58 protein-coding genes and 2 pseudogenes (1 of these 60 only partly in view) are annotated in these 55,317 nt (G+C 57.1%); 43 read left to right on the top strand and 17 right to left on the bottom strand.

Annotated features, from left to right (window positions below; all coding sequences use genetic code 11):
• The 8 genes from RMS03_RS01750 to RMS03_RS01715 all read left to right on the top strand — a co-directional run.
• Nucleotides 1-333, top strand: the 3' portion of a protein-coding gene (locus RMS03_RS01750) for a helix-turn-helix domain-containing protein (RefSeq protein WP_310625396.1). Its footprint begins 270 nt before the window's first position; the window shows 333 of its 603 coding nt (coding positions 271-603); its start codon lies off the left edge, out of view; its stop codon occupies nucleotides 331-333.
• Nucleotides 334-499: 166 nt separating this feature from the next.
• Nucleotides 500-931, top strand: coding sequence for a glycerate kinase (locus tag RMS03_RS01745; RefSeq protein WP_310625395.1), 432 nt, complete (start codon nucleotides 500-502; stop codon nucleotides 929-931).
• Nucleotides 932-1,045: 114 nt separating this feature from the next.
• Nucleotides 1,046-1,987 (top strand): branched-chain amino acid transaminase, encoded by a 942-nt coding sequence (locus tag RMS03_RS01740; RefSeq protein ID WP_310625394.1) that lies wholly within the window; start codon nucleotides 1,046-1,048, stop codon nucleotides 1,985-1,987.
• A gap of 34 nt (nucleotides 1,988-2,021) precedes the next feature.
• Complete coding sequence (locus tag RMS03_RS01735) at nucleotides 2,022-2,225, top strand: zinc-finger domain-containing protein (RefSeq protein ID WP_310625393.1); 204 nt, start codon at nucleotides 2,022-2,024, stop codon at nucleotides 2,223-2,225.
• Nucleotides 2,218-3,270: a lipopolysaccharide heptosyltransferase II gene (waaF, locus tag RMS03_RS01730; RefSeq protein WP_310625401.1), complete on the top strand. Its 1,053-nt coding sequence runs from the start codon at nucleotides 2,218-2,220 to the stop codon at nucleotides 3,268-3,270. The genes RMS03_RS01735 and waaF overlap by 8 nt, the downstream gene beginning before the upstream one ends.
• 21 nt (nucleotides 3,271-3,291) lie before the next feature.
• Entirely contained in the window at nucleotides 3,292-4,119 is an 828-nt protein-coding gene (locus RMS03_RS01725; RefSeq protein WP_310625392.1) for a glycosyltransferase, read from the top strand.
• A gap of 27 nt (nucleotides 4,120-4,146) precedes the next feature.
• Nucleotides 4,147-6,021 (top strand): LTA synthase family protein, encoded by a 1,875-nt coding sequence (locus RMS03_RS01720; protein WP_310625391.1) that lies wholly within the window; start codon nucleotides 4,147-4,149, stop codon nucleotides 6,019-6,021.
• 229 nt (nucleotides 6,022-6,250) lie between these two features.
• Nucleotides 6,251-6,946: a nitronate monooxygenase gene (locus RMS03_RS01715; protein ID WP_310625390.1), complete on the top strand. Its 696-nt coding sequence runs from the start codon at nucleotides 6,251-6,253 to the stop codon at nucleotides 6,944-6,946.
• Between the two features lie 129 nt (nucleotides 6,947-7,075).
• Here RMS03_RS01715 and RMS03_RS01710 read toward each other — a convergent pair.
• Both RMS03_RS01710 and RMS03_RS01705 read right to left on the bottom strand, forming a co-directional pair.
• Nucleotides 7,076-7,216: pseudogene (locus RMS03_RS01710) on the bottom strand (ATP-binding protein); the annotation flags it as partial.
• A gap of 176 nt (nucleotides 7,217-7,392) precedes the next feature.
• Nucleotides 7,393-8,739, bottom strand: a complete 1,347-nt coding sequence (locus tag RMS03_RS01705; protein WP_310625389.1) for an AmpG family muropeptide MFS transporter — start codon at nucleotides 8,737-8,739, stop codon at nucleotides 7,393-7,395.
• 37 nt (nucleotides 8,740-8,776) lie between these two features.
• Here RMS03_RS01705 and RMS03_RS01700 point away from each other — a divergent pair, with 37 nt between their 5' ends.
• Nucleotides 8,777-9,607: a M48 family metallopeptidase gene (locus RMS03_RS01700; protein WP_310625388.1), complete on the top strand. Its 831-nt coding sequence runs from the start codon at nucleotides 8,777-8,779 to the stop codon at nucleotides 9,605-9,607.
• A gap of 69 nt (nucleotides 9,608-9,676) precedes the next feature.
• On the opposite strand, the gene RMS03_RS01695 is transcribed toward RMS03_RS01700, so the two are convergent.
• Nucleotides 9,677-10,315, bottom strand: a complete 639-nt coding sequence (locus RMS03_RS01695) for an MBL fold metallo-hydrolase (RefSeq protein WP_310625387.1) — start codon at nucleotides 10,313-10,315, stop codon at nucleotides 9,677-9,679.
• A gap of 339 nt (nucleotides 10,316-10,654) precedes the next feature.
• Between RMS03_RS01695 and RMS03_RS01690 the strand changes: the two genes are divergently transcribed.
• The 3 genes from RMS03_RS01690 to RMS03_RS01680 all read left to right on the top strand — a co-directional run bounded on the left by RMS03_RS01690 (nucleotide 10,655) and on the right by RMS03_RS01680 (nucleotide 12,838).
• Nucleotides 10,655-11,842, top strand: coding sequence for an MFS transporter (locus tag RMS03_RS01690; protein ID WP_310625400.1), 1,188 nt, complete (start codon nucleotides 10,655-10,657; stop codon nucleotides 11,840-11,842).
• A gap of 27 nt (nucleotides 11,843-11,869) precedes the next feature.
• Entirely contained in the window at nucleotides 11,870-12,367 is a 498-nt protein-coding gene (ssb, locus tag RMS03_RS01685; protein WP_310625386.1) for a single-stranded DNA-binding protein, read from the top strand.
• 231 nt (nucleotides 12,368-12,598) lie between these two features.
• Entirely contained in the window at nucleotides 12,599-12,838 is a 240-nt protein-coding gene (locus tag RMS03_RS01680) for a hypothetical protein (RefSeq protein WP_310625385.1), read from the top strand.
• Between the two features lie 22 nt (nucleotides 12,839-12,860).
• On the opposite strand, the gene mnmA is transcribed toward RMS03_RS01680, so the two are convergent.
• Nucleotides 12,861-14,015, bottom strand: a complete 1,155-nt coding sequence (mnmA, locus tag RMS03_RS01675; RefSeq protein ID WP_310625384.1) for a tRNA 2-thiouridine(34) synthase MnmA — start codon at nucleotides 14,013-14,015, stop codon at nucleotides 12,861-12,863.
• Between the two features lie 7 nt (nucleotides 14,016-14,022).
• Nucleotides 14,023-14,523, bottom strand: coding sequence for an NUDIX hydrolase (locus tag RMS03_RS01670; protein ID WP_310625383.1), 501 nt, complete (start codon nucleotides 14,521-14,523; stop codon nucleotides 14,023-14,025).
• Nucleotides 14,524-14,624: 101 nt separating this feature from the next.
• Here RMS03_RS01670 and RMS03_RS01665 point away from each other — a divergent pair, with 101 nt between their 5' ends.
• The 5 genes from RMS03_RS01665 to RMS03_RS01645 all read left to right on the top strand — a co-directional run bounded on the left by RMS03_RS01665 (nucleotide 14,625) and on the right by RMS03_RS01645 (nucleotide 19,564).
• The gene (locus tag RMS03_RS01665; RefSeq protein ID WP_310625382.1) at nucleotides 14,625-15,755 is read left to right on the top strand and encodes a Re/Si-specific NAD(P)(+) transhydrogenase subunit alpha; all 1,131 of its coding nucleotides are present in this window, start codon (nucleotides 14,625-14,627) and stop codon (nucleotides 15,753-15,755) included.
• A gap of 17 nt (nucleotides 15,756-15,772) precedes the next feature.
• Complete coding sequence (locus RMS03_RS01660) at nucleotides 15,773-16,096, top strand: NAD(P) transhydrogenase subunit alpha (protein ID WP_310625381.1); 324 nt, start codon at nucleotides 15,773-15,775, stop codon at nucleotides 16,094-16,096.
• The gene (locus RMS03_RS01655) at nucleotides 16,093-17,592 is read left to right on the top strand and encodes an NAD(P)(+) transhydrogenase (Re/Si-specific) subunit beta (RefSeq protein ID WP_310625380.1); all 1,500 of its coding nucleotides are present in this window, start codon (nucleotides 16,093-16,095) and stop codon (nucleotides 17,590-17,592) included. Before RMS03_RS01660 ends, RMS03_RS01655 begins: the two co-directional genes overlap by 4 nt.
• Nucleotides 17,589-19,277, top strand: a complete 1,689-nt coding sequence (locus tag RMS03_RS01650) for a long-chain-fatty-acid--CoA ligase (protein ID WP_310625379.1) — start codon at nucleotides 17,589-17,591, stop codon at nucleotides 19,275-19,277. The genes RMS03_RS01655 and RMS03_RS01650 overlap by 4 nt, the downstream gene beginning before the upstream one ends.
• Nucleotides 19,278-19,432: 155 nt before the next feature.
• On the top strand, nucleotides 19,433-19,564 hold the full coding sequence (locus RMS03_RS01645; RefSeq protein WP_310625378.1) for a hypothetical protein: 132 nt from the start codon (nucleotides 19,433-19,435) through the stop codon (nucleotides 19,562-19,564).
• A 66-nt stretch (nucleotides 19,565-19,630) separates the two neighbouring features.
• Here the strand turns inward: RMS03_RS01645 and corA are convergent, their stop codons facing one another.
• The gene (gene corA, locus RMS03_RS01640) at nucleotides 19,631-20,617 is read right to left on the bottom strand and encodes a magnesium/cobalt transporter CorA (protein WP_310625377.1); all 987 of its coding nucleotides are present in this window, start codon (nucleotides 20,615-20,617) and stop codon (nucleotides 19,631-19,633) included.
• Between the two features lie 281 nt (nucleotides 20,618-20,898).
• Here corA and hpf point away from each other — a divergent pair, with 281 nt between their 5' ends.
• The 3 genes from hpf (at nucleotide 20,899) to hprK (ending at nucleotide 22,729) form a co-directional block, all read left to right on the top strand.
• Nucleotides 20,899-21,228 (top strand): ribosome hibernation-promoting factor, HPF/YfiA family, encoded by a 330-nt coding sequence (gene hpf / locus RMS03_RS01635; RefSeq protein WP_310625376.1) that lies wholly within the window; start codon nucleotides 20,899-20,901, stop codon nucleotides 21,226-21,228.
• A gap of 92 nt (nucleotides 21,229-21,320) precedes the next feature.
• Nucleotides 21,321-21,785 (top strand): PTS sugar transporter subunit IIA, encoded by a 465-nt coding sequence (locus RMS03_RS01630; RefSeq protein WP_310625375.1) that lies wholly within the window; start codon nucleotides 21,321-21,323, stop codon nucleotides 21,783-21,785.
• Entirely contained in the window at nucleotides 21,782-22,729 is a 948-nt protein-coding gene (gene hprK / locus RMS03_RS01625; protein WP_310625374.1) for an HPr(Ser) kinase/phosphatase, read from the top strand. Before RMS03_RS01630 ends, hprK begins: the two co-directional genes overlap by 4 nt.
• Before the next feature lie 3 nt (nucleotides 22,730-22,732).
• Here hprK and fur read toward each other — a convergent pair whose 3' ends face one another.
• Nucleotides 22,733-23,167, bottom strand: a complete 435-nt coding sequence (gene fur / locus RMS03_RS01620; protein WP_310625373.1) for a ferric iron uptake transcriptional regulator — start codon at nucleotides 23,165-23,167, stop codon at nucleotides 22,733-22,735.
• Nucleotides 23,168-23,252: 85 nt separating this feature from the next.
• On the opposite strand from fur, the gene RMS03_RS01615 reads away from it, so the two are divergent.
• The 11 genes from RMS03_RS01615 to gshB all read left to right on the top strand — a co-directional run bounded on the left by RMS03_RS01615 (nucleotide 23,253) and on the right by gshB (nucleotide 35,743).
• On the top strand, nucleotides 23,253-23,792 hold the full coding sequence (locus RMS03_RS01615; protein ID WP_310625372.1) for an outer membrane protein assembly factor BamE: 540 nt from the start codon (nucleotides 23,253-23,255) through the stop codon (nucleotides 23,790-23,792).
• Nucleotides 23,793-23,814: 22 nt separating this feature from the next.
• Nucleotides 23,815-24,633 (top strand): 4-hydroxy-tetrahydrodipicolinate reductase, encoded by an 819-nt coding sequence (dapB, locus tag RMS03_RS01610; protein WP_310625371.1) that lies wholly within the window; start codon nucleotides 23,815-23,817, stop codon nucleotides 24,631-24,633.
• Nucleotides 24,634-24,638: 5 nt separating this feature from the next.
• Nucleotides 24,639-25,265: a MotA/TolQ/ExbB proton channel family protein gene (locus RMS03_RS01605; protein WP_310625370.1), complete on the top strand. Its 627-nt coding sequence runs from the start codon at nucleotides 24,639-24,641 to the stop codon at nucleotides 25,263-25,265.
• Nucleotides 25,265-25,717, top strand: a complete 453-nt coding sequence (locus RMS03_RS01600; protein ID WP_310625369.1) for a biopolymer transporter ExbD — start codon at nucleotides 25,265-25,267, stop codon at nucleotides 25,715-25,717. The genes RMS03_RS01605 and RMS03_RS01600 overlap by 1 nt, the downstream gene beginning before the upstream one ends.
• Nucleotides 25,718-25,811: 94 nt before the next feature.
• Complete coding sequence (leuS, locus tag RMS03_RS01595; protein ID WP_310625368.1) at nucleotides 25,812-28,646, top strand: leucine--tRNA ligase; 2,835 nt, start codon at nucleotides 25,812-25,814, stop codon at nucleotides 28,644-28,646.
• 8 nt (nucleotides 28,647-28,654) lie between these two features.
• The gene (lptE, locus tag RMS03_RS01590; RefSeq protein ID WP_310625367.1) at nucleotides 28,655-29,161 is read left to right on the top strand and encodes an LPS assembly lipoprotein LptE; all 507 of its coding nucleotides are present in this window, start codon (nucleotides 28,655-28,657) and stop codon (nucleotides 29,159-29,161) included.
• Nucleotides 29,162-29,163: 2 nt separating this feature from the next.
• Complete coding sequence (gene holA / locus RMS03_RS01585) at nucleotides 29,164-30,234, top strand: DNA polymerase III subunit delta (RefSeq protein ID WP_310625366.1); 1,071 nt, start codon at nucleotides 29,164-29,166, stop codon at nucleotides 30,232-30,234.
• 14 nt (nucleotides 30,235-30,248) lie between these two features.
• Entirely contained in the window at nucleotides 30,249-31,529 is a 1,281-nt protein-coding gene (locus tag RMS03_RS01580) for a glutamate-5-semialdehyde dehydrogenase (protein ID WP_310625365.1), read from the top strand.
• An 81-nt stretch (nucleotides 31,530-31,610) separates the two neighbouring features.
• Complete coding sequence (gene gshA / locus RMS03_RS01575; protein ID WP_310625364.1) at nucleotides 31,611-32,906, top strand: glutamate--cysteine ligase; 1,296 nt, start codon at nucleotides 31,611-31,613, stop codon at nucleotides 32,904-32,906.
• 8 nt (nucleotides 32,907-32,914) lie between these two features.
• Nucleotides 32,915-34,786, top strand: a complete 1,872-nt coding sequence (locus tag RMS03_RS01570) for a potassium transporter Kup (protein ID WP_310625363.1) — start codon at nucleotides 32,915-32,917, stop codon at nucleotides 34,784-34,786.
• Between the two features lie 3 nt (nucleotides 34,787-34,789).
• A complete protein-coding gene (gene gshB, locus RMS03_RS01565) occupies nucleotides 34,790-35,743 on the top strand; it encodes a glutathione synthase (RefSeq protein WP_310625362.1) in 954 nt (317 codons plus the stop codon).
• Here gshB and RMS03_RS01560 read toward each other — a convergent pair.
• The 5 genes and pseudogenes from RMS03_RS01560 to RMS03_RS01540 all read right to left on the bottom strand — a co-directional run.
• A pseudogene (locus RMS03_RS01560) lies at nucleotides 35,728-35,874 on the bottom strand (class II glutamine amidotransferase); the annotation flags it as partial. The gene gshB and the pseudogene RMS03_RS01560 sit on opposite strands and share 16 nt — an antisense overlap.
• A 10-nt stretch (nucleotides 35,875-35,884) precedes the next feature.
• Nucleotides 35,885-36,088 carry a cysteine-rich CWC family protein gene (locus RMS03_RS01555; protein ID WP_310625399.1) on the bottom strand — a complete coding sequence of 68 codons (204 nt, stop codon included), beginning with the start codon at nucleotides 36,086-36,088 and terminating at the stop codon, nucleotides 35,885-35,887.
• 36 nt (nucleotides 36,089-36,124) lie between these two features.
• A complete protein-coding gene (locus RMS03_RS01550; RefSeq protein ID WP_310625361.1) occupies nucleotides 36,125-36,520 on the bottom strand; it encodes a hypothetical protein in 396 nt (131 codons plus the stop codon).
• Between the two features lie 154 nt (nucleotides 36,521-36,674).
• Complete coding sequence (locus RMS03_RS01545) at nucleotides 36,675-38,894, bottom strand: malate synthase G (RefSeq protein WP_310625360.1); 2,220 nt, start codon at nucleotides 38,892-38,894, stop codon at nucleotides 36,675-36,677.
• A gap of 131 nt (nucleotides 38,895-39,025) precedes the next feature.
• Entirely contained in the window at nucleotides 39,026-40,054 is a 1,029-nt protein-coding gene (locus tag RMS03_RS01540) for an SLAC1 anion channel family protein (RefSeq protein WP_310625359.1), read from the bottom strand.
• A gap of 65 nt (nucleotides 40,055-40,119) precedes the next feature.
• Between RMS03_RS01540 and RMS03_RS01535 the strand changes: the two genes are divergently transcribed.
• Genes RMS03_RS01535 through RMS03_RS01525 form a run of 3 tightly spaced genes read left to right on the top strand, consistent with a single transcriptional unit; the run spans nucleotide 40,120 to nucleotide 43,221 of the window.
• Nucleotides 40,120-40,743 carry a LysR family transcriptional regulator gene (locus tag RMS03_RS01535; protein ID WP_310625358.1) on the top strand — a complete coding sequence of 208 codons (624 nt, stop codon included), beginning with the start codon at nucleotides 40,120-40,122 and terminating at the stop codon, nucleotides 40,741-40,743.
• On the top strand, nucleotides 40,740-41,582 hold the full coding sequence (locus tag RMS03_RS01530; protein WP_310625357.1) for a ChbG/HpnK family deacetylase: 843 nt from the start codon (nucleotides 40,740-40,742) through the stop codon (nucleotides 41,580-41,582). The genes RMS03_RS01535 and RMS03_RS01530 overlap by 4 nt, the downstream gene beginning before the upstream one ends.
• Nucleotides 41,583-41,589: 7 nt before the next feature.
• Nucleotides 41,590-43,221, top strand: a complete 1,632-nt coding sequence (locus RMS03_RS01525) for a glycosyltransferase family 39 protein (RefSeq protein ID WP_310625356.1) — start codon at nucleotides 41,590-41,592, stop codon at nucleotides 43,219-43,221.
• Here RMS03_RS01525 and RMS03_RS01520 read toward each other — a convergent pair.
• Nucleotides 43,144-43,515 carry a GtrA family protein gene (locus RMS03_RS01520; protein ID WP_310625355.1) on the bottom strand — a complete coding sequence of 124 codons (372 nt, stop codon included), beginning with the start codon at nucleotides 43,513-43,515 and terminating at the stop codon, nucleotides 43,144-43,146. The genes RMS03_RS01525 and RMS03_RS01520 overlap by 78 nt on opposite strands.
• Nucleotides 43,516-43,522: 7 nt before the next feature.
• A complete protein-coding gene (locus tag RMS03_RS01515; protein ID WP_310625354.1) occupies nucleotides 43,523-44,578 on the bottom strand; it encodes a glycosyltransferase family 2 protein in 1,056 nt (351 codons plus the stop codon).
• Between the two features lie 65 nt (nucleotides 44,579-44,643).
• Here RMS03_RS01515 and argS point away from each other — a divergent pair, with 65 nt between their 5' ends.
• The 8 genes from argS to RMS03_RS01475 all read left to right on the top strand — a co-directional run bounded on the left by argS (nucleotide 44,644) and on the right by RMS03_RS01475 (nucleotide 52,668).
• Entirely contained in the window at nucleotides 44,644-46,341 is a 1,698-nt protein-coding gene (argS, locus tag RMS03_RS01510; protein WP_310625353.1) for an arginine--tRNA ligase, read from the top strand.
• 26 nt (nucleotides 46,342-46,367) lie between these two features.
• The gene (locus RMS03_RS01505) at nucleotides 46,368-47,054 is read left to right on the top strand and encodes an SPOR domain-containing protein (RefSeq protein WP_310625352.1); all 687 of its coding nucleotides are present in this window, start codon (nucleotides 46,368-46,370) and stop codon (nucleotides 47,052-47,054) included.
• Between the two features lie 17 nt (nucleotides 47,055-47,071).
• On the top strand, nucleotides 47,072-47,731 hold the full coding sequence (locus RMS03_RS01500) for a thiol:disulfide interchange protein DsbA/DsbL (protein ID WP_310625351.1): 660 nt from the start codon (nucleotides 47,072-47,074) through the stop codon (nucleotides 47,729-47,731).
• Between the two features lie 123 nt (nucleotides 47,732-47,854).
• Nucleotides 47,855-48,379 (top strand): lipopolysaccharide transport periplasmic protein LptA, encoded by a 525-nt coding sequence (gene lptA, locus RMS03_RS01495; RefSeq protein ID WP_310625350.1) that lies wholly within the window; start codon nucleotides 47,855-47,857, stop codon nucleotides 48,377-48,379.
• A complete protein-coding gene (gene lptB / locus RMS03_RS01490) occupies nucleotides 48,376-49,158 on the top strand; it encodes an LPS export ABC transporter ATP-binding protein (RefSeq protein ID WP_310625349.1) in 783 nt (260 codons plus the stop codon). The genes lptA and lptB overlap by 4 nt, the downstream gene beginning before the upstream one ends.
• 2 nt (nucleotides 49,159-49,160) lie before the next feature.
• A complete protein-coding gene (locus tag RMS03_RS01485; RefSeq protein WP_310625348.1) occupies nucleotides 49,161-50,732 on the top strand; it encodes an RNA polymerase factor sigma-54 in 1,572 nt (523 codons plus the stop codon).
• 62 nt (nucleotides 50,733-50,794) lie between these two features.
• Complete coding sequence (locus tag RMS03_RS01480) at nucleotides 50,795-52,225, top strand: THUMP domain-containing protein (protein WP_310625347.1); 1,431 nt, start codon at nucleotides 50,795-50,797, stop codon at nucleotides 52,223-52,225.
• The gene (locus RMS03_RS01475) at nucleotides 52,222-52,668 is read left to right on the top strand and encodes a putative toxin-antitoxin system toxin component, PIN family (RefSeq protein WP_310625346.1); all 447 of its coding nucleotides are present in this window, start codon (nucleotides 52,222-52,224) and stop codon (nucleotides 52,666-52,668) included. Before RMS03_RS01480 ends, RMS03_RS01475 begins: the two co-directional genes overlap by 4 nt.
• Nucleotides 52,669-52,727: 59 nt before the next feature.
• Here RMS03_RS01475 and RMS03_RS01470 read toward each other — a convergent pair whose 3' ends face one another.
• From RMS03_RS01470 to RMS03_RS01460, 3 genes are read right to left on the bottom strand one after another with little or no spacing between them, the layout of a single operon-like run.
• Complete coding sequence (locus RMS03_RS01470) at nucleotides 52,728-53,243, bottom strand: CinA family protein (protein ID WP_310625345.1); 516 nt, start codon at nucleotides 53,241-53,243, stop codon at nucleotides 52,728-52,730.
• Nucleotides 53,240-53,728, bottom strand: a complete 489-nt coding sequence (locus RMS03_RS01465) for a phosphatidylglycerophosphatase A (RefSeq protein WP_310625344.1) — start codon at nucleotides 53,726-53,728, stop codon at nucleotides 53,240-53,242. The genes RMS03_RS01470 and RMS03_RS01465 overlap by 4 nt, the downstream gene beginning before the upstream one ends.
• Nucleotides 53,722-54,621 carry a LysR family transcriptional regulator gene (locus RMS03_RS01460; protein WP_310625343.1) on the bottom strand — a complete coding sequence of 300 codons (900 nt, stop codon included), beginning with the start codon at nucleotides 54,619-54,621 and terminating at the stop codon, nucleotides 53,722-53,724. Before RMS03_RS01460 ends, RMS03_RS01465 begins: the two co-directional genes overlap by 7 nt.
• Before the next feature lie 242 nt (nucleotides 54,622-54,863).
• On the opposite strand from RMS03_RS01460, the gene RMS03_RS01455 reads away from it, so the two are divergent.
• Nucleotides 54,864-55,181 carry a hypothetical protein gene (locus RMS03_RS01455; protein ID WP_310625342.1) on the top strand — a complete coding sequence of 106 codons (318 nt, stop codon included), beginning with the start codon at nucleotides 54,864-54,866 and terminating at the stop codon, nucleotides 55,179-55,181.
• Nucleotides 55,182-55,317 lie beyond the last annotated feature (136 nt).

Raw genomic sequence — 55,317 nt, 5'->3', positions numbered from 1 at the left:
TCGGGTTTTCTAGACTTGGCTTCAAAGTTGGAGTTTGTGTATTTTGAGTCCGCGGTCCATATGCAGCTTGAGCTACAAGCCGCACATCCGCAAGTCCTGATGATGGATCACGATGCGCTAGAGCAGATTGGTGGTTTCGAGTGGCTTCGTGCCTTGCGAACCCATCGGCTTTTCAAGCACATCAGTGTGATCTTGCTTTGCGCAAAAGGAGCAAACCATATGGGCTTGCAGGGGCAGGCGCTGTCGTATCAGGTCAAAGTCCTAGAGGCACCCTTGGATGTCGGTTGGGTGAATGGCTACCTGAGCGCCGCTTGCAGCCCCTCTTTGGCGTGACCGTGCATGCGGTGGAGTGGGTGGATGTTTATCCCAGCGGGCCGTCGCCATGTCAGCGGTGTGGGTGAATAAATTCAAACAAGGCGAATGGCTGAGCCGCCTGAGGAGGCCTTGCAAGTCAACGGCCAAAGCACGTTGGGGCGCATAGCCTGAGACAATGAGGCCCATGAACTTTCAAAGATATTTGGTGCCGATTGGCGCGGTGGGCCTGACGGCGTGGGCGTGGCAAACATGGCAATGGATGGGCATCGCCTTGGTCGTGACGTGCGGCGTCATGTGGCTGCTGCTGTACTTCAACCGCTTGGTGCAAATCATGAAGCGCGCCACCAACCGCCCCATCGGTTTTGTGGACAGCGCCGTTATGCTCAATGCCAAGCTCAAAGTAGGGATGAGTCTGATGCACGTCATCGCCATGACCCGCGCTTTGGGCCAGCTTGAAACTGAGAAAGACACCCGGCCCGAAGTGTTCAGCTGGCGCGATGGCAGCCAATCGGTGGTGCGCTGCGTGTTTGTGCAAGGCAAGTTACAAAGCTGGACCTTGAACCGCCCCTTCCAAGCCACCGATGTGGAGCCTGTGATTTATTCGGCCAACGACTGAGCCAGCCACGTGCGCGTGTCACGCACCCGCGTCAGCTAGGCCTGATGTGCGGGTCGTTAAAATGACGCACCGCGCCGACACAGGCGACAACAACAGCAATCCAAAGGAAATTCCATGAGCGTCGTGATCCCCTCATCCATGTCTGACCGTGACGGCAAAATCTGGATGGACGGCCAGATGGTCGATTGGCGCGATGCCAAGATTCATGTGTTGAGCCACACCCTGCACTACGGTTGCGGCGCATTCGAAGGTGTGCGTGCTTACAAGACAGCGCAAGGCACCGCCATCTTCCGTTTGCAAGAGCACACGGACCGCTTGTTCAACAGCGCTAAAATTTTGCGCATGAACATGCCGTTTACCAAGGCCCAAGTTAACCAAGCGCAATGCAACGTGGTCCGTGAGAACAAATTGGAGAGCGGCTACATCCGTCCCCTCACTTGGATTGGCGACAAGAAGTTGGGTGTGAGCCCCAAAGGCAACACCATCCACTTGATGGTGGCGGCGTGGACTTGGGGTGCCTACCTCGGTGAAGAAGGCATGAAGCGCGGTATCCGCGTCAAAACCAGCAGCTACACCCGTCACCACGTCAACATCACCATGACGCAAGCCAAGGCGGTGAGCAACTACACCAACTCCATATTGGCCAACATGGAAGTGACCGACGAAGGCTACGACGAAGCCTTGTTGCTCGACACCTCAGGCTTTGTGTCGGAAGGCGCTGGCGAAAACATCTTTGTGGTCAAAGACGGCGTGATCTACACCCCTGATTTGTCCGCTGGCGCTTTGAACGGCATCACGCGCAACACGGTGTTCCACATCGCCAAAGATTTGGGCCTTGAGATCGTGCAAAAGCGCATCACGCGTGATGAGATTTACATCGCCGACGAAGCCTTCTTCACTGGCACCGCCGCTGAAGTCACACCGATTCGTGAACTCGACCGCATCCAACTCGGAGAAGGCAGTCGCGGCCCGATCACCGAAAAAATCCAAACGGCGTTCTTTGACATCGTCAATGGCCGCAATCCGAAGTACGCACACTGGCTCACCAAAGTCTAAGCAGCAAGCGCTGACCACTCGCAAGGAACAGAAAATGAGCCACACAGTTGAACTCTTAGCCAAAGACTTGAACGGTCAAGGCGGCGTGTTTTGCCCCAGCGCCAAAGCCGACATGAAGCTCTGGAACAGCCACCCCAAGGTTTACTTGGACGTGGCAACAACGGGCGAAGCCAAGTGCCCTTACTGCGGCACGATTTACAAACTCAAAGCCGGCGAGCACGTTGGCGGCCATCACTAAGAACGCGCTCATCATCGCCCCCCAATGGATTGGGGATGCGGTGATGACCGAACCCTTGCTGCGTCGCTTGGCTGCGCGTGGCGAGCGCCTCACTGTCGCTGCGCTACCTTGGATTGCACCGGTTTACCGCGTGATGCCCGGCGTGGTCGAGGTGATGGAGATGCCGTTCAAGCACGGCGGCTTGCAGCTCATGGGTCGCTGGAGCTTGGCACGGCAACTGCGCGGCAAGTTTGATGTGGCTTATGTGTGCCCCAATTCTCTCAAGAGCGCTTTGCTGCCTTGGCTGGCTGGCATCCCCCAACGCGTGGGCTACACCGGCGAAATGCGTTTTGGTTGGTTGACCGATCGTTTGCCCAATCCCCAAACTGAAGTCCGCCCACCCATGGTGGAGTGGTACGCCGCCCTGAGTTTGGTGGGTCAAAACCCCAGCAAGCCGATGAAGTTGGTCGGTGACTTGCGCCCCGTGCTCAAAGCGGGTGTTGGGGTGATGGACGAGGCACTAGAAGCACTCGCCACGCACATACCCACACCACCCACCTTGGCCAAGCACAGCTACGTGGTGTTCGCGCCGGGTGCCGAATACGGCCCAGCCAAGCGCTGGCCCGCCAGACACTTTGCAGAACTTGCGGGCAAGCTAGACCGCCCAGTGGTTTTGCTCGGCTCGAACAAAGAGTTCGACATCTGCCAAGAAATCGCCACTAAAGCCAATGCCCAACAACCCGGGCATTGCTTTAACTTGGCCGGCCAAACCAGCCTGATGCAAGCCTTCGCGTTGATTGCCTACGCCCACCGCGTGGTCAGCAACGACTCCGGCCTCATGCACGTCGCCGCTGCTTTTGGTGTGCCGCAAGTGGCGGTGTTTGGCTCATCCAGCCCAGAGCACACCCCGCCGTTGAACGAGCGTGCGCGCGTGGTGTGGCTGCGCGTGGACCCCAACTACCAGCCCCCGCTGGCCTGCGCACCTTGCTATGAACGCACCTGTCCGCTGGGTCACACGCGTTGCTTGGAAGACGTGTCGCCAGAGCGCGTGTACCGCTTGCTTTGAACTCCTTTGAAAAGTTTGTCCATGTCTGAAGCCAACCCCAAACTCAGCATCATCACGGCGGTTTACAACCAGTTGCCGATGAACCAGATTTATTGGGAGAGCTTGGTCAAGAACACCCATCATCCGTTCGAGCTGATCGTCATTGACAACGCATCGACGGACGCCAGTGCTGATTTTTTTGAATCGGTGGGCGCACGCGTCATTCGCAACCCCGGCAACTACTCGTACCCTGTCTCGCAGAACCAAGGCATTGCGGTGGCCAAGGGCGAGTGGCTGGCGTTCTTGAACAACGACATCATCGTCAGCAAAGACTGGGATGCGACCTTGATCGCCAACGCCGAGCACAACCAACTCGACGTCATCACCTCGTGTGGCATTGAGCGCATCGAAAGCAAGGACGCCACCAAGCAGCTGCGCCGTCGCTGGAACCGCATTCGTGGCTTGGTGGGTTTGTTGGGCACGGGCCGCCACAGCTTGTTGTTCATGCACAAGTGGATGTACGGCAACTGGGCTGCGTTTTGCAAACACCGTCAAGACACGTTCAAGCACCAAACCGTCGAAGGCTTTGTGGGTAACACCGTGATGTTCTCGCGCCGTGCGTTAGCGCTGTTGGGGCCTTGGGACGAGACGCAACAAGCCGCTGACTTCGATTTGTTTTTACGCACGGCCCTGCGTGTGCGTGAGGTGGGCGACATTCGTCCCATGCACATCGCGCTGGACTGCTTCAACCACCACTACATCCGCTTGACCATGAAGGGCGGCTACCCGCCGTTTGTGGACAAAGACAAGCTCATCCCACTCGCGCAAAAGTGGAGCGCCGAGCAACGCGCCTTGCTGGTTGAGAACTGACGCGAAATTTTTCTGAAAGCGTAAGACATGTTTTACCGTTATTTGGTTCTGGGGTTCTTCACCTTGTCTGCTAGCTCTTTGCTTCTTAAAAGTAGCTTGATTTTTTGGAGTTCAGAGTTGTTCTTGAAACTCTCGACGCAACAAAAAGTCTATGCCCTGCTCTGGGGGCTGAGATTTGACTTGGCGAGTGTGGGGTACATCTTCGGATCGTTGATGATTGTGATTTATTTGACCCTGCGCGTTCTGCGATTCAAACATATTGCATGGGCTTGGATCACGTGGCCACTTTTGTTGTTCATTGGCATGGAGGTCAGCGACCTCATCTATTTCGACAATGCAGGAAGGCATGTCAGTTTCGAGGTCAACGAAATTTTTCGTGAAGCGAATGGGTTGGTTAGCACGGCAATTTATAGCTACCCATTTTCCTCACTGTTCTTTTTGTTGTCGGCGGTGGGACTTCTCTGGTTAGGGCCTCGTCGATATGCAATTAAAAGTACATCCTTTTTCAGCATAGAGGTTCCGCTGGTCTTGGGCGTGTTCGTCTCGCTGCTTTGTATCCGTGGGTCAATACATGACTTGCCAATGAACCCTGATCGCGTTTACGCCATCGGCAATGAGCAAATGGCATTGATTGCGATGGCGCCAAGCTACAGCATGATTTTTGCGGCCTTGCCTGATCGAGAAGAGCTCAAGCCCGTGTACAAATTGGCACCACAACCTGATCAGAAGTTTATAGACCAGCAGCTGGGTCAGTACTTGGAAGACAAGCAAGGGGAGTATCAGCCTGCGCAAAAGAAGATGAACGTCATACTTTTCTTGCTGGAGAGCTGGCCCGCCGAGGTGATGTATAGCTACAACCCACAAGCGCCTTCAACTCCGTCAGTGACGCCAGAGTTGGATGCGTTGAAGAAAAGGGGATATTCCACAGATGGTGTGATGGCCAGCGGTCATCGAACTGTCAGTGGTGTTTTCTCTTCGCTTTGCAGCTTTCCTTCTCCGTTCGATTCGCAAGTCGTCAACACGAAGCTGGAGGCGTTTGACTATCGGTGTTTGCCAAAGTTGCTCCGTGACCAAGGTTGGCAAGTGAGCATGTTCCAAGGAATGCACAACGGACAGACAGGCAACTTGGCGCAAAAATTAGGAGCCAGTGCTTCTTTTGGAAAACTTGAAATGCCACCACCCACCGTAGAAAAAAACGGATGGGGCTATCACGATCCAGATTTATACAAATTTGTTTTGGATAAGGCTAAAGCTGAACCTGATTCGTTCTTCTACATCATCAATAACGCGACCACGCATGACCAGCATTTGCCGCCTGGAGAGCCGTGGGTTTTTGGGCGCTCCAATTACGACGAAATTCAAAAGAGTGTCATGCACTACGCGGACAAAGCGTTAGGTCAATTCGTGCGAGATTACGATGCCGCCAAATTGGGGCCTACGCTTTTCATCTTTACGGCAGACCACAGTGCGGGGCCCAGGTCTGGTCCATTTGGCGACTATTGGCTGCCGTTTTCTATGTTTGCGACAGACGCATCAGTCCCCCAAAAATATGTGGCGGGCATTGGCTCGCAGATTGACATCGCGCCCACTATTTTGGATGTCTTGAAAGGGCATGCCCCTTGGTTTGCGGGACGGTCTTTGTTGGCTGGAACTCAGGCGGGTGGAATGTTCTACCGCAGCGGAGCGATCAATTGGGTGACTGGTAACTCGGTGATTGAAGCGCCTTTGAGCGACCCAGACAAAGCGATTTGCTATGACTGGCGCAAAGACTTAACAAAAACAAATTTGCGCCCGTGTTCTGCGCAAGACAAAAACAGGGGTGACTTTAGCCAAGCATTCAATTGGCATACACAGCATTTGTTGTTCTCAGGGAAAACAGCTGCTCTTGGCAAAAAACCTTAGCGCGAGCCGATACAACGATGTCACTGAGTGCGATTTGGGGAACACGCTTGCCTCTCATCCAAGCGCCTATGGCGGGCGTGTAAGACAGCGGGCTTGCGCTTGCTGTGAGCGCCGCAGGGGGCTTGGGGTCTTTGCCTGCAGCCATGCTGGATATGACGACCCTACACCATGAATTGCAAGTTCTTGAGCGCAGTGGGCTGCCCTACAACGTCAACTTTTTTGCCATCAAATGCCAGCGCACACGTCGATCGCAGAGTCAGCATGGCAGACCATTTTGCAGCCGTACTACCAAGAGTTTGGCATTGACTCGACGACTATTCCCGCTTCAGCGGGGCGTCGTCCGTTTGATGACGCGATGGTCGATGTGTTGGAAGAGTTTGCGCCAACGGTGGTGAGTTTTCATTTCGGGCTTCCGCGCCAAGAGTTGTTAGCACGTGTGAAGTCTCGTGGCGCCTTTGTGCTGTCGTGCGCCACCACGTTGAATGAAGCGCGATGGTTGGTCGCCAACGGGGCTGATGGTGTGATTGCACAAGGACTGGAGGCGGGCGGACACCGTGGGCATTTTCTCGATCGTGATGTCACGTATCAAGCCTACACCCTGGACTTGCTCAAACAACTGGCGCCACACATTCACGTCCCCATCGTGGCGGCGGGCGGCATTGCCGATGCGCAGGGCGTTCAAGCCGCTATCGCGGCAGGGGCTTCGGCGGTGCAAGTGGGAACGGCATTTTTGCTATGCAACGAAGCCAAAACCAGCGCGTTGCATCGGGCACGTTTGAGCGATGTGCATGCACCCACCACGTTGACGAATTTGTTCACGGGAGGTTTGCGCGAGGTATGTTCAACCGCGTCATGCACGAACTCGGCCCGTACAACGCAGCAGCACCTGCTTTCCCGATGGCTACACAAAGCATCGCACTGTTGAGATCCAAGGCCGAGGCGAATCAACGTGACGATTTCACGCCACTTTGGTCAGGCATGAATCGTTCAGGATGCGCGGCATGTTCCGCTGTCGAGGTCGTTCGCACGCTGGGCGCAGCTTTTGCAAGTTAATTTACGTCGGCAGCCTCACCACAAACTGCGCACCGCCACCTTCTCGGTCTTCGCAACGCACACCACCGCCGTGGCGTTGCACGATGGCACGCACCAAGGACAGTCCTCGGCCCACACCGCCCTCGCGCGCACTCCTTGCTGGGCAAGCCCGTCAGGCCCCCCGATGCGACGGTGCTGAGGTCGACCTCTTTGCATCGGTCGGTTGGCCAACAAAACCTCATCCATCAATTGGTACAGCGCGCCCACCAATTTCAGCCCTGTGCGTGCTTGTCTAAAGTTTGGCTAAAGCTGCGGTAAAGACTGGGTAAATCAGCGCACTCAGCGTGGCATCACACGTGAGGCCAACCACACCAGCACCAACACCGGCGCACCCAACAACGCCGTGCTGGTGAAGAAAGCTTCATAGCCATGCGCATCCACATACACGCCCGAAAAGCCCGCCAACCACTTGGGCGCGAGCAGCATCATGCTGCTGAACAAGGCGTACTGCGTGGCCGAGTAGTTCACGTTTGTCAGCCCCGACAAATACGCGATGAACGCGGCGGACGCAATGCCGCTGGCCAAGTTGTCGGCGGAGATGACCCAAATCAAGGCGGTCAGGTCATGGCCGCGTGTGGCCAGCCACGCAAACAGCAAGTTGGTCAAGGCGCTCAGCACCGCGCCCAGCATCAAGATCCGCATTAGCCCGAAGCGCATGGACAGCACGCCACCAATGAACGCACCTGCCAAGGTCATGATGACGCCAAACACCTTGGTTACCGCTGCCACCTCATCTTTGGTGTAGCCCATGTCCACATAAAACGGGTTGGCCATGATGCCCATCACCACATCGCTGATGCGGTAGACCGCAATCAAGCCAAGAATCAACCCCGCCTGCCAGCGGTAACGGCGGATGAACTCGGCAAAGGGCTCGATCAACGCACCGCGCAGCCACTCGGTGGCGTTGCGGGCAGGGGGCATCTCGCGTTGTGCGGGCTCGGGCGAGAGCAGCACGGTCAACACGCCCACGCTCATGGAGGCGGCCATCACCAAATACGCGGTTTGCCATGAGGCGTGTTGGTAGGCGGTGTCGGCGGCGGGGCCCGCGGCGGCGCGTGCGGCAATCCACAGCACACCAGCGCCTGCCCAAATCATGGCGAGGCGGTAACCCGTTTGGTAGGTCGCGGCCAAGGCTGCTTGGTGTTGTGCATCGGCGGACTCAATGCGAAAGGCATCCAAAGCAATGTCTTGCGTGGCCGAGCCCAATGCCACCACCAAGGCGCACCACACCACGGGCTCTAACGCCACTTGGGGGTCTAGCACCGCCATGCCCACCAAGCCCGTCACCACGGTGGTCTGTGCCAGCAGCAACCAACTGCGGCGTCGCCCTAAGCACCGCGTGAGCAGGGGCAGCGGCAAACGGTCCACCAGAGGCGACCAGACCCATTTGAAGCCATAGGCCAACCCCACCCAGCTCAAAAACCCAATCGTGCTGCGGTCCACCCCCGCCTCGCGCAAGCGAAAGCTCAGCGTGCCCAATACCAGCAGCAGCGGCAGGCCAGCCGAAAACCCGAGGCATAACATGCGCCACGAGGCAGGCGCTAAGTACACCTGAAGCGCGGCCAGCCAACCCAGTTTTTTCGTGTCGGCGGGCGTTGTGGGTGCTGGACTTGTTGTATCGTTCATGGCCCTCATTTTGAGGCTTTTACAAAGAGGCTTTCCCATGCTCACCAAACGTGCTTTTCTTTACGGCTGTGTTGGCTGCGCTTGCGGCTTGGGCGGTGGCGTGCTGCTGGCGCGTGAGGGGGTGGAAGTCAATAAAGAAGCTTCTGTGTTTGCGGGGCTTGTGCCTGCGGCCGAAGTGGAGCAATCGGCCCGCAAACAATACGCGGAGATGATGAAGCAAGCCGCTGCCAAAAACGCCTTGGCGCCAGACAACCACCCGCAAGTCATCCGCCTGCGCCGCATTGCCAAAGACATCATTCCTCACAGCTTTGACTGGAACCTCCGCGCCAAAGAGTGGCAGTGGGAGGTCAACCTCATCGGCTCCACCCAGATCAACGCCTTTTGCATGCCCGGCGGCAAGATCGCCTTCTACAGCGCCATCTTGACGCAGCTCCAGCTCACCGACGACGAAGTGGCCATGGTCATGGGCCACGAAATCGCCCACGCTTTGCGCGAACACGCCCGCGAACGCATGGGCAAAGCCACCGCCACCAATGGGTTGGCCACCGTGGGCAGCACCGTCGCCGCGGTGTTTTTTGGAGTGAGCCCGCAAATCACGGATTTGGTGGCCAAACAAGGCGCGAACTTGTTGAACCTCAAATTCAGCCGCGATGATGAAACCGAAGCCGACTTGGTGGGCATGGAGATCGCGGCACGCGCCGGCTTTGATCCCCGCGCCGGCGTCACCCTGTGGCAAAAAATGAGTGCCAGCAACAAAGGCGCACCACCGCAGTGGCTCAGCACCCACCCCTCCGGCAACACCCGCATTGAAGAAATTCAAGCTAACTTGCCCAAAGTCTTGCCGCTCTACGAGCGCGCCAAACAATAACTCAGCACACCCTGGGCGATGACCGCGGCAGCGCAGGACGCTGACTTTGTGTGCGGTGTTCTTGTCGTATCAAGTCCCGCCCACATACGGGTTGCTCACCCGTTCGCGGCCAAAGGTGCTCTCTGGCCCGTGGCCTGGGATGAACACCGTGTCATCCCCCATCGGCCACAAACGCTGCGTGATGCTGTCGATCAAATCCTGATGGTTGCCACGCGGAAAGTCGGTGCGACCAATGCTGCCCGCGAACAGCACATCGCCTACAAATGCCCGTTTGATTTCTGGTGAATAAAACACCACATGGCCCGGCGTATGGCCCGGGCAGTGCCGCACTTGCAGCGTGTGCGCGCCCAGTGTCACCGTGTCACCGTCGTGCAGCCAGCGTGTGGGCGTGAATGGGCGAGCAGGGGGGAAGTGGTAGTTAGCCGCCGCCTGTGGCAAGCCATCAATCCAAAACTGGTCACCCTCGTGTGGGCCGATGATTGGCAAGTTCAGCTTCTGCGCCAAGTCGGCGGTGCCGCCCGCATGGTCGATGTGCGCATGGGTGATCCAAATTTGTTCTAGGGTCACCCCTTGTTGCTTGCAGGTCGCTTCTAGCAGAGGCAAATCGCCGCCTGGGTCAACGATGGCGGCTTGCATCGTCTCATCGCACCAGACGATGGAGCAGTTTTGTTGGAAAGGCGTGATGGGGACGGTGATGTATTGCAGCATGCTGCAAATGGTAGGCGATTTGCAGCGCCAAACGCTGCTGCCATGCACCGACGGTGCGATGGTGCTGAGGGCTCAGAGGCCTAGTTTTGATGTCAGCGGCATAGTTGCGAATGGTGCGTGCAAAGCAGTACAAGGTCATGGCAAAAGCGATGAGCAGAATCAGTACGTCAAACAGATAGCCAAAAGCCCTTAAGAAAATCAGCGCAAACTGCGGTATGAAAAGTGTCTACAGGTTTGGGGGAACGCCAAAGCCGTTCGAATGTGTCTAGGAATGCAGGACAATGGCATCCTGTGACGATCCACCTATCCCCCGCCCCCACCCTAGAAGACAGCCCTGCGATGACGCGCACCGAGTTGCGCGCCAGTGGCTCGCTGGCGTCTATTTTTGCCTTGCGCATGTTGGGTTTGTTTTTGGTGTTGCCTGTGTTTGCGCTGGAAGCGCGCAAGTACCCGGGTGGCGATGACCCCGCGCTGATTGGTTTGGCCATGGGCATTTACGGGCTGACGCAAGGCATGTTGCAAATCCCATTTGGTATGGCGTCTGACCGCTTGGGCCGCAAGCGGGTGATTATTTTTGGTTTGTTGGTGTTTGCTTTTGGCAGTTTGGTGGCTGGCGGAGCCGATACCTTGATGGGGGTGTTGGCGGGTCGTGCGCTGCAAGGCGCGGGCGCAGTGTCTGCTGCTGTGACTGCGTTGTTGGCTGATCTCACGCGTGACAACGTGCGCACCAAGGCGATGGCGATGGTGGGCGCAAGCATTGGGCTGATGTTCGCCTTGTCGCTGGTGGTGTCGCCTGTGTTGGCGGCGCACATCGGTTTGTCGGGTTTGTTTGTGTTGACGGCAGTGCTGGCGCTGTTGGGTACGGCGGTGGTGGTGTGGGCGGTGCCGCCCGAACCGATGTTGCACAAAGATGCATCTCGCGGTGATTTACGCCAAGTGCTGTCGAGCTCTGCGCTGTTGCGCCTGAATATTGGCGTGTTTGTGCTCCACGCGGTGCAACTGGCCATGTGGGTGGCGATTCCCGCCTACTTGGTGCAAGCCGGTTTGGGCAAGGACGACCACTGGCAAATTTATTTGCCCGCGGTGCTGGGCTCGTTCGTGTTGATGGGTGTTGTGTTTCCGCTAGAGCGCCGAGGTTATTTACGCGCGGTGTTTTTAAGCGCCATTGGTTTGATTGCTTTGGTGCAAGTGGCTCTGCTGTGGGTGTCGTCTGGCGCACCCAGCGTGACGTGCTTGGCTTGGTTGTTGTTTGCGTTCTTTTGTGGCTTCAACGTGCTGGAGGCGACGCAGCCCAGTTTGGTGTCACGCATCGCACCCGCAGCTTCACGTGGCGCGGCCATGGGCGTGTACAACACTTTGCAGTCGTTGGGCTTTTTTGCCGGTGGCGTGATGGGCGGGCAGCTCGTCAAAAGCTACGGCACACAAGGCCTGTTTTTAACTTGCGCAGCACTCATGGTGCTGTGGTTGGTGGTAGCTTGGCCCATGGTGGCGCCCAAGCATGCAGCCTCTTGCGCAAAGGCCTCATAATTAGCCCCTATCTGGAGGAATTTACCCATGGCATCCGTTAACAAAGTCATCCTCGTCGGCAACTGTGGCCGCGACCCCGAAGTGCGCTACCTGCCCAGCGGCCAAGCCGTGGCCAACGTGAGCGTGGCCACATCCAGCCGGCGCAAAGACAAAAGCAGCGGCGAGATGATTGAAGACACACAGTGGCACCGCGTCACGTTCTACGACCGCTTGGCAGAGATCGCTGGCGAGTACGTCAAAAAAGGTCGCCCCATTTACGTGGAGGGCCGCTTGAAGTACGGCGTGTACACCGACAAGACCACAGGCGTGGAAAAAAACACCGTGGACATTATTGCCACCGAGTTGCAACTCTTGGGCGGCCGTGAAGGCATGGGGGCCCCCAGCGGTGGCGGCGAAGAAGGCGGCGGTGGCTACAGCCGCCCAGCTGCCGCACCTCGCGCAGCGGCCCCCGCACCACAACGCCCCGTAGTGCCTGCGCCTGCCAAGGGCGGCTTTGATGACATGGACGACGATATTCCGTTTTGATCTATTACGGCAACGCCCAAGTTTGCTTTTCACACAACCCGACGCGCACACGCCCGTCGGGTTTTTTATATCTGCGTGGCGTTAAGGCCGTCATCAAGGCGTGGGATAACGGTGCGGGTGCGTACAGGGTTGACGCAAATAATTAAATATTTGCGTCAACAACACAGGGTTCGCCCCCGTTATTTGATCACTCCGATGTTGGAGTTGTTCAATCACCGTAAAGGAATTTATATGAACAAGCTGATTGCCTCTTTGATCGTTGGTGCTTTCTCTGCTACAGCTTTTGCTGTCACACCTGCGGCGCCAGCGACACCAGCAACACCTGCCGTGCCTGCATCCGCTGCAAAGGTTGAGGCTGCCCCTGCTGCGAAGACAGAAGGCAAACACCTAGGTCAAGAAAAGAAGGCTGCAAAAAAAGCAGAAGGCGCCAAGAAGGCTGATGCTGCGCCTAAAGCAGACGCGGCCAAGTAAGCGCGTTGCGGCTTCGGGTCACTCAGGCAGGGGTTGCTTTCAGCGCTGCAGCGCTGGCGATGACCCCGCCACCTAGACACACCTCACCGTCATACAACACAGCCGATTGGCCAGGTGTGACGGCCCACTGAGGATCATCAAAGGCGAGCACCAGCTCGCCTTCGTCGTTGTAGCTCAACTCGCACGGCGCATCGGCTTGGCGATAGCGGATTTTGGCAGCGTAGCGGCCGGGTGCTGGTCGCTCTGGCGCACACCAGCTTAGGTCGTCCGCGTGCAGCGAGCCATAAAGCAACCAAGGGTGGTCATGGCCTTGCACCACGTACAAGGTGTTGGCGGCCAAGTCTTTGCGAGCGACAAACCACGGTTGGTGTTCGCCAGCACCGCGCAATCCGCGAGCGCGCAGGGCTTCCATGTCTGCACCTTTGGCTTTGAGGCCGCCAATGCCCAAGCCTTGACGTTGGCCGAGGGTGTAAAAGCTCAAGCCCACATGGGTGCCAATCTTGCGGCCACGTTCGTCTTTGATGGGGCCGGGCTCGTTGGCGATGTAGCGGTTTAAAAACTCACGGAAAGGGCGCTCGCCAATGAAGCAAATACCAGTCGAGTCTTTCTTCTTGGCGTTGGGCAAACCTATTTCATCCGCAATGCGGCGCACTTCGGTTTTGTGTAGCTCGCCCACGGGAAACAAAGTTTTAGACAGTTGCGTTTGGTTCAAGCGGTGCAAAAAGTAGCTTTGGTCTTTGCTAGGGTCTAAGCCTTTGAGCAGTTGAAACTCGCCATTCACCTCGCGTACGCGGCAGTAGTGGCCGGTGACAATTTTTTCAGCGCCTAACGCAAAAGCATGGTCTAAAAACGCTTTGAACTTGATTTCAGCGTTACACAAAATGTCGGGGTTGGGTGTGCGTCCGCCTTGGTATTCGCGCAAGAACTCGGCAAACACGCGGTCTTTGTACTCGGCGGCAAAGTTGACGTGTTCAATCTCAATGCCAATCACGTCGGCCACCGCTGCCGCATCCACGAAGTCGATGTTGGACGAGCAGTATTCGCTGTCGTCATCGTCTTCCCAGTTCTTCATGAAGATGCCGATGACGTCGTAGCCTTGCTGCTTCAACAGGTAGGCGCTGACGGCCGAGTCCACGCCACCGCTCAAGCCCACCACTACACGTTTGTTATTTGCCATGCGGCAATTATCTCTTTGCGAGGTTGACTACGCTGGCGTCGGTGTAGATGAAGCCCATCGGAAAGCGTTGGCCTGACAGATGGTCTTCCATGCAACGCAGCACCAGTGGGCTGCGCAGGCGGTGTACGTTGGCACGAATTTCGCCAGGCGTCATCCACAGGGTGCGCACGATGCCTTGGTCAAGTTGAGCGCCTAAGACGGGTTCACCTAGCTCGCCGCAATAGGCCAGACGCAGATAGGTCACGTCTTCGGCGGCGCGGCCTTCACGGGCGGGGCGCAGCAGGCGGGACATGTAGATGCCGACCATTGCCGTGGGCTTGAAGGTGTGGGTGGTTTCTTCCAAGGTTTCACGGGCACAGCCGTCTTCAGGGGATTCACCGGGGTCCAAGTGGCCTGCGGGGTTGTTCAGTCGCAGGCCTTCAGGCGTGTGCTCTTCAATCAGCAGGTAGCGACCATCGCGCTCGACGATGGCGGCGACGGTGACACTGGGCTTCCAACGTTTATTCATGGAAGCATTATCTTTCGGGTAAGTCCGCCTCAATGGGCGATCTAAATTCGTGTAACCTTCCATGACTCTGACAAAACAACGATACACATTAGGAGAAGCGCATGTTGATTGGTGTTCCCGCCGAAAAGACGGCAGGTGAGACCCGCGTAGCCGTCACGCCTGAGACGGCTAAGAAACTTATTTCTCAAGGACATACGGTCCGAGTTCAATCGCGTGCAGGCGTGTTAGCCAGCGTGCCAGATGCGGCTTACGTAGCCGTGGGCGCAGAGGTGGTGGATGCTGCCAGCGCTTGGGGCTGTGGTTTGATTCTCAAAGTGCGTGCCCCCGAAGCTACCGAAGCATCCAGCATCAAAGCCGGCAGTGCCGTGGTCGGGATGTTGGAGCCCTTCAATGCCGAAGGCTTGCAACGCTTGGCCAGCGCTGGTGCCACAGGCTTTGCCCTCGAAGCCGCACCGCGCACCACCCGCGCACAAAGCATGGATGTGTTGTCTTCGCAGGCCAACATTGCGGGCTACAAAGCCGTCATGTTGGCCGCAGACAAATACCAACGGTTCTTCCCCATGTTGATGACCGCTGCTGGCACCGTCAAGGCCGCACGTGTGGTCATCCTTGGCGTGGGTGTGGCGGGCTTGCAGGCCATCGCCACCGCCAAGCGTTTGGGTGCTGTGATTGAGGCCACCGATGTGCGCCCCAGCGTGAAAGAGCAAGTCGAGTCTCTCGGTGCCAAGTTCATCGATGTGCCGTTTGAGAGCCAAGACGAAAAAGACGCCGCCGAAGGTGTGGGTGGCTATGCCCGCCCAATGCCTCAGAGCTGGTTGGATCGTCAAAAGGTCGAAGTGGCCAAGCGCGTCGCGTTGGCAGACATTGTGATCACCACCGCGTTGATTCCTGGTCGTGCAGCCCCAGTGTTGGTGACCGAAGACATGGTCAGGGCCATGAAGCCGGGTGCTGTCATCATCGACATTGCCGCAGGCAAAGGCGCGAACGGTGAAGGTGGCAACTGCCCGCTGACGGAGGCGGGTAAGACTGTCATCAAGCATGGCGTGACGATTGTGGGCGAGACCAACTTGCCTGCTTTGGTGGCCGCAGACGCTAGCGCGTTGTATGCCCGTAACGTGCTCGACTTTTTGAAGCTTGTCATCAACAAAGAAGGCGCGCTGCATGTCGACATGGATGACGACATCGTGGCTGCGTGTTTGGTCACCCGCGATGGTGCGGTGATGAAGAAATAAAAACGAGGAATAACAACATGGATGCAGTCTCCCCCACCCTCGTCAATTTAATTATTTTTGTGCTTGCCATCTACGTGGGCTACCACGTGGTGTGGACGGTCACGCCAGCGTTGCACACGCCACTCATGGCGGTGACCAATGCCATCTCCGCCATCGTCATTGTGGGGGCCATGCTGGCCGCTGCCATGACCGAAACCACCTTGGGCAAAACCATGGGTGTGTTGGCCGTGGCGCTGGCAGCGGTGAATGTGTTTGGTGGCTTCATGGTCACGCGTCGGATGTTGGAAATGTTCAAGAAAAAAGACAAGTCTGCTAAAGCAGCTTCAGGAGGCAAAGCATGAGCATGGACTTTGTTTCGATGAACCTCGTCACCTTGTTGTACTTGGTGGCGAGTGTGTGCTTTATTCAAGCACTTAAAGGTTTGAGCCATCCCACTAGCTCCATTCGCGGCAATGTGTTTGGGATGACGGGGATGACGATTGCGGTGCTGACTACCGCGGCCTTGATTGTGAAGTTGTCGGGCTCTGGCCTCGGCATGAGCTGGGTGTTATTGGGTCTCGTGGTGGGCGGCGGTGCAGGCACCCTCATGGCGCAGCGCGTTGAGATGACCAAAATGCCGGAGCTGGTGGCCTTCATGCACAGCATGATTGGCTTGGCGGCCGTGTTCATCGGCGTGGCGGCGGTGGCCGAGCCTTGGGCGTTTGGCATCACTGCTGTGCCACAGCAGTTGGTGACGGGGATGCAAACCACGGCGGGCTTGGTGATCACCGAGAGTGTTCAACGTTTCCCGATTCCCGCAGGCAACCGCTTGGAGTTGTGCCTCGGTGCAGCCATTGGTGCCATCACTTTCAGCGGCTCGGTCATCGCGTTTGGCAAGCTCTCCGGTAAGTACAAATTCCGTTTGTTCCAAGGAATGCCCGTGAGTTTTTCTGGTCAGCACATGCTTAACCTCGTGCTCGGTTTGGTGACGTTGGGTTTGGGTGTGATGTTTGTGATGAGCGAGAGTTGGACGGCGTTCTTTGCAATGCTGGCGCTGTCGTTTGTGATGGGTGTACTCATCATCATCCCGATTGGCGGCGCAGACATGCCCGTGGTGGTGTCCATGCTCAATAGCTACTCAGGCTGGGCGGCTGCGGGCATTGGCTTCTCGCTCAACAACAGCATGCTCATCATCGCTGGTTCTTTGGTGGGTAGCTCGGGTGCGATTTTGAGCTACATCATGTGCAAGGCGATGAACCGTTCGTTCTTTAGCGTCATCTTGGGGGGCTTCGGTGCCGAGGCCGTGACAGCGGTGGCAGGTGCTCAAGAGCAGCGTCCCGTCAAGAGCGGCAGTGCCGATGATGCCGCTTACATCTTGGCCAATGCCGAGTCCGTGGTGATCGTGCCTGGCTACGGTTTGGCCGTGGCGCGTGCGCAGCATGCGGTGAACGAACTGGCAGAGAAGCTGATGCACAAAGGCATCAGCGTGAAGTACGCCATTCATCCCGTGGCGGGCCGTATGCCTGGCCACATGAACGTGCTGTTGGCAGAGGCCGAAGTGCCTTACGACCAAGTGTTTGAGATGGAAGACATCAACGGCGAGTTTGGTCAAGTGGATGTGGCCATCGTGTTGGGTGCCAATGACGTGGTCAACCCTGCTGCGTTAGAGAAGGGCAGCTCTATTTACGGCATGCCCATCTTGGAGGCCTACAAAGCCAAGACGGTGATTGTGAACAAACGTTCGATGGCCTCAGGCTATGCAGGCTTGGATAATGAGCTGTTCTACATGGATAAAACCATGATGGTGTTTGGCGATGCCAAGAAGGTGGTCGAAGACATGGTCAAGGCGATTGAATGAACGCAGCGCAGAAGCCTTGGTTGAGCGCTTATCCCGAAGGCGTACCCGCAGAGATTGACACCAGCGCTTACAGCTCGCTGGTGGATTTGATGCAAGACAGCTTTCGTCAATTTGGTGACCGTGCGGCTTTTAATTTCCTAGGGCGCAGCCTGACTTACCGCGAACTAGATCGCCTGAGTCAAGTGTTCGCGGCTTATCTTCAAAGTTTGGGTTTGGTGTTTGGCGACCGTGTGGCCATCATGTTGCCCAACACGTTGCAGTACCCGATTGCAGTGGCTGCTGTGCTGCGTGCGGGGTTTGTGGTGGTCAACGTCAACCCGCTGTACACCACGCGCGAGCTGGAGTTGCAGCTCAAAGACGCAGATGCCAAAGCCATCGTCATTCTTGAGAATTTTGGTGCTACTTTGCAGCAGTGCTTGGCGCAGACCCACATCAAGCACGTGGTGTTGTGCGCCATGGGCGACCGTTTGGGTTGGCTCAAAGGCACGTTGGTGAACCATGTGGTGCGACACGTCAAGAAGCTGGTGCCTTCTTTTGCGTTACCCACGGCGGTGCGTTTCAATGATGCGTTGGCCCAAGGTGAACGCCGCACACTCACCCTGCCCACGATTGATGGCAACGACTTGGCCGTGCTGCAATACACAGGCGGCACCACAGGTGGCGCCAAAGGTGCCGAGTTGCTGCATCGCAATTTGGTGGCGAATATGTTGCAGGCCTCGGAGTGGTGCGGCCCTGCACTCAAACGTATTCCTGCGAATGAAATCCCCACCTTTGTCTGTGCTTTGCCGCTTTATCACATTTTCGCGTTCAATGTGAACTTGATGTCGTGCATGCGCATGGGCGGGTGTTCGATTTTGATTCCCAACCCGCGAGACATACCTGCGGTGTGTCAAGCGTTGGCAAAGCACCGCTTCCACATTTTTCCTGCGGTCAATACCTTGTTCAATGCGCTGGCGAACCACCCTGATTTTGTCAAAGTGGACTGGTCCCGTTTGGTGGTGTCGCTGGGCGGCGGTACGGCAGTGCAAGGCGCGGTGGCGAAGCTGTGGCTAGAGAAAACAGGCTGTCCTATTTGTGAGGCTTACGGTTTATCAGAGACCAGTCCCGCCGCGAGCAGCAACCCCGTAACCAGTCAAGTGTTCACGGGTTCGATTGGTGTGCCTTTGCCCAGCACCGAGATGAAAATTATTGATGACGACGGTCACGAAGTGCCTGTGGGCGAGCCTGGCGAAATTGCCATTCGTGGACCGCAAGTGATGGCGGGCTACTGGCAACGTCCGGACGAGACCGCACGCGTGATGACACCCGATGGTTTTTTCAAATCCGGTGATGTGGGCATCATGGACGAATGCGGTTACTTTCGCATCATTGACCGCAAGAAAGACATGATCTTGGTCAGCGGCTTCAACGTCTATCCCAATGAAGTGGAAAACGTGGTCGCCAGCTTGTCCGGCGTGTTGGAGTGCGCAGTGATCGGCATTCCCGACGAGCGTTCTGGCGAGGCGGTGAAGCTGGTTGTGGTCAAAAAAGATGTGACTTTGACCGAAGCCCAAGTGCTAGAGCACTGCAAGCAAAACCTCACGGGCTATAAGTTGCCACGCGTGATTGAGTTTCGCGCCGATCTGCCTAAAACTCCGGTGGGCAAGGTCTTGCGTCGCGAACTGCGCGACCAAAAACAAGCATGAGTCGCATGGCGCTGGTGAGTGCCATGCACGAAGAGCTGGCTGCCGTGCATGGCCGCGCATGTGAAAGTCGGCGATGTGGTGGTGGCCTGCGAGTTCATTCAGCACGACACGGACGCTTCGCCTTTGTTTGCGCGTTGCGAAGTACCCTTGACGGCATGACGCGCTTTCCAGCAAATCCCAGTTTAAGAGACGCACTGGCTGCCGCTGCGCCGCTCGCACTGCTTGATTTGGTGGCGTCACTGCCCCGTGATGCAGCCCTAGACCTCGCCGCCTCATGCGTGCCATGACTATGGGGTGCCTGGCTGCTTGTGCGAACCATCTCAGACCGCTTGCTGGCGCAGTTGCCTGCTTAATTACTTCAACCAACCGCGCTTGCGGAAGTACCACATGGGCACCAAGGCACTGGCCACCATCAGGGCTAAGGCGAACGGGTAGCCCCAAATTTTGTCCAGCTCTGGCATGAACTGGAAGTTCATGCCATAAATGCTGGCGATCAAAGTGGGCGGCAGCAAAGCCACGCTGGCCACCGAGAAGATCTTGATGATCTTGTTCTGGTTGATGTTGATGAAACCTACTGTGGCATCCATCAAGAAGTTGATTTTGTCGAACAAGAAGGCCGTGTGGTTGTCCAACGATTCGATGTCACGCAAGATTTGGCGCGCCTCTTCAAACTGGTCGGCATTGAGCATGCGTGAGCGCATCATGAAGCTCACCGCGCGGCGTGTGTCCATCACGTTGCGGCGAATGCGACCGTTCAAGTCTTCTTGGCGTGCGATGGCACCCAGCACTTCCCCTGCCAATTCGTCGGTCACGTCTTCAGACAGCACCAACTTGCCTGCTTTTTCAAGTTGGTCGTAAATGCCTTCCAAGGTGTCGGCGGAGTATTCGGCGTCGGCGTCAAAGAGCTTGAGCAGCACATCCTTGTCATCCTCAATCAGGCCTGGTGCGCGGCGCGCACGCATGCGCAGCAACCGGAACACGGGCACGTCTTCATCGTGAATGGAGAACAGCACGCCGCGGCTGCGCAAGGCGGTGTTGTTTTGGTTCAAGATGAAGGCCACCCGCACCGTGCGCGGCTCGTCTTCGTGGGCGATCAAGAAGTCACTGCGGATGTGTAACTCGCCGTTGTCTTCTTCGTAGAAGCGGGCGGATTCCTCAATGTCCTCGTCCATCGCGTCTTCAGGAATGGAGAGGCCGTAGTACTGCTTGATCCATCGTTTTTCCTCTAGCGTCGGCGCTTCAAGGTCAACCCAGATCGGTTGAAATTTGGAGAGTTCTTCCAGCGATTCGATCTCTTCTTGAAAGAGTCGACCGTTGGCCAGCGTGAAGATGTTGAGCATGGCAGTCCTTGCGCGTGGGGCACAGAAATTCGAAGGGTGAAAAGTACAGCTTTCGAATTCGCGCGGCGCATGAAGGGCCCGATGCGATTCGAAAGCTACCGACTAGGGTAGGTTTCCAAGGAGATAGCTCCGCTGTTGAGGTGGGGTAGATTATGGCATTCCCTCGGTGCGGTCTAGGGTTTTCAGTAGGCTGTTTTTGCCGAGTTTTTGGTTTTAGCCCATTGCCTTTTTCAAAGGCTGGGCGCATAGTGAAACTGCTAACTCACCAACGGAGGTTTTTTATGAACTTGACGATCAGTGGTCACCATCTTGAAGCAACCCCAGCGCTGCGCATGTATGTGATAGGCAAGCTCGATCGAATTACCAGGCATTTCGATCAGGTGGTGGACGTGAAAGTATTGCTCAGCATTGAGAACCAAACGGAGAAAGAACGTCGTCAAAAAGCCGAGTGCAACATCCACGTCAAAGGCAGCGATATGTTTGCCGAAAGTGCCCATGAGGACATGTACGCCGCCGTGGACGAACTGGTAGATAAGCTGGACCGTCAAGTGGTCCGACACAAAGACCGCCTGCAAAGCCATCACCATGAGAGCCCCAAGCGCCTGATGTAAGGGCCTTTAGAAGCTTCTCAAAACCGCCGTGTATCGGCGGTTTTCTTGTTGTAGGCCTTGTTATTTTGTAGGTGCATAATCTGCGCTCAATCATGAATCGCTTAGCTTCCATCCTTCCTCCAGCACAAGTCCTTGTGCATGTTGAGGTCACTAGTAAAAAGCGCGCCTTTGAAGAGGCGGGGTTGCTGTTTGAAAGTCAGCATGGCCTCAGCCGCGCCTTGGTGGCCGAGAGCTTATTTGCCCGTGAGCGTTTGGGCTCTACCGGTTTGGGGCATGGCGTGGCGATTCCACATGGTCGCATCAAAGGCTTGAAGTCGCCGATGGCGGCAGTGTTTCAATTGGACAAGGCCATTGGCTTTGATGCGCCCGATGAGCAGCCGGTCAGCTTGCTCATTTTCTTGTTGGTGCCTGAGGCTTCCACGCAAAAGCACCTTGAGATTTTGTCTGAAATCGCCGAGCTTTTGAGCGATACCGGTTTGCGCGAAAAAATCAAAACATGTGATGATGCAGCGGAGCTTCACCGCATCATCTCTACCTGGAACGCGGTGCAACCGTGAGGCCTTCCGTCATCAGCGCTGACGTGCTGTTTGAAGCCTTTCGTGGCCGACTGCGTTGGGAATGGATCGCTGGCCTAGGCGCTTCAGAGCGGCACTTTGACGAAGTGGCTGTGCGAAGCGCACGCTCAGGTGCTGACTTGGTGGGCTACCTCAACTACATCCATCCTTACCGTGTGCAAGTGCTGGGTGAGCGTGAGGTCAATTACGTCAGCAAAACCTCACCCGAAGACAGCGCTCGTCGCATTGCACGCATCGTCACGCTAGAGCCGCCCATGTTGGTCTTGGCCGATGGACAGCAGCCCTCCGAGGCGCTGGTGTCTATGTGTGAGCGTGCGCAAATCCCGTTGTTTGCCACCCATGAGTCTGCGGCGTTTGTCATTGACTTGTTGCGTGCTTATTTGTCCAAGCACTTTGCAGATCGCACCACCATGCACGGAGTGTTTATGGATATTTTGGGCTTGGGCGTGATGATCACGGGCGAGTCAGGGTTGGGCAAAAGCGAGTTGGGGCTTGAGCTGATTTCGCGTGGCAATGGTTTGGTGGCCGATGATGCGGTTGATCTGTACCGTATCAACCAAACAACGATTGAAGGTCGCTGTCCAGAGTTGCTGCAAAACTTGTTGGAAGTGCGCGGCATTGGCTTGCTCGACATTCGCGCCATCTTTGGCGAGACGGCGGTGCGCCGCAAGATGCGCTTAAAGCTCATCGTTCACTTGGTGCGCAAGGAAACCTTGGAGCGTGATTACGAGCGCTTGCCCCATGAGCCTCTCACGCAAGACGTGTTGGGTGTGCCCGTGCGCAAGGTGGTGATACAGGTGGTGGCGGGCCGCAACATTGCGGTGTTGGTGGAGGCGGCGGTGCGCAACTCTATTTTGCAATTGCGCGGCGTGGACACTTACCAAGAGTTCATCGCACGTCACCAACGTGCCATGTCACAAAGCTAAACCTTATTTGCCCGTGGGTCGATGCGCGCAATTCTTTTTGCGGCAATGGGCATACAGACTCAATGCATGGTCTGCAATTTCAAAACCGTGGCGCTTGGCTACTTTTATTTGCAGCGCTTCGATCTCTTCGTCGTGAAACTCTTCTACGCGACCGCAGTCTAGACATACCAAATGGTCGTGGTGCTCACCTTCGTTGAGCTCGTACACCGCACGTTCACTTTCGAAATGGCTGCGTTTCAAAATGTCGGCTTGTTCAAACTGCATCAACACACGGTAGACGGTGGCGATGCCAATGGCCATGTTTTGCAGCAACAAATGCCGATACACATCTTCGGCCGTCATGTGCCGTTGCATGCCTTGTTGGAAAATTTCCAAAATTTTCAGGCGAGGTGCGGTGGCCTTGAGGCCAATGCTTTTGAGGTCGTCTGGATGTGCCACTTTGTCTTTCGCTCAGCAGTGGAAATAGACCCGCCGCTACAATGAATGAATCATAGCCCTACCGCCTTATTCGGCCTTTCACACCATGTTTGAGTCCTGTCGAAATGCCTTTCATTTTTTGCGTCAACCGCATCGCCTCGTCGCGTGGATTGGCGTGGTTGCCAGCGTTGGGCTCACGGCTTGTTCGACAAGTCTGATTTACAAGCCAGAGGTTGTGCAAGGCAACTTTGTCTCGCGTGAGCAAGTGCAAGCCCTGCGCCCAGGCATGCCGCGTCAGGCCGTGCGTGATGTGTTGGGCACCTCCTTGGTGACCAGTGTGTTCCATGCTGATCGTTGGGACTATGCCTTCACCATTCGTCGCCAAGGCACCGAGCCACAGCAACGTCGCTTCAGTGTGTTTTTCAAAGGTGATCTGCTAGACCGCATTGAGGGCGACCCTTTGCCCACCGAGACAGAGTTTGCCGCCAAGCTCGACAGCCGTCGTCCTCCCGCCAAGCTGCCAGAGCTCAAAGCCACGGAGGCTGACTTGGCCAAGTTCCCTGTCAAGCATGTCTCGACCGCCGTAGAACCCGCGGCACCATCCACACCTGTCTCTTATCCGCCGCTGGAAAATGCGGCTCGTTGATTTTTGAAAGCGCCGACACACCATGGCTTTATCCTCTGATACTTTGAAAATCGCCATCGCGGGTGCGAGTGGTCGCATGGGCCACATGCTGATAGAGGTTGTGCGTAACGACCCTACGTGTCAACTCGCGGGGGCTCTTGATGTCCCTTCTAGTCCTGGCATCGGCAACGATGCCACTGGGTTTTTGGGTCAAGCCAGCGGCGTAAGCATTGAAGCCGATGTGCGCCAAGGACTCAAAAACAGTCAAGTCCTGATTGACTTCACCCGTCCAGAGGGCACCTTGGCGCATTTGAAAATTTGCCGCGAGTTGGGCGTGAAGTTGGTCATCGGCACCACGGGGTTTACCGACGAACAGAAAGCCGAAATCGCCGAGGCCGCCAAAGACATCGCCATCGTCATGGCCCCTAACATGAGCGTGGGCGTGAACGTGACCTTGAAGCTCTTGCAAATGGCGGCCCAAGCCATGCCCACGGGTTACGACATTGAAATCATCGAAGCCCACCACCGCCACAAGGTGGATGCGCCTTCAGGTACCGCCTTGAAGATGGGCGAGGTGATTGCCGACGCCATCGGCCGCGACCTCAAAGACTGCGCTGTGTACGAGCGCTACGGCCACACCGGCGAGCGTGACCCATCAACCATCGGTTTTTCCACCATCCGTGGTGGCGACATCGTGGGCGACCACACCGTGCTGTTTGCGGGCATTGGCGAGCGTATCGAAATCACCCACAAGTCTTCCAGTCGCGCCACCTATGCGCAAGGCAGCTTGCGTGCCGCCAGTTTTTTGGGCGGCAAGAACAAGGGCTTGTTCGACATGTTTGATGTTTTGAATCTGCGTTAATTCCCATGGACTTCTTCGCTGCCGCGCTGCAAGGGGACGCACTCAGCGCGACCTTGGTCTTTGGTTTGCTCGCCATGTCCGTGGCGAGCTGGACCGTGATTTTTTACAAAACTTGGTTGTTGCACCGCGTGAGTGCCGATGTGGCGCAAGGCAAAGCTACCTTTTGGCAAGCACGTGATGTGCAACGAGGGATTCAGGCCTTGGTTTCGGTTGAACGTACAGCCGTGTTATTGCCATTGGCGCAAGCCAGCCAACACCTTATGCCGGGCACACTGGGCGCGCAAGGCGAGATGTCGGCCCAGCGCACCCGCGTGTTGCGCGATGCTTTGCATGGGGTACTGCACCGTTTGCAATCGGGCCAAGTGTTGTTGGCGACGGTCGGCTCCACGGCGCCTTTTGTGGGTTTGCTCGGCACGGTGTGGGGTATTTATCACGCACTCACGGGCATTGCGACCGCAGGTCAACTCACGATTGAGCGTGTGGCGGGCCCTGTGGGTGAGGCCTTGGTCATGACCGCCGCGGGCTTGGCCGTCGCCTTGCCTGCTGTCTTGGCCTTCAACGTCATGGGCCGCATCATCCACCGTTTGGAGCAAGAGCTAGAAGGCTTTGCCCACGACTTGCGAGAACTCTGATGGCGTTTGGACGTTTTGAGCGTACGCCGGGCCAAACGCCCATGAGCGACATCAACGTCACGCCCTTGGTCGATGTGATGATGGTCTTGCTGGTCATCTTCATCATCACCGCCCCCTTGATGGTCAGCGCTTTGAAGCTCGACTTGCCTAAAACCGAAGGCGCACAAGCCAGCAGCGCACCGTCGCGCTTTGTCAAACTCAGCATCGACGCCACAGGTAAGGTTTATTTAGACGACAAAGTTGTCACCGTGGACGAGCTCAAACACAGCCTGAATGCCCAAGCGGCCAAGGCACTGGCCACAGACCACGGCGAATTACCCGAAGTGCAACTGCGTGCTGATGAGCGTGTGCCGTATGGTCGCGTGGTTGAAGTCATGGGCTTGGCCCACCAGGCAGGCATGAACCGCATTGGCTTTGTGACCGAGCGCAAACAGCCCTCGACCCAGCCCTGATCTGCCCCTAACCCAGCCTAAAATCTAGGCTTGATGCGCCTTGGCTTTCTAAGGTGCCGCTCCCCGCTCAAGACGGGGTTCTCAGACTGACTCCATGCAAGACAAATACAACCACACCGAGGTCGAACGCGCCGTTCAGGTCGCTTGGACCCAAGCCGACGCCTACCGCGTGACCGAAGACGCGTCGAAGAAAAAGTTTTACGCCTGCTCCATGCTGCCTTACCCCAGCGGCAAGCTGCACATGGGCCATGTGCGCAACTACACCATCAACGACATGCTCACGCGCAACCTGCGCATGAAGGGTTACAACGTCTTGATGCCCATGGGCTGGGACGCGTTTGGGTTGCCCGCCGAAAACGCCGCGCTCAAAAACGGTGTGCCACCCGCCAAGTGGACTTACGACAACATCGCCTACATGAAGAAGCAAATGCAGGCGATGGGTTTGGCCATTGACTGGTCACGCGAAGTGGCCACCTGCGATGCGAGCTACTACAAGTGGAACCAATGGCTGTTCTTGAAGATGCTCGAAAAAGGCATCGCCTACCGCAAGACCCAAGTGGTGAACTGGGACCCAGTCGACCAAACCGTGTTGGCCAATGAGCAGGTGATTGACGGCAAAGGCTGGCGCACCGGCGCACCTGTAGAGAAGCGTGAAATCCCTGGCTACTACCTCGACATCACCCGCTATGCACAAGAGCTGCTCGACCACGTGCAGATGGGCAACGACAAAGCCACTTTGAGCGGCTGGCCCGACAAAGTACGCCTGATGCAGGAAAACTGGATTGGCAAGAGCGAAGGTGTGCGCTTTGCGTTCACGCACGACATTCGGGGTGCTGACGGCGCACTGATCGGGGCAGCGGGAAACTCACCTGAAGGTGAGTTGGGCAAGATGTATGTGTTCACCACACGCGCCGACACCATCATGGGTGTCACCTTCTGCGCGGTGGCGCCTGAGCATCCGCTGGCCCTGCACGCTGCGGCGAGTAACCCCGCTTTGGCCGCCTTCCTCGAAGAATGCAAGAGCGGTGGCACCACCGAAGCTGAGTTGGCCACGCAAGAGAAAAAGGGCATGCCCACGGGCTTGTTCGTCACGCATCCGTTGACCGGTGCAAAGGTCGAGGTGTGGGTGGGCAACTACGTGCTCATGTCCTATGGCGATGGCGCGGTCATGGGCGTGCCCGCGCACGACGAGCGCGACTTTGCATTTGCTTTGAAATACGACTTGCTTATCCGTCAGGTGGCGGCACTTGTTACGGCTACTGGCGTTGACGGTGCAGCGGCGGCCTCGACAGGCACGCTGGGCTCCTCATACGCCAGCTCAAAATCGTCACCCAGCGCACCTGCCGATGCCGCCTCTTCGGCGTTCGAGGCCACAGCTTGGCAAGAGTGGTATGCCACCAAAGCGGGTGTGTGTGTCAACTCAGGCGAACTCGATGGTCTGACCCAAAAAACCGCCGTCAATAAAGTGGCCGAACTGCTCGCCGCCAAAGGCCTGGGCGAGAAGAAAACCACGTGGCGTTTGCGCGACTGGGGCATCAGCCGCCAGCGCTACTGGGGCACACCCATCCCCATCATCCATTGCGACGAACACGGCGCTGTGCCTGTGCCTGAAAAAGACCTGCCCGTGGTGCTGCCGCAAGACTGCATCCCTGATGGCTCGGGCAACCCGTTGGTCAAGCACGAAGGCTTCCACGCGGCAAGTCCAGGCAGCGACAAGCGTGTTGTGTGCCCTGTGTGCGGCAAGCCCGCCCGCCGCGAGACCGACACCATGGACACGTTTGTGGATTCGTCTTGGTATTTCATGCGCTATTGCGACCCAATTAACACTGAGGCGATGGTGGCCGAGGGCGCGCAGTACTGGGCACCGATGGATCAATACATCGGTGGCATCGAGCATGCGATTTTGCATTTGCTCTACGCACGTTTCTGGACCAAGGTCATGCGCGACATGGGCTTGGTCAAAGTGGATGAACCTTTCACCAAGCTGCTCACGCAAGGCATGGTGCTCAACCACATCTACTCACGCCGCACGGCCAAAGGGGGTAAAGATTATTTCTGGCCACACGATGTCGAGCATGTACTCGACGATGCAGGCAAAGTGGTGGGCGCCAAGCTCAAAAACGCAGCGGACAGCAGCGACGGCAAATTGCCTGTGGGCACTGCCATCGACTACGAAGGCGTGGGCACCATGTCCAAGTCCAAGAACAATGGCGTCGATCCGCAAGACTTGATCGAACGCTACGGCGCCGACACCGCACGCCTATACACCATGTTCACCGCGCCACCCGAAGCCACACTGGAATGGAACGACGCAGCGGTGGAAGGCAGCTACCGTTTCTTGCGTCGCGTGTGGAACTTTGCGCACAAGCATGAGACCACCCTCAAGACCGCCACTGCTGGCAATTTGAGCGCCGCCAAACCACGCAAAGAAGCCGCTGATTTGCGCCGCGAAATGCACGTGGTGTTGAAGCAAGTGAGCTACGACTACGACCGCATGCAATACAACACCGTGGTGTCGGGCTGTATGAAGTTGCTCAATGCCTTGGACGACTTCAAGGCCGACGGCAGCGACGGCGACAACGCGGTGTTGTGTGAAGGCGTGTCTGTTTTGCTGCGCATGCTCTACCCAGCTTGCCCGCACATCACGGCCAACTTGTGGGCTGAGCTGGGCTACGCTGCCAAGTCTGGCGATTTGCTCGATACGACGTGGCCTGAAGTGGATGAGTTCGCATTGCAACGCGATGAGTTGGAGTTGATGCTGCAAATCAACGGCAAGTTGCGCGGCTCCGTCACCGTCAGCGCCACGGCTAGCAAAGAACAAATCGAACAAGCGGCCTTGGCCACCGAAGCCTTCATCAAGCAAGCCAATGGCGCTGCACCGAAGAAGGTCATCGTGGTGCCCGGCCGTTTGGTCAACATCGTCGTTTGAAAGACGCTATGAACACCACGCGCCGATCCTTGTTGGTATCTACCGCACTCGTTACAGGATTGGCGGGGTGTGGTTTTGAATTGCGCAAGCCACCGAACTACGCGTTCAGCACCTTGTTCAGCAGCATCCCTATCGTCTTGCCTTTTGGCATCAAGCTCAAACGCAGCTTGGAGTCGTCCGGGCAAGTCGAGGTCATCACGGATGCACGTCAAATTGAGCGCGCAGAGGTTATTTTTGACCAGCTGTTTGAATTACGCGAGAAGGTGGTGGTGGGGCGTACCTCCACTGGCGCTATTCGCGAATTTCAATTGCGTTTGCGCTATCGTTTCCGCGTTCGTTCGTGCAATGGCATTGAGTTGATTCCTGATACAGAAGTCTTGCTCACGCGTGACATCAACTTCAACGAAACGGGCGCTTTGTCCAAAGAGTCGGAAGAGGCCTTGCTCTACAAAGACATGGAAAACGACTTGGTGTTGCAGCTGCAACGCCGTTTGGCTGCGATTCGTCAACTTTAAATATGCAAGTCGCCAGCGCTCAATTTGCCAATCACTTGCAAGCGCAGGCGAGCAAGGGTTTACGCAGCCTCTACACCTTTCATGGCGATGAGCCGCTGTTGCAGCAAGAGGCGCTTGACGCGTTGCGTGCCGTCGCACGCACGCAGGGCTACACCGAGCGCCATGTGTACACCGTGGCGGGCGCGCACTTTGATTGGGGCGAGGTCTTGGCCGCAGGCGGCTCCATGAGCTTGTTTGCCGATAAGCAGCTGGTTGAAATTCGCATTCCCTCAGGCAAGCCCGGCAAGGAAGGCAGTACCGCCTTGCAGCACATCGCAGACTTGGCGATTGACAACGACAGCACACTCACGGTGGTGTTGCTACCGCGTCTCGACAAAGCCACCAAAAGCTCCGCGTGGTTCAGCGCCTTGGAAAACAACGGCATCAGCGTGCAGATCGACCCGATTGAACGCCACACCTTGCCTACGTGGATTGCACAGCGCTTGGGCACCCAGCAGCAACGCGTGGTCACGGGCGAAGCGGGACAGCACACCTTGCAGTTTTTTGCTGACCGCGTGGAGGGCAACTTGTTGGCGGCGCATCAAGAAATTCAAAAACTTGGCCTGCTTTACCCCGCGGGTGAATTGAGCTTTGAGCAAGTTGAACGGGCGGTCCTGAACGTGGCGCGCTACGACGTGTTCAAGTTGTCGGAGGCCGTGCTCAGTGGCCAGCCCCTGCGCGTGCAACGCATGCTCGATGGCTTGAAGGCCGAGGGCGAAGCCGAGGTGCTGGTGCACTACACATTGGCCGAAGAGATTCGTGCTTTGAAGCGTGTCAAAGATGCCGTGGCTGCGGGCAAGGCTTTGCCGATGGCCTTGCGCGAGCAGCGCATTTGGGGGCCGCGTGAGCGTTTGTTTGAACGTGTGCTGCCACGCTTGAGTGTGGGCATGCTTGAAAAATTATTGCAGTCGGCCCATCAAGTCGACGGCATTGTCAAAGGCCTGAAAACGCCGGATTGGCCTGCGGACAACTGGCAGGCCTTGCACCGTTTGGCCATGCGCTTGTGTCGTGCTTGTATGCCGCGTAACGCTTAAAGGAAAATCACACCATGACGACGCTGAACGTTGCCCAACACATGCACGCTCTCGGGGCACAAGCCAAAACCGCATCTGCCCAAATGGCCAAAGCCTCTGCGGCGGTCAAGAGCACCGCTTTGCGCAAGCTGGCGGCTTTGCTGCGCGCCAACATCGACGCGCTGCAACTTGACAACGCCAAAGACATCGAGCGTACCATTGCCGCTGGCTTGGATGCCCCCATGGTGGACCGCTTGAAGCTCACGCCCCAAGTGTTGGAAACCTGCGCTCAAGGCTGCGAGCAACTCGCCGCGATGCCCGATGTGATTGGCGAAATCATAGGCATGAAGCAGCAGCCCAGCGGCATCCGCGTGGGCCAAATGCGCGTGCCCTTGGGTGTGTTCGGCATGATTTTTGAAAGCCGCCCCAACGTGACGATTGAGGCCGCGTCACTGTCCATCAAAAGCGGCAATGCCTGCATCTTGCGCGGCGGCTCTGAAGCGATTGATTCCAACAAAGCCTTGGCCAAGTTGGTACAGCAGGCTTTGAGCGAAAGCGGCTTGCCCATCGATGCTGTGCAGCTGGTGCAAACCACCGACCGCGAGGCCGTGGGCCACCTCATCGCCATGCCTGAGTTTGTTGATGTCATCATCCCGCGCGGCGGCAAGGGCTTGATCGAGCGCATCAGCCGCGATGCCAAAGTGCCCGTCATCAAACACTTAGACGGCAATTGCCACACCTATGTGGACGACCCTTGCGACATCGCCATGGCCGTGACCGTGGCTGACAACGCCAAGACTCAAAAGTACAGCCCTTGCAATGCCAGCGAAAGTTTGTTGGTTGCGCGCGGTGTGGCCGCAGAATTTTTGCCAAAGATTGGTGCGATCTACGCGGCCAAGGGTGTGGAGATGCGCTGCTGCCCAGAGGCCAAAGCCATGCTCGCCAACGTCAAAGGCGCGAATCTGAAAGACGCCACTGAGCAAGATTGGTTTGAGGAATACCTCGGCCCCATCATCAGCATCAACGTGGTGGACGGCTTGGATGCTGCCATTGCCCACATCAACCACTATTCCAGCCACCACACCGAATCCATCCTGACTCGCGACCACATGCATGCCCAGCGCTTTTTGCGCGAGGTGGACTCGTCGAGTGTGATGGTCAATGCAAGCACCCGCTTTGCGGATGGTTTTGAATACGGGTTGGGTGCCGAAATAGGTATTTCGACGGACAAGTTCCATGCGCGTGGGCCTGTTGGGATTGAGGGCCTTACCTCGTTGAAATATGTCGTGTTGGGCCAAGGCGAAATTCGCGTTTAAACCACTCTTTTGAGAGGGTTGCCTCTCTAAAGAATGAGGCAGCCATACGTCCTAAAATGATCTTCTACTTTTAGAGACATCATGGTTCCACACCTCATCACGGCCCTCAACGACCCCATCAACGAGCTCGAGCAGCGCATCCTCGATTCCATGCCCGCCATTGAGCGTTGGTTTCGTTTGGAGTGGATGGAGCACACGCCCCCGTTCTACACCTCGGTCGATATTCGCAACGCCGGCTTCAAGCTCGCACCGGTCGACACCAACCTCTACCCTGGCGGCTGGAACAACCTCACGCCCGAGATGCTGCCGCTTGCTGTGCAAGCTGCCATGGCCGCGATTGAGAAGATTTGCCCCGAAGCGCGCAACCTGTTGTTGATTCCCGAGAACCACACACGCAACACCTTTTACTTGTCGAACGTGGCGCAGCTGCAGCGCATCTTCCACATGGCTGGTTTGAATGTGCGTGTGGGCTCGATCAACCCCGAGATCAAAGAGAACACCACCATTGATTTACCCAGCGGCGACAGCGTGACTTTGGAGCCGGTGATTCGCGGTAAGCATCGCTTAGGGCTGAAGGATTTTGACCCTTGCACCATCTTGCTCAACAACGATTTGAGCGCGGGCATTCCCGGCATCTTGGAAGATTTGCACGAGCAACATTTGTTGCCACCGTTGCATGCGGGTTGGAGCGTGCGCCGCAAGAGCAAACACTTCGAATGCTACGAAGAAGTGGCCAAGCGTTTTGGTAAGCTGTTGGGCATCGACCCTTGGTTGATCAACCCCATGTTCAACCAGTGCGGTGAAGTGAACTTCGCCGAAGGCACAGGCATGGAGTGCTTGAAGACCAATGTGGATGCTTTGCTCACCAAGATCAAGCGCAAATACAAAGAGTACGGCATCAACGAAAAACCCTTCGTCATCGTCAAGGCCGACAACGGTACCTATGGCATGGGCATCATGACGGTGCGCGATGTCAAAGACCTCGATGTGGTCAACCGCAAGACACGTAACAAAATGAGCGTGGTCAAAGACGGCCAAGAAGTCAACCAAGTCATCATCCAAGAAGGCGTGCTCACGCACGAGCGGTTGAACGATGCGGTGGCCGAGCCCGTGGTTTACATGATGGACCGTTATGTGGTGGGCGGTTTCTACCGCGTCCATGCGGACCGTGGTGTGGATGAAAACTTGAACGCACCCGGTGCCAGCTTCGTGCCCTTGGCCTTTGAGCAAAGTGCGCACACGCCGCAGCCTGGTATGAAGCCTGGAGCGAGTACACCGAACCGCTTTTACATGTATGGCGTCATTGGCCGCTTGGCCATGTTGGCTGCGAGTTATGAACTCGAAGCCACCGACCCTGAAGCTGAAAACTACGACTGAGGCCTTTGATGGAACAGCACGGAAAGTCGTCGCTTGCGGCGCTCACACTTGGCGCGATTGGTGTGGTTTACGGCGATATCGGCACCAGTGTGTTGTATGCGATGAAGGAAGTGTTTGGTTCCGGCCATGTGCAGTTCACGCCAGACAACATCTACGGCATTTTGTCTATCTTCTTTTGGACGTTGACCGTCATTGTGTCCATCAAGTATGTGGCCTTGGTGTTGCGTGCCGATAACCACGGTGAAGGTGGCTTGGTCGCCATGCTGGCTTTGGCGTCCGTGGCGGTGAAAGACCGGCCCGTGTTGCGTCACCGCATGTTGATCGTCGGTATCTTTGGTACTTGCTTGTTTTATGGCGATGGGGTGATTACCCCCGCCATTTCGGTGTTGTCGGCGGTGGAGGGCTTGGAGGTGGTTTCGCCTGCTTTCAAGAAGTATGTGATCCCACTCACCATTGTTATTTTGTTTGGCCTCTTTGCTGTGCAAAAGCGTGGCACCAGCGGTATTGGCAAGTTCTTTGGTCCGATCACTGTGGTGTGGTTTGCTGTGATTTCTGCCTTGGGCGTCGGCCACATCGCCTCTCATCCAGAAATTTTGTGGGCCATCAGCCCGCACCATGCGTTGCGCTTCATCTTTACCGAGCCTGAAGTGACCTTCTTGATTTTGGGCGCGGTAGTGTTGTGCGTGACCGGTGGCGAGGCTTTGTATGCGGACATGGGGCACTTTGGTAAGAAGCCCATTCGTATTGCATGGTTCTTCATCGTCATGCCCTCCTTGACCTTGAACTACTTTGGCCAAGGTGCGTTGCTGCTCAACGAACCTGAGGCCGTGACCAACCCCTTCTTCAACATGGCCCCCGATTGGTTGCTCGTGCCCTTGGTCGGTTTGGCTACGGCGGCGACAGTCATTGCCTCGCAGGCACTGATTTCGGGTGCGTTCAGTGTGACCAAGCAAGTGGTACAACTGGGCTTTTTGCCGCGCTTGCAGGTGCTGCACACCAGTGTCAAAGACACGGGCCAGATCTACATTCCTTTTGTGAACTGGGGCTTGTTTGCCGTCATCGTGTTGGCGGTGATGATGTTTAAAACATCGAGTAACTTAGCGGCCGCCTATGGCATTGCCGTGTGCACCGACATGCTCATCACCACCGTGCTGACTTTCTTTGTGATTCACTACGGTTGGAAATACCCGTTTTGGTGGTGTTTGGCGGCCACGAGCTTTTTCTTTGCCATCGACTTTGTGTTCTGGGCCTCGAATTTGTTGAAGCTGTTCGAAGGTGGTTGGTTCCCATTGCTGATTGCTTCCGTCATCATGATGCTCATGCTCACATGGCGTGATGGCCGCGGTATTCTTTATGAGAAGCGCAAAGAAGATGCCTTGGATCTGACGAGCTTCTTAGAGGCCGTTTTCGTGTCGCCTCCCACGCGCGTGGACGGGACGGCGGTCTTTTTGACATCTGGCAAAGGTGCTGTGCCTAACGCCATGCTGCATAACCTCAAGCACAACAAAGTGCTGCACAAGCAAAACCTGTTCGTGAACGTGCAAAACCATGAAGTGCCGTGGATTGAAGAGAAAGAGCGCCTTGAAATTACAGCGATTGGCAATGAATGTTGGCAGGTGGTGATTCACTATGGCTTCAAAGATGATCCTGATGTGCCAGGCGCTTTGAGTCATCTCAACGGCATGGGCTGTGAAGTTAGCCCCATGACCACCAGCTACTTCTTGTCGCGTGACAGTATCGTGCCCACGGTGGGCGGCGGCATGTCGCAATGGCGTGAAAAATTGTTCGCGCAAATGCACCTCAATGCCAGCTCGGCGGCCGACTTCTTGAACTTGCCCAGCAACTCTGTCGTAGAGTTGGGCAGCAAAATCGAAATCTAAAACATGCACATCCTCTTCGTCGCAGACCCGTTGTCGTCCTTCAAAATTTACAAGGACACCACCTTTGCGATGATGCGTGAGGCCCAGCGCCGTGGCCACCAGGTGTTGGCTTGTGAGCCGCAAGACATCGTGTGGCAAAGCGGTCAGCAAGTGTCCGCACGTGTGCAACAGGTGCGATTAACGGGTGACGCTGAGCATTGGCTTGAAGTGCAAAGCGTGGACGAGCACTATGCACTCAAAAGCGCAGATGCCATCGTCATGCGCAAAGACCCGCCCTTTGACAGCGAGTACTTCTATGCCACGCATTTGCTGGAACAAGCCGAGCGCGAAGGGGCCAAGGTGTTCAACAAACCACGCGCCTTGCGCGACCACCCCGAGAAGTTAGCGATTCTCGAATTTTCACAGTTCATCAGCCCCACGTTGGTAACGCGCAGTGCAGATGCCATTCGCGCCTTTCACGCCCAACACCGCGACATCATTTTGAAACCTCTCGATGGTATGGGCGGCATGGGCATCTTCCGCGTCAAAGACAATGGCCTGAACCTCGGCGCCATCATCGAAACACTCAACCGTGACGGCGCACAAACCGTGATGGTGCAAAAGTTTATCCCCGCCATCGACAAAGGCGACAAGCGCGTGCTCGTCATCGGTGGCAAGGTCGTGCCTTATTGCTTGGCGCGTATCCCGCAAGGCGGCGAAGTGCGTGGCAACTTGGCCGCAGGCGGCAAAGGCGTGGCGCAAGCCATCTCTGCACGCGACCAAGAAATTGCCAAGGCACTCGGCCCCATCCTCGCGCAGCGCGGCTTGCTGTTGGTCGGCTTGGATGTCATTGGTGACTACCTCACCGAAGTGAACGTGACCAGCCCGACGTGCTTTCAAGAAATCTTTGACCAAACCAGCTTCGATGTGTCCGCGATGTTCATCGACGTGCTGGAGGTCGCAGCAAACACCCAATAACGTCCCCACAGCTCACGCACAAAAGGATGGCAGTTCTCCAGCGCTACCGCCCCTTGCGTGGCTTTGCGAATATGGGAAATGACGTTGCGACTTTTGATCGGGTAGTTGCGAATCAGCTCCGCCACTGGCGCTGGCCCTCCCTCACTCGTGGGCGTTGTTGCACGTGACGCAGGCTTGGCAAATACAGGCTTGGCGCTGTGCGGCAGCAGGCACTTGTGCCAAAAGTTCGGGCAAGAAAAAGGCTTGCACACACCAGCACGTCGCAGCGGGGTGGCCTGTGATTTTGGCGACCTCCATGGCGCACTGGTTTGGCTGGCCGCACAAGGGGCAGGCGCAAGCATCCACGCAAGAGGGGGTTGCTCGATGCAAACTCAACTCACCTTACTCGCCAGGCGCTGGTGCGACTTTGGTGATGAAGTATGCCGTCTCGCCAAAGCAGGTGGGTAGCCCTTGGTGTTGCTCGTATTGCAGCACCACTTTCTGACCAATGCTGGCGTTGATTTGCTCCGCCACGGCTGCATCACGCACGGTGAATGCAAACTTTTCGGGGATGGTGGGCATCACCGCCAACGCACGCACTTGCTCACCTTCCCACGTTTTGCAAATCCAGCCTTTGTAAGACAGTTTTTGCACAAAGCCCACGCTCTCGCCCTTGGAGTAGGTGAAGTGGTACGAGAACAGCAAATAGCCACCGATCAACAGGAACGCGGCCAACAGCAAGCCGCCCACAGTGCGCAAGGCAAAACGGAGAGTGGCGGTAATTAAAGGGTGTGTCATGGGTGTGTTCTCAAAAATATGCAGTGGCATGAATCATAGTGTGACCGCACGGACGACAGCGACGAACGACGACGATGGCAGCGACGGCCACAACGCACACAACAACGGACCCCGAAGGAGCCGCTGCTGTGGATGCGTTCAAGAAGGCGAGTGATTAAACCTGCCCCGCTTTCACTTTCAAACGCCATGCGTGCAGCAAGGGCTCGGTGTAGCCGCTAGGCTGCTCCTTGCCTTTGAACACCAAGTCGAGGGCGGCTTGGTAAGCCGGTGCTTTGGCAAAGCGGCCCGCCATTTTTTGGTAAGCCTTGTCGCCTGCATTTTGTTTGTCCACCACCGAGGCCATGCGCTTGAACGTGGCTTTCACGTCCGCAGGTGTGACCACCCCGTGGTGCAGCCAGTTGGCGATGTGTTGGCTGGAAATGCGCAAGGTGGCACGGTCTTCCATCAGGCCGACGTTGTGGATGTCTGGCACTTTCGAGCAGCCCACGCCTTGGTCAATCCAGCGCACCACGTAGCCCAGGATGCCTTGCACGTTGTTGTCCAACTCTTGCTGCTTCTCGGCGGGCTTCCAGTTAGGTGTAGCCACCACGGGCACTTGTAGCAAATCGTTCAAGAGGCTGTCACGCACCTTGTTGTAATCGACCTTCTCCAACTCTTTTTGCACGTCTGCCACTTTGACTTGGTGGTAATGCATGGCGTGCAGCACAGCGGCGGTGGGGCTGGGCACCCACGCGGTGTTGGCCCCTGCTTTGGGGTGACCAATTTTTTGCTTCAGCATCTCGGCCATCAAGTCTGGCATGGCCCACATGCCTTTGCCGATTTGCGCCTTGCCGCGCAAGCCACAAGACAAGCCTGCCAAGACGTTGTTCTTTTCGTAGGCTTGAATCCATGCGCTGGTCTTCATCTCGCCTTTGCGCAACATGGGGCCCGCTTGCATGGCGGTGTGCATTTCGTCGCCGGTGCGGTCCAAGAAGCCAGTGTTGATGAACGCCACACGGCTGGCCGCGGCGGCGATACAGGCTTTCAAGTTCACGCTGGTGCGACGCTCTTCGTCCATGATGCCCAGCTTGACGGTGCTGTCAGCGAGACCCAAGACCTTCTCCACGCGGCCAAACAGTTCACAAGCGAACGCCACCTCGGCAGGGCCGTGCATTTTGGGCTTGACGATGTAGACCGAACCTGTGCGTGAGTTGCGAATGCCTTTTTTGCCGTGGCCTTGCAAGTCGTGCAAGGCGATGGTGGTGGTGGTGACCGCGTCCATGATGCCTTCTGGAATTTCATGCATCTGACCATCTTTGCCTTTGTAAAGAATGGCAGGGTTGGTCATCAAGTGGCCCACGTTGCGAAGGAACAGCAACGAGCGGCCATGCAATTTGACGGGCTGGCCGTTTTTGCCTTTGTATTCGCGGTCGGCATTCAAACCACGTGTGAAGGTCTTGCCACCTTTTTCCACGGTCTCAGTCAGCGTGCCTTTGACGATGCCCAACCAGTTGCTGTAGGCCAGCACTTTGTCGTCCGCGTCCACCACGGCCACGGAGTCTTCCAAGTCGAGGATGGTAGACAAGGCCGCTTCAACAATCAGGTCGCTCACGCCAGCGGGGTCGGTGGCGCCAATGGGCGTGTTGCGGTCGATGCGCAAATCGAGGTGCAAACCGTTGTGGATGAACAGCACAGATGAAGGGTCAGACATCTTGCCTTGGAAGCCCACAAACTGTGCAGCCTTGGCCAGCTTGGTGGTCTTGCCACCTTTGAGGGTGACGACCAATTCACCGTTCACCACGGCGTAGCCTGTGGAGTCGATGTGCGAGCCGCTCTTCAAAGGCACGGTGCGGTCGAGCACGTGGCGTGCATAGGCAATGACCTTGGCACCACGCTTGGGGTTGTAAGCGCCCGCTTTTTCGCAGCCACCTTTTTCTGCGATGGCGTCTGTGCCATACAAAGCGTCGTACAAAGAGCCCCAGCGTGCGTTGGCTGCGTTCAATGCGTAACGTGCGTTGAGCACGGGCACCACCAACTGTGGGCCAGCTTGTACCGCGAGTTCCGCATCGACGCGTGTGGTGGTCGCGTTGACCTTGTCGGGTTGCGGCACGAGGTAGCCAATTCCCCCCAAAAACTTGCGATAAGCCGACATGTTTTTGATGGGGCCTGGGTTGGCGCTGTGCCATGCATCCATCTCGGTTTGCAGGCGGTCACGTTCGGCCAGCAAGGCGATGTTCTTGGGTGCCAAGTCTTGCACGATGGCGTCAAAGCCTTTCCAAAATTGATCGCCGCTCACGCCGGTGTCGGGCAATACTTTGGTCTCGATGAATTTGTACAAGTTGGTGGCAACTTGCAGGTTGCGTACGTGTGTGCGTTTGGTGGTGTCTTGGCTCATGGTGCAGTCTCTCTGGATAAATCGAAAAGGAAAAATCAGGACGAATCTTATTGGATTGCATGGGGTCAATTGCATCGCCAGCTTTTGGACTGTCGTGACAAATAAGTAGGTAATCTGTGGGGTGTTGGTTTTTATTTCTCAGGCACTAGCAATTGACCGTGACGCAAACCGCGCCAAGTGCCCAAGGTCAAGCCCAGAATCAACAGCGAGGTGACAGCTAAAAGCAAGGTCGCTGGCAGTTGCAGCCAAGCGCCGCCGTGGGCTTGCGACATGCGCAGCGTGAGCGTGGTGAACGCTGCCATGGGAAAGCTCATGCCCCAATGTGGCAAGCCAAAGGCTTGTTCAAAGATGGTGTGAATTTGCGTGAGTGACAGGGCCAAACAAAACAGACCAATGCCCCAGGAGCCCCAAGCCAAACTTAGTGGCGCATCCAATTGCAAAAAGCACAGACCGACGATGGAGGGGGCCACGACGGTGATAAAGATCGTGGGGCTCATGCGTGCAGGCAGAGGCCCTGCTTGCACCATGCGAACCAGCAGCATCGTTTGCAGCACGGGCCACAGCAGCAAACCCACGCCAAACTGTGCCGTTGCCCAAGCCTCTAAGCCCACGGTCACGCCAGCCATAGGGGCCAACACATTGCCGATGACGGGAATGAAAAACACAGGCGTGAATGTGGCCCATTGCAAGCCTCCGGCGTCAGCGGTGTTGAGCCAGCGTGCAAGCACCCAAACGGTGGCCGCAATCTCTAACACCGAACCCAATACCCAAGCGAATGTCAGCAAGGTGTCGAGCGTGCGCGAGGTGTTCCAAAACAAAGACACGCCAATGCCCGCCAACAGCATGATGGATAAAGGCAGTGTGGCCATGAATGCGTGACGCACAGGATGACGCATGTCAGCTGCTACGGCGTCGGGGTGTACCATTAAACGGACAACGCAACAGATGCACAACAGCACGAAAACAAACAACGCAAACAAGGCGGCCACCAGGCCTAAGCCAAGAGCGGTTTCACCCAATACATCGGCAGCACGCAGCCATGCCAGTGACAAGCCGCACCACCCCATGACCAACGCAAACCATGCGGGGGCGAGGTGCTCCAAGTGTGCAATGGCGCGTGTGAGGCGATGGTTCGAGCGTGTGGGGGAAGGGGTGGTCATAGTGTTGGATTTTAGGGGTCACCCATCTGGCAAGGCGATTGGCAGAGGGGATGGATAATTGCCGTATGGACAAACTCAAAGCCTTTGAGTCTTTCGTGTCAGTGGCATTGAAGGGCAGCTTGACCGCTGCCGCCAAAGCCGAGGGCGTGGCACCCGCCATCGTGGGACGTCGCTTGGACAGCTTAGAAGCTCACTTGGGCGTCAAGCTCTTGGTGCGCACCACACAACGCATCACGCTCACACACGAAGGCACGGTATTCCTCGAAGACTGTCAACGCTTGCTGGCCGATGTGGCCAACGCTGAGGCGAGCGTGCGTGCGGGTGGTTTGAAAGCGAGCGGGCATTTGCGCATCACCACGCCGGCTGGGTTTGGTCGTCGCCATGTGGCGCCCCTGCCCCCCCAGTTTCACCACCTACACCCGAGTGGACCGATGGACTGCTCGGATGGGCAAGTCCTGCACGACTGGTGTTTGGCGGGCCACAGCATTGCGTGGCGCAGCACGTGGGAGGTGGCGTCTAAGATCAGCAGCGGCCAATTGGTGCCTGTGCTGGAGGCCTTTGCGGTGCCACCCAATGGCATTTACGCGGTGTTCTCGCAGCGCAAAAATTTGCCTCTGCGTTTGCGCTTATGGATTGACTTTCTCAAAGACCACTACGGTCAAAGCACGTATTGGAGTGCGGGCGCATGACGCAGCACCTCATGCAAGATGTGGTGCTCTGCGCCGACGACTATGCGTTGAACGCCCCCGTCTCGCAAGGCATCGTGGCTTTGACCATGCTGGGCCGCTTGAGTGCCACCAGTGTGATGAGCCTGTCTGCGCGTTGGGCTGAAGATGCACCCGCTTTGCGCGAGGTACGCCAGCGTTTGGATGTGGGCTTGCATTTGGACTGGACCAGCCCCTTTGCGGTGGCTGCAGGCCATGGCAGTGGGTTGACGCGTGTGATGCTGCGTGCGGCGCTGCGCCTCTATGCGCAAAAAAACATAGAAGCGGAAATTGAACGGCAACTCGACGCCTTTGAAGTCCATTGGCAAGCTGCGCCAGACCACATCGACGGCCATCAACACATCCAGCAGTTCCCCGTGTTGCGTGATGCCTTGAGCGAGGTACTGATGCGCCGCTATGGCGCGCACCAGCCGCGTCCTTGGTTGCGTATCTCGCAGGTGGCCCAGCCTGGCCTCAAAGCCCGCATCATTTCTGTCATGGGTGCTCAGGCCTTGCACCATTGGGCGCAGCAGCACGCGTGGCCCACGGTCAGCCCTTTGCTCGGTACCTATGGGTTTGATGGTGGTCTCGACGATTACGCGCGCCACATGCAAAATTGGTTAGCCGATTTACCCCCCTGTTCGCTGGCCCATCCAGCCGCCCTCATCATGTGTCACCCCGCAGTGTCGGCCCAAGCGGATGATGCGATTGGCGCAGCACGCAAGCGCGAATTCGCTTACCTCGCCAGCCATGACTTTGTGCAACACATGCGCAATGCCAAGGCGCGTTTGGTGCGCGGCAGTGGCAAACCTATTGAGATCTGAGACACGCATGACCTTTTCTTTCTTGGCCTCTGAACGTTGGCGCACACATGGGCGTATGCGTGGGGCCCTGTGGCTCCTACCCGTGTTGCTGCTGGTGTTGGCCAGCGTGCGCCCCCTGTCCATCCCCGATGAAGGCCGTTATGCCGAAGTCGGTCGCTGGATGTGGATGACGGGCGATTGGCTCACGCCACGCGTGGACGGCATCCCGTTCTTTCACAAACCACCGCTTTTGTATTGGTTGGAGGCGGCATCGATGGCCGTGTTTGGTGCGACGCCTTGGGCCGCACGTTTGGTGGTGGCCTTGCATGCGTGTTTGATGCTGGGCCTGATGGCCGCTTGTGTGCGTCACTTTGCTGACGCAGACGTGGCGCGTCGCGCCACTTGGGTGCTGGGCACCAGCATGACTTTTTTGATTGCGGGTCAATACGTCAACACCGACATGCTGGTAGCCACATGGATGGGCGTGGCCATTTGGTGTTTTGCGCGTGCCTTCATGCACGAGGGCGGCATCCATGCCAATTGGGCGCGTGCTGGTTTTTTGGCTTGTGCTTTGGGGGTGCTGAGCAAAGGCTTGATTGGTTTGCTCTTGCCCGGTTTGGTGTTGGTGGTGTGGATTGCCTACACCCGTCAGTGGCGCAAAATTTTGGCCCTACCGTGGCTGAGTGGCCTGTTGCTGTTTGCGGCAGTGGCCTTGCCGTGGTTTGTGTTGGCCGCGCGTGAACACCCTGACATGCTGGCGTATATGTTTGGCAAGCACCAGTTTGGTCGCTACACCGCCACCACCTTCAACAATGCGCGTCCTTGGTGGTTCTATGGGGTGGCCGTGACGATGCTGTTGTTCCCATGGATTTTCTTCGTCGCCGCCGATGGTGTGCAGCGTGTGCGCGGCCATGCGGGTGACGAACACAGCGCTTGGGTCGCGCTGTGTTGGATTTGGGTGCTCGCCATTTTGGGTTTTTTCTCCATCCCCAACTCCAAACTCACTGGCTATGCGCTGCCCGTCATGCCCGCACTGGCCGTGTTGGCGGCGTTGTGGTGGCAGCGCTACCTCTCCCCGCGTGCGTGGAGCGCGGGTTTGTTTGCCGCCTTGTCTCTGGTGGCTGTGGGCGTGGCTATCTTTGCCAACCACTACGCAGGCCAGTTCACGCTGAAGCGCAGCACGCGTGGCGTCGCCCAAACCGTGGCTTGCCAAGTGGCCCCTGACGAGGTGCTGGCCGTGATGGACGACTATCCGTATGACGTGATGTTTTATGCCCAACGCACACGCCCCATTGAAGTGATTCAAGACTGGGCGCGTGAGCGGCAAGAGGCGGGTGACGATTGGCGGCGCGAGTTGATGGACGGCGTGGACTTTGATCCAGCCTCAGGCGTTGTACTGCAACCGATGTCGCGCTTGGCTGTGTTGCGCAGCGACCCGCACGCGTGGGTGCTGGCACCGCGTTGGCACAAAGCCTTCCGAGCCGAAACCTACGCGGGCTTCAGCGAAGTCTACAAAGATGATGCGTGGATTTTGTATCGCGGCGTGAGCATCGCGCCAAATGCAAGCAAGGCGCCTAGCTCATCAACGCACGCGGCGAAAAGCCCAGAAACGACTGAGCAAAAAAGTCTGCGCGGATGCGAAGACCAGCGCAAAAAATAAGGCCAACCAGTCAGGCAAATTCAGCCCGCGCAGCAGCGCCACAAACATCACCTCGTTGGCCGCAAAGCCCGCCAGTGCGGTGGCCGCAAAGCGACGAAGGCTTTGCCACAAACCCGTGCCTGCATCGCTGAAACTCAAGCCGCGGTGGCCTGCAAAGCTCACCACAAACGCCACGCAAAAGCCCGCTGCATTGGCCGCCTCGGGCCACATGTAAGGCGTGGCCCACATGAACACAACCATGTGGACGGCTGCTGCTGCTGCGCCCACCCCCAAAAACCAAAGACTGGTGCGCATGTTGGGTTCAGACCGGATGCGGTGGCTCGGTATCGACCACCTCGGGCGCGACAACCTTGACGAGTGCCAGCCCCAAGCCAGCGCCCCAGCGGTGGCTCACCAAATACATGGGACGCTGCTTCACCTCTTCGTAAATGCGGCCCACGTATTCGGCCAGCACGCCGATGGACAGCAGCTGAATGCCACTGAAAAACATCATGCCCACCACCAGCGTGGCGTAGCCCGGCACATCAATGCCCCACATGAAATATTCAGCAATCACCCAAGCGCCATAGCCCAAAGACAACATGGCCAGCATCAAGCCAGTGATGGTCAAAGCGCGCAGGGGTGCAATTGAAAACGCCAATACCCCCGTCAGCGCCAATGCAAAAGAGCCGCGCAAACCAAAACTGCTTTCGCCCGCAGCGCGGGGCAGTGGCTCATAGTCCATCGCGGTGCTGGCAAACCCCACCCAAGCGTACAAACCTTTCATGAAACGGTTGCGCTCGGGCAGTTGCTTTAACGCCTCCACCACGCGGCGGTCTATCAAGCGGAAGTCGCCTGCGTGGGCCGGAATTTTCACGCGGTTGCCCGCGTTGATGAGTTTGTAAAACAGGCCCGTCAACCCCGCGTGCAAAGCCGATTGGTCGTCACGTGTGCGGCGAATGGCGTACACCACATCCGAGCCCTCGCGCCAGCGTTGCAGCATGTCTGCTACCAGCGACACGGGGTGCTGGCCGTCTGAATCCATCAGCACCACCACTTCGCCACGCGCAGCATCAAGGCCCGCAGTGAGCGCGGCTTCTTTGCCAAAGTTTCGCGACAGGTTGATGCCCACCACTTCGCGGTGTGTTTCGCACAAGGCTTGAATGACTTGCGCGGTGTCGTCACGGCTGCCGTCGTTGATGAGCACGATCTCTACTTGCGAGCCCAGCGCTTGCAAGGCTTGCAACACCTGCGGCACCAAGGTGCCCAAGTTTTTGTCCTCGTTGTAGGCGGGCATGACGCACGACAGGCTGGGGGTGTATTGAAAACGGTCGAAGGGGGTGAGGTCGTGGGGCGCGCGCATATAAGGGTAGATCATGCCAAAAAATCTGAGCCACCTTTCAATTGCATGTCAATTGCAGGCCCGCCCCGTAAAATCCAGCCATGCTCCAAGTTAAACAAGAATTGCTGGCCGCTCTGAGCCACGCCCTCGACGGGTTGTTGCCCGGCTCCGGCCACAAGGCCGCTTTTGAATCGCCCAAGGTCGCTGCGCATGGCGACTTTGCCATCACCGCGGCCATGCAGTTGGCCAAGCCCCTCAAACTCAATCCCCGCCAACTCGGGGAACAGTTGCGCGATGCGTTGCTGGCCGCGCCTGTGTACCAACAGTGGGTGCAAGACATTGAGATTGCAGGCCCTGGCTTCATCAACATCCGTTTGAAGCCTGCCGCCAAGCAGCAAATCGTGCGTGAGGTGTTGGTGGCCAAAGATAGTTTTGGTTTTCAAGCTGGCAACGGCCAGCGCGTGTTGGTCGAGTTTGTGTCGGCCAACCCCACGGGCCCGCTGCACGTAGGTCACGGTCGCCAAGCGGCGTTGGGCGACGCGATTTGTAATTTGTTTGCCACGCAGGGCTTCAACGTATACCGCGAGTTTTATTACAACGACGCGGGCGTGCAAATCAACACCTTGGCCACCAGCACACAGTTGCGAGCGCAAGGCTTCAAGCCGGGCGACGCGCAGTGGCCGAGTGGCGACAACGCCCCCGCCTACAACGGCGACTACATTGCTGACATTGCCGCCGATTTTTTGGCCAAGAAAACCGTCAAGTCCGACGATCGCGAATTTACAGGTAGTGGGGATGTGACCGACCTCGACGGCATGCGCCAATTCGCCGTGGCCTACCTGCGCCATGAGCAAGACCTTGACTTGAAAGCCTTCGACGTCAAGTTCGACAACTACTACCTCGAGAGCAGCCTCTACACCAGCGGCAAAGTGGCCGATGCGGTGCGCCGTCTGCAAGCCGCTGGCAAAACCTACGAGCAAGACGGTGCCTTGTGGCTCAAGTCCACCGACTACGGCGACGACAAAGACCGTGTGATGCGCAAAGGTGGCGGCACCTACACCTACTTTGTGCCAGACGTGGCGTACCACGTCACCAAGTGGGAGCGCGGCTTCACCAAGGTTGTCAACATCCAAGGCACCGACCACCACGGCACCATCGCCCGCGTGCGTGCTGGTTTGCAAGCCGCCAATGTGGGCATCCCAGAAGGCTACCCCGACTACGTGCTGCACACCATGGTGCGCGTGATGCGCGGTGGCGAAGAGGTGAAGATTTCCAAGCGTGCGGGCAGCTATGTGACGCTACGCGATTTGATTGAGTGGACCAGCAAAGACGCCGTGCGCTTCTTCTTGTTGAGCCGCAAGCCCGACACCGAGTACACCTTCGACGTCGACTTGGCCGTGCAAAAGAACAACGACAACCCCGTGTACTACGTGCAATACGCCCATGCGCGCATCTGCTCGGTGTTACGCGCCTGGGCTGACAAAGACGGTGGCGATGTGGCGATGCTCAAAGACGTGGACTTGTCTGCGCTAGCAAGCCCACAGGCCCAAGCCCTTATGCTGCAACTGGCTAAGTACCCCGCCATGCTCGCGGCCGCATCGGCGGACTTTGCGCCGCATGATGTGACCTTTTACTTGCGTGACCTCGCGGCCAGTTACCACAGCTACTACGACGCTGAGCGCATCTTGGTGGACGACGACGGCGTGAAGAAAGCGCGCTTGGCGCTGGTGGCAGCCACCGCGCAGGTGCTGCACAATGGCTTGGCGGTGTTGGGCGTGTCTGCCCCCGCCAGCATGTGATGAACGAAAGACGGAGAATTTTGAACATGAATCAGCAACGTGGCGGCACCTTGGTGGGCTTCATCATCGGTTTGTTGGTCGGTCTGACCGTGGCCTTGGGCGTCGCCATTTACGTGACCAAAGTGCCGATTCCGTTTATGAACAAAGGACAGACGCGCTCGTCAGACTTGGATGCGGCGGAAGCCGAGAAAAACAAAGACTGGGACCCCAACGCGCCCTTGTACGGCAAGAAGGGGGCGAAGTCGGGCGACAAAGTGAACGAGCCCAAAGTCGACATCAAGCCAGAGCCCAAAGCCGATGCTGCGGCCAAGATCGACCCCAAAAGCGCAGACCCCTTGGGTGATTTAGCCAAGGTGAAAACTGCCGAGCCCAAAACCAAACCGACAGAACCCAAAGTTGTAGAGGCCAAGCCTGCTGCCGAGGCCATCAAACCCACGGACGTCAAGACAGATACCAAACCGGTTGCTGCCAGCAGCGACCCGTTCATTTATTTTGTGCAAGCCGGCGCCTATCGCAGCACCGATGAAGCCGAGGCACAACGCGCCAAGACGGTGTTGCTGGGCTTGGACACCAAGATCAGCGAGCGCGACCAAGGTGGCCGCACGGTCTATCGTGTACGCGTCGGTCCGATGGATAAAATTGAGGCCGAGCGCGTGCGCGCCAAGCTAGACGCCGCTCATATCGATTCCGCCATGGTGCGGGTGCAACGTTAAACACCAAGAGGTCACTCATGAAGCGTCGTGATTTTTCTTTCGCTGCCGTCGGTGCTGCTACGGCGGCTAGTTTGCCGTTGGCAGCCCATGCCCAAGGCTCAACGGCTGCTAAAAAACCCGTGGAAGGCACAGACTACCTGTCCCTCGACAAACGCGTCCCCACTGATGTGGGGGCCGGCAAGATTGAGTTGATCGAGTTTTTTTGGTACAGCTGCCCCCATTGCAATGCGTTTGAGCCCACGTTCTCCGCTTGGGTGAAGGCGGCCCCCAAAGACGTGGTGGTGCAGCGTGTGCCCGTGCGCTTTCGTGACGACTTTGAAGCACAGCAACGTGCGTATTACGTGTTCGAGTCGCTCGGCTTGATCGATGCCATGCACGGCAAACTCTTTCACGCCATTCACACGGAACATCAAGCGCTCAACACGGTCCCTGCCTTGGCCGCATGGGCCAATAAAAATGGGTTGCCTGAAAAGAAGTTTCTGGACACCTTCAACAGCTTTGGCGTCGCCACCAAAGCCCGCCGTGCGACGCAATTGCAAGACGCGTTCAAAGTCCAGGGCGTCCCCGCCTTGGGTGTGGCAGGTCGCTTCTACACAGACGGCTCACTCACCCAGACCATGGACCGTGCCTTGCAGGTCGCCGAATACCTGATGGGCGAAGTGCGTCGCGGTCGTTGAGCTGATTGAAGTCAGCATGAAAATTGCTAAGGTTGATGATTAGAATGCCTTCAATCCAATTAGCAATATTCTCCAATTAGCAATATTTGCACCTTGATTTCATTTGCTTCTTTTTCCCTCGCTTTGTTGATAGCCGTCGTGCCGGTAGCGGCGTCGGCGGAAAAAGCAGATCGCGAAAAACCCACCCACATTGAAGCCGATACCTTGCTGCATGACGAGCTCAAGCAAGTCAGCATCTTTACGGGCCATGCCGTGCTGACCCGAGGCACCATGATCATGCGAGGTTCGCGGATTGAAATGCGCGAAGATGCCGATGGTTATCAATTCGGTGTCATTTTTCCCGAAACTAATAAACGCGCTTTTTTTCGCCAAAAACGCGAAGGCGATGATGAATTCATGGAAGGCGAAGCTTTGCGCATCGAGTTTGATGGCAAGGCTGACCGCGTCAAACTGATCGATAACGCCGAAGTGCGACGCTACCGTGGCGCAGTGTTGAACGACACCATGACCGGAAAACGCATCATTTATGAAAACCTGACCGATGTGTTCAGCATCGATGGCCAGCGCACCGAAGAAGGTGGCAAGGCCAGCGGTGGTCGGGTGCGGGCCGTGTTGGCACCGCGTAGCAAAATATTGGACAAACCGTGATCGAAACATCCACGTCTTCCCCTCGCGCAGACACCACAGAGAGTTGCTTGGAGGCCCGTCATTTGCAAAAAGCGTATGGCAGCCGAAAGGTGGTGCATGACGTGTCGATCTCAGTCAAGAAGGGTGAAGTGGTGGGCTTGCTCGGCCCCAACGGTGCAGGCAAAACTACCTCGTTCTACATGATCGTGGGTTTGGTGCGTGCCGATGGCGGCAGCATCACCATCGATGGCCTGCCTGTGGCGCACTTACCCATTCACCGTCGTTCGCGTTTGGGCTTGAGTTACTTGCCGCAAGAAGCCTCCATCTTTCGCAAACTGAATGTGGAAGACAACGTGCGTGCGGTGCTGGAGTTGCAACGCGACGAGAACGGAACGCCTTTGCAGCACGATGAAATTGAAAAACGTTTGACTTCCTTGTTGCAAGAACTGCATGTGGACCACTTGCGTGCTTCACCCTCAGTGGCCTTGTCGGGCGGTGAGCGTCGCCGCGTGGAGATCGCACGGGCCTTGGCTACCAATCCACGTTTCATTTTGTTGGACGAACCTTTTGCGGGCATTGACCCGATTGCGGTGATTGAGATTCAACGCATCATTGGTTTCTTGAAAGCGCGTGGCATGGGGGTGCTCATCACCGACCATAACGTGCGTGAGACGCTGGGCATTTGCGACCATGCGTGCATCATCAGTGACGGCCGTGTGCTGGCGCAAGGCACGGCGCATGAAATCATCGAGAACGCAGATGTGCGACGCGTGTATCTGGGCGAGCACTTCCGAATGTGACCATGAAACAAGGCTTATCACTTCGCGTTTCGCAACATCTGGCGCTCACGCCCCAGTTACAACAGTCGATCCGACTGTTGCAGTTGTCGACCTTGGAGTTGGGCCAAGAGATAGAGCAAATGCTTGACGAGAACCCGTTTCTCGACAAAGAGTTTGAAGAAGCCCCACGCGAAGAATTCGGCTTGGACAAAGCCGACACGCCTAGCCGTGACGAAGAAGTCGAGTCCATGCGCGAAGTGCCATCCGTGGATGGTGGCATGTCCGAAATCAGTGTGGACAACACAGACAGTGACACCGAGCCCAGCGTGGACGGCGTGGCTGAAAGCTGGGATGGGGATGGCTGTGTCGAGTTCTCTGCCGACGATTCTGAGTGGGGAGGCGACGCGCCGGCCAGCAATCACAACAACACCGCTGACAGCGATACCGCAGACGCCACCGAGCTGGCGCGTATGCAAGAGTCGCTCACCTCGCACTTGCACCGCCAAGCATTGGCGTTGCGCCTGAGCCCGACCGACCGAGCCGCGCTGCGCTACTTGATCGAAAACCTCAACGACGACGGCTATCTGGAAGATACCTTGCGTAGCTTGGCCGAAGGCTTAGGTGGCGATGATGAAGAAGAAATTGAAGAGCTAGCGCACCGCTTCCAAATGGCCTTGTCATTGCTGCAAAGCCTAGAGCCTGTGGGTATGGGGGCGCGTGACTTGGCCGAGTGCTTAACCTTGCAACTCAAAGCCTTGGAGCCCAAAGGCGAGGAGGCGCTGCAAGTGCGTGCAACAGCCATCCGCATGTGCAAGCAGCCGATGGAGATGCTGGCCAAGCGCGACTTCAAACGGCTGGCCGTTATCGTGGGTGACAGCGAAGCCAACATCAAAGTTGCGATTGCACTCATTGCGCGCCTTGAGCCCAAGCCAGGCCGCCGCTTTGCCGATGTGGAGCGCCATGTGGTGGTGCCCGATGTGTTGGTGACGCGTGTGGGCAAGTCCACCATCGCCCCCAAATTCAAGGTGGCGCTCAACCCCGATGTGATGCCCCGTTTGCGGGTGCATGACATTTACGCCAACGCGCTCAGGGGCGGCAAGGGCGAAGCGCACGCAGGCTTGCAGCAACGCTTGCAAGAGGCACGTTGGTTCATCAAGAACATCCAACAGCGCTTTGACACCATCTTGCGTGTGAGCAACGCGATTGCCGAGCGTCAGAAAAACTTTTTCGTGCATGGCGAACTCGCCATGCGACCCATGGTGTTGCGCGAGATTGCTGAGGAATTGGGTCTGCACGAGTCCACCATCAGCCGCGTCACCACCAACAAGTACATGAGCACGCCGTTCGGCACGTTTGAACTCAAATACTTCTTTGGTTCAGGCCTAGAGACTGACAGCGGTAACAACGCATCGAGCACCGCTGTACGCGCCCTCATCAAGCAATTTGTGGCGAGCGAGAAACCCAAAAAGCCACTGTCAGATAATCAGCTCTCCGAAATGCTCAAAGAGCAAGGTATCGAGTGCGCTCGCCGCACCGTGGCCAAATACCGTGAGGCGCTGCGTATTGCGCCCACGACCTTGCGCAAAACCCTCTGATAACTTGCAGCGACAGCGCCTCGGTTGCCTGACAATTCGCGCTGTGCTCAACTGGTAACACGATGAATCAATTACATCTCTTCTTGCCCTGCGCGGCAGGTGTTGAATCCTATTTGGCAGAAGAAGTCCGCCGCATCACCGGCGTGGGCGACGACGACTTGCGTGCGTTTCGTGCCGGCGTGATGGTGCGTGCCTCATGGCGCGATGTGTTGCAACTCAACTTGCACAGCCGTTTGGCCCAGCGCGTCTTGGTTGAGTTGTCGCACACACAGTACCGCCAAGAAGAAGACTTGTACCGCACGGCTTGCGAGGTGGCGTGGGAGCTGTGGTTCTCGCCCAAAGAAAGCTTCAAAATTGAAATCACTGCGCAACACAGCCCGCTCAAAAGCCTGAACTTTGCTGCGCTCAAAATCAAAGACGCGGTGGCTGACCGCTTCCGCCATAAATTTGGCGTGCGCCCCGATGTCAACACGCAATGGCCCGACGCGCGCATCTACGCCCACTTGACGACTGAGCATTGCACCCTCTACATCGATACCTCTGGCGAGCCACTGTTCAAACGCGGCTGGCGCGCCGACAAAGGCGATGCCCCGCTGAAAGAAACACTCGCTGCTGCCATGCTAGCTGCTAGCGGTTGGAGCCAAGGCGACGGCACGGCGGCCAACCCCGACGGGTTGGTGGCCCAAGGCGTGCCTTTGTATGACCCCTGTTGCGGCAGCGGCACCATCGCGATTGAAGCGGCGCAAATTGCCTGCCGTATCGCACCGGGGGCTATGCGTAAATTTGGTTTTCAAAAACTCATTCCCTACCAAGAACATGTGTGGCACGGCTTGCTTGACAACGCCCGTGCCCTAGAGTGCGAACCTCGTGCCGACGTGTTTGGCAGTGACGTGGCGTTTCGCATGGTCGACTTCGCACAACGCAACGCCGAGCGCGCCGGCGTGGCGCACGCGGTGCAATTGCGCGGTGGCGATGCGCTGCAACGCATCCCCCCCAGCGAGATGCCCGGTGTGATGCTGGTCAACCCGCCGTATGGTGAGCGTATCGAGGCTGCCGGTATTGCGGGGGCGGCGCGTCGTGCGCGTTATTCGCCACCCACCGACTATGTGTCGCCTTATGAAGACGTCAATCAGCATGGCGATGCGGGTTTTGATGACGAGGGGTTAGGTGATCGTGAAAACAGCAACGGTATGCTGCGTGACGATGTGCCGCGCTTTGGCGCACGCGACATTGCGCAGACCGAAGACGGCGGCGACTTCTTTGCCCAACTCGCCAGCCACTGGAAGAAAAATTACCCCGGCTGGACCGCATGGATGCTGACGCCCGACCTGAAGTTGCCAAGCCGCATGCGCTTCAAAGAGTCCCGCCGCGTCCCCATGTGGAACGGCCCGATTGAGTGCCGCATGTTCCGCTTTGACCTGCGTGCAGGCTCCATGCGCAACAAGCCTAACGATGCGCCATCTGCTGAGGACAAAGGGCCATCTGCGTCGTGAACGAAGTGGTAGATGCCGCCCCCGTGCATGTGGTGCTCGACACCAACATCGTGCTCGACCTGTGGCTTTATAAAGATGCCGCCACGCCTGCGTTGCTTGATGCGCTTGAACGCAAAACAGTGCAATGGTTGGCTACGCCAGTCATGCGTGACGAGCTAGAGCGCGTGTTGGCCTACACGCACATCGTCAAACGTTTGGAATTCAGCCAACTCACTGCGCAAGACATCTTGGTGCAGTTTGATGCCCATGCGCGGCTCATGCCTGTGGCCGCCAAGGCCTTGTTTGTTTGCAAAGATGCAGACGACCAAAAATTCATCGACCTCGCGGCTGAGCACCAAGCCCAACTCATCAGCAAAGACAAAGCCGTGTTGACCATGCGCAACCGCATGGCGCGTTTGGGGGTGGCGGTGGGCAAGGCGTTTCCAGCCACGCTGCCCGCTTGAGGCGGTGGCAATCTGCTTGCTGAGGGTGCGAAGCGCTGGGTGCTTGCTGATTCAGCGCTTCAGTGCTGCTGGAGCAAGTCGATCAGCGTTTGCAATGCGCGTTGAACTGTTGCTTCCCGCACCGCTGCGCGGTCACCCGCGAAGTGCATTCGCTGCGTTTTGACCCACGCTGTTTCAGCGCCTAGCGTGGGGCCTGCATCGCTGGGGGTGGCCCAAGCCAGCCACACCGTGCCCACGGGCTTGTCGGCAGAGCCGCCTGTGGGCCCCGCCACACCCGTGACGGCTACCGACACCTGCGTACGCGAGTGGCGCAAGGCCCCTAGCGCCATCGCTTGCGCCACGGCCTCGCTGACCGCGCCGTGCTCGGTGATCAAGCCAGAGTCCACGCCCAGCATCTCGTGCTTAGCCTCGTTGGAGTAGGTCACAAAGCCGCGTTCAAACCAACTGCTAGAGCCCGGCACCTCGGTGCAGCGACTGGCGATCAGGCCGCTGGTGCAGCTCTCTGCCGTGGCCAGCATCCAGCCCTGTTGCAGCAGCACCTCGGCGAGTTGTTCAGTCAAGGTAGGTGAACTCATAGCGACCTCCAAATGGCGATGACCAACAAGGTGCAAAACGCAGCCACCAAGTCATCAAAGATGATGCCCCAGCCACCGCGCCAGCCAAATCCTTTGAACAAGCTGTCGGCCCAGCGCACAGGCCCAGGCTTGGCCGCGTCGAAGTAGCGAAACAACAGAAATGCGCCGAGTTGACCGCCAAACGTTGCCGGTGTCACCAGCCAAAGGATGAGCCAAAACGCGATCACCTCGTCCCACACAATCGCCCCCGGATCTGCCACGCCCATGTGTTGTGCGGTGACGGTGCAAGCCCACCAACCGACCAAGATTGATGCGGCAATCACCCACCCCATTTGCCATGGCGTGAGCCAAACTTGCAAGAGCAAAAACACGGCCCACGCCCACAGCGTACCCGCTGTGCCCGGTGCCAAACGCGACAAACCCGCACCGCCCCCGAGCGCGATGAAGTGGGCGGGGTGAGCGAGTAAAAAGCGGCGGTTCAGCATGTGGGTGATGTGGTTTGTAGCCACTGTGCCCAGTGGTCAATGCAAGCTCGGATTTTAGGAAGTCGGTGGCGGCCTGAGAGCATGAAGGCGCTCAGTGCGATGGGAGCATCGTCGATGGCTTCGGCCAGCACTTTGACCAGCTTACCTTGTGTGACCAAGGGTTCCGCCACGATGGAGGTGATGCGTGCAATGCCAAGACCCGCAATAGCCATAGAGGCCACCGTGGCGGTGTTGTCCGCGCTGAAAGGACCTTGTGCGTGGATCGGCGGGGCGTTTTTGAATTGCCAGATATTCAAATGCTTGTGCTGGCTGTTGGCAATCATGGCGTGCTGGCGCAAGTCGTCTGCTTGGGCCGGCGTGCCGTGCGCCTCTAGGTAAGCGGGGCTGGCGTAAAGATGGCGGTGCAATTGCCCCAAGCGGCGCACCACAAATGTGTCGAACTGGGGTTCGCCAGTACGAATGGCGATGTCAATGCCATCACGCGCCATATCTACCAAGGCATCATCCACGCGAAAGTCCACGCGCAAATGGGGGTGGCGAAGGTGCAGCAACGGCAAACTGTCGACCAACAAATGTTGTGCAACGACGGCACTCATGCTCACGCGCACCAAGCCTGAAATGCTGTCTCGGCTCTGGCTGAACTCGGCGTCGAGAGCCTCCACGTCATCCAAGATGCGAACTGCATAGGTGTGCAAAATGTCGCCTTCAGGTGTGAGCGACAAGCCATGCGTGCTGCGAAGAATAAGCTGGGTGCCGTAAGCGGCTTCGATGCGCTGCAAACCACGAGAAACTTGGCTCACAGGCACGTTGCGTTCACGTGCCACAGCGGACAACGTTCCCAGTGCCGCCACCCGTGCAAACAGTCGCAAATCATCAAAGCTCAAATTAACCATGCGTGCATGGTAATAGAGTGCCCTTGCGGGTTATGCAACACCGATTTGCACTGCATGGTGTTTCGCTTTCGGGGGAAGAAAAATACAGTTACCTCACCGATTGAATAAGAGGAGTACTGTGATGCTGGATTTACCCAACGAGCCGATGGCCCCCGCGTTAAGAGCGGCAAGCCGCTACGAACGTCGCCTTGCGCGACACCGCCAATCGCGTGAGGCGGCCTTGGGTGGACGGAGGATTTGATATGCCGATCTTGACACTCAAAATCTCTGCCAATGCACAACTCAAAGATCTACAGGCTTTGAGCCGAGCTCTGGCCGCACTCAGTACCCAAGTGCTGCACAAACGCGCAGACGTGACGTCTGTGGTGTTTCAGCGCATCGCTGCCAACGACTGGTGGGTGGGCGGTGAAGCGTCAGACCAAGTGCTGATGCAACTCGACATTCGCATCACGCAAGGCACCAACACCGAGGCTGAAAAACAAGCCTTCATCGCCCAAGCGTTTGCGCTATTGCCCCAGCATTTGGCCGCAGGTCAGCACATGCACGCGACTTGCTACTAAGGAAGGTCTGCACAACGCATGAATTTGTAGCGTGACTTGTTACGGACTTCACGATGTGCAATTGTGTGCGTCGATAGCACGATTTTTCGGCGTAAGAGACCCATTTCGTCATCCCACCTTTGCCCTCAGGCCCCTT

The sequence above is a fragment of the Limnohabitans sp. genome (genome assembly GCF_031538885.1).
Lineage (GTDB): Bacteria > Pseudomonadota > Gammaproteobacteria > Burkholderiales > Burkholderiaceae_C > Limnohabitans.
Note: the sequence above shows the minus strand (reverse complement) of the source record. Positions and strands in the feature narration are given on the sequence as shown.

Bases quoted from the DNA above. Each gene is read 5' to 3' on its own strand.
- RMS03_RS01745 (WP_310625395.1), top strand. From the start codon at position 500: ATGAACTTTCAAAGATATTTGGTGCCGATTGGCGCGGTGGGCCTGACG.
- RMS03_RS01740 (WP_310625394.1), top strand. From the start codon at position 1,046: ATGAGCGTCGTGATCCCCTCATCCATGTCTGACCGTGACGGCAAAATC.
- RMS03_RS01735 (WP_310625393.1), top strand. From the start codon at position 2,022: ATGAGCCACACAGTTGAACTCTTAGCCAAAGACTTGAACGGTCAAGGC.
- RMS03_RS01725 (WP_310625392.1), top strand. From the start codon at position 3,292: ATGTCTGAAGCCAACCCCAAACTCAGCATCATCACGGCGGTTTACAAC.
- RMS03_RS01720 (WP_310625391.1), top strand. From the start codon at position 4,147: ATGTTTTACCGTTATTTGGTTCTGGGGTTCTTCACCTTGTCTGCTAGC.
- RMS03_RS01715 (WP_310625390.1), top strand. From the start codon at position 6,251: ATGCCAGCGCACACGTCGATCGCAGAGTCAGCATGGCAGACCATTTTG.
- RMS03_RS01705 (WP_310625389.1), bottom strand. From the start codon at position 8,739: ATGAACGATACAACAAGTCCAGCACCCACAACGCCCGCCGACACGAAA.
- RMS03_RS01700 (WP_310625388.1), top strand. From the start codon at position 8,777: ATGCTCACCAAACGTGCTTTTCTTTACGGCTGTGTTGGCTGCGCTTGC.
- RMS03_RS01695 (WP_310625387.1), bottom strand. From the start codon at position 10,315: ATGCTGCAATACATCACCGTCCCCATCACGCCTTTCCAACAAAACTGC.
- RMS03_RS01690 (WP_310625400.1), top strand. From the start codon at position 10,655: ATGACGCGCACCGAGTTGCGCGCCAGTGGCTCGCTGGCGTCTATTTTT.
- ssb (WP_310625386.1), top strand. From the start codon at position 11,870: ATGGCATCCGTTAACAAAGTCATCCTCGTCGGCAACTGTGGCCGCGAC.
- RMS03_RS01680 (WP_310625385.1), top strand. From the start codon at position 12,599: ATGAACAAGCTGATTGCCTCTTTGATCGTTGGTGCTTTCTCTGCTACA.
- mnmA (WP_310625384.1), bottom strand. From the start codon at position 14,015: ATGGCAAATAACAAACGTGTAGTGGTGGGCTTGAGCGGTGGCGTGGAC.
- RMS03_RS01670 (WP_310625383.1), bottom strand. From the start codon at position 14,523: ATGAATAAACGTTGGAAGCCCAGTGTCACCGTCGCCGCCATCGTCGAG.
- RMS03_RS01665 (WP_310625382.1), top strand. From the start codon at position 14,625: ATGTTGATTGGTGTTCCCGCCGAAAAGACGGCAGGTGAGACCCGCGTA.
- RMS03_RS01660 (WP_310625381.1), top strand. From the start codon at position 15,773: ATGGATGCAGTCTCCCCCACCCTCGTCAATTTAATTATTTTTGTGCTT.
- RMS03_RS01655 (WP_310625380.1), top strand. From the start codon at position 16,093: ATGAGCATGGACTTTGTTTCGATGAACCTCGTCACCTTGTTGTACTTG.
- RMS03_RS01650 (WP_310625379.1), top strand. From the start codon at position 17,589: ATGAACGCAGCGCAGAAGCCTTGGTTGAGCGCTTATCCCGAAGGCGTA.
- RMS03_RS01645 (WP_310625378.1), top strand. From the start codon at position 19,433: ATGACGCGCTTTCCAGCAAATCCCAGTTTAAGAGACGCACTGGCTGCC.
- corA (WP_310625377.1), bottom strand. From the start codon at position 20,617: ATGCTCAACATCTTCACGCTGGCCAACGGTCGACTCTTTCAAGAAGAG.
- hpf (WP_310625376.1), top strand. From the start codon at position 20,899: ATGAACTTGACGATCAGTGGTCACCATCTTGAAGCAACCCCAGCGCTG.
- RMS03_RS01630 (WP_310625375.1), top strand. From the start codon at position 21,321: ATGAATCGCTTAGCTTCCATCCTTCCTCCAGCACAAGTCCTTGTGCAT.
- RMS03_RS01615 (WP_310625372.1), top strand. From the start codon at position 23,253: ATGTTTGAGTCCTGTCGAAATGCCTTTCATTTTTTGCGTCAACCGCAT.
- dapB (WP_310625371.1), top strand. From the start codon at position 23,815: ATGGCTTTATCCTCTGATACTTTGAAAATCGCCATCGCGGGTGCGAGT.
- RMS03_RS01605 (WP_310625370.1), top strand. From the start codon at position 24,639: ATGGACTTCTTCGCTGCCGCGCTGCAAGGGGACGCACTCAGCGCGACC.
- RMS03_RS01600 (WP_310625369.1), top strand. From the start codon at position 25,265: ATGGCGTTTGGACGTTTTGAGCGTACGCCGGGCCAAACGCCCATGAGC.
- leuS (WP_310625368.1), top strand. From the start codon at position 25,812: ATGCAAGACAAATACAACCACACCGAGGTCGAACGCGCCGTTCAGGTC.
- lptE (WP_310625367.1), top strand. From the start codon at position 28,655: ATGAACACCACGCGCCGATCCTTGTTGGTATCTACCGCACTCGTTACA.
- holA (WP_310625366.1), top strand. From the start codon at position 29,164: ATGCAAGTCGCCAGCGCTCAATTTGCCAATCACTTGCAAGCGCAGGCG.
- RMS03_RS01580 (WP_310625365.1), top strand. From the start codon at position 30,249: ATGACGACGCTGAACGTTGCCCAACACATGCACGCTCTCGGGGCACAA.
- gshA (WP_310625364.1), top strand. From the start codon at position 31,611: ATGGTTCCACACCTCATCACGGCCCTCAACGACCCCATCAACGAGCTC.
- RMS03_RS01570 (WP_310625363.1), top strand. From the start codon at position 32,915: ATGGAACAGCACGGAAAGTCGTCGCTTGCGGCGCTCACACTTGGCGCG.
- gshB (WP_310625362.1), top strand. From the start codon at position 34,790: ATGCACATCCTCTTCGTCGCAGACCCGTTGTCGTCCTTCAAAATTTAC.
- RMS03_RS01550 (WP_310625361.1), bottom strand. From the start codon at position 36,520: ATGACACACCCTTTAATTACCGCCACTCTCCGTTTTGCCTTGCGCACT.
- RMS03_RS01545 (WP_310625360.1), bottom strand. From the start codon at position 38,894: ATGAGCCAAGACACCACCAAACGCACACACGTACGCAACCTGCAAGTT.
- RMS03_RS01540 (WP_310625359.1), bottom strand. From the start codon at position 40,054: ATGACCACCCCTTCCCCCACACGCTCGAACCATCGCCTCACACGCGCC.
- RMS03_RS01535 (WP_310625358.1), top strand. From the start codon at position 40,120: ATGGACAAACTCAAAGCCTTTGAGTCTTTCGTGTCAGTGGCATTGAAG.
- RMS03_RS01530 (WP_310625357.1), top strand. From the start codon at position 40,740: ATGACGCAGCACCTCATGCAAGATGTGGTGCTCTGCGCCGACGACTAT.
- RMS03_RS01525 (WP_310625356.1), top strand. From the start codon at position 41,590: ATGACCTTTTCTTTCTTGGCCTCTGAACGTTGGCGCACACATGGGCGT.
- RMS03_RS01520 (WP_310625355.1), bottom strand. From the start codon at position 43,515: ATGCGCACCAGTCTTTGGTTTTTGGGGGTGGGCGCAGCAGCAGCAGCC.
- RMS03_RS01515 (WP_310625354.1), bottom strand. From the start codon at position 44,578: ATGATCTACCCTTATATGCGCGCGCCCCACGACCTCACCCCCTTCGAC.
- argS (WP_310625353.1), top strand. From the start codon at position 44,644: ATGCTCCAAGTTAAACAAGAATTGCTGGCCGCTCTGAGCCACGCCCTC.
- RMS03_RS01505 (WP_310625352.1), top strand. From the start codon at position 46,368: ATGAATCAGCAACGTGGCGGCACCTTGGTGGGCTTCATCATCGGTTTG.
- RMS03_RS01500 (WP_310625351.1), top strand. From the start codon at position 47,072: ATGAAGCGTCGTGATTTTTCTTTCGCTGCCGTCGGTGCTGCTACGGCG.
- RMS03_RS01485 (WP_310625348.1), top strand. From the start codon at position 49,161: ATGAAACAAGGCTTATCACTTCGCGTTTCGCAACATCTGGCGCTCACG.
- RMS03_RS01480 (WP_310625347.1), top strand. From the start codon at position 50,795: ATGAATCAATTACATCTCTTCTTGCCCTGCGCGGCAGGTGTTGAATCC.
- RMS03_RS01470 (WP_310625345.1), bottom strand. From the start codon at position 53,243: ATGAGTTCACCTACCTTGACTGAACAACTCGCCGAGGTGCTGCTGCAA.
- RMS03_RS01465 (WP_310625344.1), bottom strand. From the start codon at position 53,728: ATGCTGAACCGCCGCTTTTTACTCGCTCACCCCGCCCACTTCATCGCG.
- RMS03_RS01460 (WP_310625343.1), bottom strand. From the start codon at position 54,621: ATGGTTAATTTGAGCTTTGATGATTTGCGACTGTTTGCACGGGTGGCG.
- RMS03_RS01455 (WP_310625342.1), top strand. From the start codon at position 54,864: ATGCCGATCTTGACACTCAAAATCTCTGCCAATGCACAACTCAAAGAT.